This is a genomic window from Streptomyces sp. NPDC048643 (genome assembly GCF_040650615.1).
GTDB lineage: Bacteria > Actinomycetota > Actinomycetes > Streptomycetales > Streptomycetaceae > Streptomyces.
Genome location: NZ_JBEZHO010000013.1, coordinates 53,722 through 109,508 on the forward strand (window position 1 = coordinate 53,722; position 55,787 = coordinate 109,508).

Below are 55,787 nucleotides of genomic sequence, written 5' to 3' on the forward strand. Positions count from 1 at the left end.
AGGCGAGGCTGACGCCGGCGGGGCCGAAGACGCGCAGCAGCACCATGGTCGTGGCGCCGACCGCGGTTCCCATCAGCGCGACGACGAGTGCCAGCGGCAGGAAGGCACCGGGCAGCGCACCGAACCCCGGACTCCCCGCGACCGCCGACACGACGACGCCGCCGACCACACCGAACAGGGCGAGGCTCGCCATGCGGTGGCGGTACTGAAGCCTGGGGGCGAGCTGATACGTCGTCATGCCGAAGAGGTAGCCGGCCAGCACGAGCCCGAAGGCCGCGTAGAAGACGGAGAGGCCGCGGGTGTCCCCCGCGGCCGCCGGGGCGACGTCCTCGACGGCGAGGCGGTGATGCTCGGCTCGGGCCGCGGGACCGAAAGCGGTGGTCACGGTGGCGGTGACGGCGGCGCCGTTGGCGCTTCCGTACAGCAGCTTCCCCTGGCCGAGGTAGGCCGCGTACACGGCCCTGTCCTGGACGGCGTGACGGGCGGCGTGCGCGTCGGGAAAGGTTTCGAGGGCGAATCCGCCGGGGACGGCGTGCGCCAGATCCTCGCGCAGACGCTCCTGCTGGGAACCGACCTCCGTCGTTCCGACGCGGAGGTCGTGAGGGCGTGGCGCGTGGAAGGCGGCGAGGTACACGCTCACGAAGACGGTGCCGATGAGCAGGACGACCGCTACGGGGAGCAGCACCGCTCGCGCCGTACCGGAGCGCGGAGGCGGGTGGGCCACGTCGAGAGCGTGCTTGTGGGGTTGCCGGGTGGGGACGTGCTGGGCCATCGAAGAAGATCCTAGATTGGAAGGCAGCTGATAATATCTCCACAGCATAATCAGTTGCCTTCCAATGAGGTACGCCGCGTGAATCATCTCGACGAGAACCCCGACCGGCGCACGGGCTATGTGGCCTGGCAGATCGGCCAGATCATGGCGTCCAGGATCGAGCGGACCCTGCGTCCGTTCCGGCTGACACTGGCGCAGAACAACGCCATGACCCAGGCGATCCTCGATCCGGGTGTGTCCAGCGCGACGGCGGCCCGACGCGCGGCCATCACGCCGCAGTCCATGGGCACCGCGGTCAACGGCCTGGTCGAGAGGGGTCTGCTGGAGCGCCGGACCACCCCGGGCGACCGGCGCACGCAACGCCTGCACATCACGGAGGCGGGCCGCGGGCTTCACGCGGAAGCCCTGAAGGCGGTCGACGCCACCCATGCCGAGGCGCTGCGGGCGCTCACCCCGGCGGAGCAGGAACAGGCACACTCACTGCTGCTGAAACTGCTCACCTCACTCAATCCCGCGGCCGTCGACGGCTGAGTGACGCCCTGACCGGGCTCGCCGGGACGTTCATGCGGTGCACAGCCTGAAGAGGCCGGTCCCACGCCCGCGGAAATAGAATCGGCGTTAGCACAGAGATCGCGCAGATCGCACAGCAGGCAAGGGCTACACCGGCCGCCACCGTGCAGGAGGTCCGCAATGGCGACGCTGCTGTCCGTCAACGTAGGGATGCCGAAAGACGTCGCATGGCAGGGACGGACCGTCCACACCGGTGTCTGGAAGGCGCCCGTGGAGGGCCCGCGACTGGTGCGGCGGCTGAACATCGAGGGGGACGGTCAGGGCGACCTGGCCGGTCACGGCGGCGAGATGCGGGCCGTACTGGTCTACCAGTTGCAGTCCTACCAGTACTGGCAGAAACAGCTCGGTCGTGACGACCTGACGTTCGGGAACTTCGGAGAGAACTTCACGGTCGACGGCCTGCCCGACGACGACGTCTGCATCGGCGACCGCTACCGCATCGGCGACGCCGAATTCGAGGTGACCCAGCCCCGCGTCACCTGCTACCGCGTCGGCATGCGCCTGGGCGAACCCACCATGCCGTCGCTCCTGGTCGCCCATCATCGCCCCGGCTTCTACCTTCGCGTCCTCACCGAGGGACACGTCCAGGCGGGCGACGACATCACGCTGATCAGCAGAGGTCCGGAACGACTCAGCGTCGCCGACACCGACGCGCTCCTCTACCTCCCCGACCGCGATGCCGACCAACTGCGCAAGGCGCTGAACGTCCCCGCCCTCAGCCCCGGATGGCAGCAGTCCTTCCGCGAGCTCTCGGGCGCCTCGTCCCCGCCCCAGCAGGATCCGGGGTGGCCCGGCTTCAAGCTCATGCGCGTCGCCCGTATCGCCCCCGAGACCCCCGCGGTGTCGTCGATCTACCTGAACACCACCGACGGGACCCCTCTGCCCAGGGCCCGGGCGGGCCAGTACCTCTCCATCCGTCTCGGCATCGACGGCGCGGCCCCGGTGGTGCGCAGCTACTCACTGTCCTCCGCGCCGGGCGCGGACGCCTACCGCATCAGCGTGAAACACGAACCCCGCGGGCAGGTCAGCACCTACCTCAACGCCGGTCTGCACCCCGACGACCTCGTGGAGATCGCCAGCCCGCGAGGAACGTTCGTCCTCGACGAGGGCTCCGGGCCGATCGTCCTCGCCTCCGCCGGCATCGGCGCCACCCCCGTGGTGGCCATGCTGCACCAGCTCGCGGCGGCACGAGGCTCCCGCCCGGTCTGGTGGATCCACGTCGCGCACGACCGGGCCCACCACGCCTTCGCGGACGAGACGCACGCCCTCCTGGCACAGCTCTCCGCGGCCCACGAATACGTCTTCTACACGGCCCCGGACGAACCGGCCGCGCCCGCGGACGAGCCGTACATCCGGCGGGGACGCCCGACCGCCGACTCCTTCGCGGCCATGGGCATCCCCGCCGACGCCGACGCCTACCTCTGTGGACCGACGGTCTTCATGGACTCCTTCGGCGCCGGCCTGCGGGACCACGGTCTTCGTCCCGAGCGGATCCACACCGAGGAGTTCAGTACGCTCGCGGCCATCAATCCGGGCATCACGTCCGCGCCGACGGTCGAGCCACACCAGCCGCTCGGCCCGAAGGGCACCGGCCCGCTCGTCTCCTTCGCCCGCAGCGGCATCAGCGTCCCCTGGTCGCAGGCCCGGGCGTCACTTCTCGAACTCGCCGAGGCGTGCGACGTGAGCGTCCGCTGGTCCTGCCGTACGGGCGTCTGCCACACCTGCGTCACCCAGCTCATCTCGGGCGACGTCAGGTACACCACTCCGCCCCTCGAACTGCCCGAGGCGGGCACGGTCCTCATCTGCTGCAGCGAACCAGCGGACGAGATCGTTCTCGACCTCTAGTTCCTACGCCGGAGACATCGACGATCCGTCAGGGAACGCGGCGCCGACCGCTACGCGGCCAACCTCTCGTCCGCCTGCGTGGCGCCCACACGACCGGCGCTGTACCGCTCCAGCAGGGCGTCCGCCGTACGCAGGGCCTGCTCGGCCGTCCGAGCCCCGGTCATCACGCACAGCGTGTACGTGGCGTCGTCGAGCGCGCGGCTGGTACGACCGGTGGGGCGCACATCGTGCTCGATGCGTACCTCGGCAAACCGGGCCAGCACGGCGCGCAGTTCCCTCTCCGCCGGAAGGATCATGGTTCTCCCTCTCCCCCTGAACAGCTCGCGAGGCGGCCGACCGCCGTCACGAGAACCAGGCCACTTGTAAGGCGTCCGACACCGCTCCTGGCACGGAGTGTCATCACGCAGCTCTTCAAGTGCCCGGCGTCGAGAGGTCTACGCCACCGCTTTTCGGCCAAGAGTTTCGAGACGTGCACGAAGCAGACAGCCCGGGTCGCACTCTCGAACCGGCCGGGAGCAGCACCCTGGCGCCGTCAGTGGTTCTCCTCGTCGGCGAAGTCCGGGAGTTCGGTGGAGAGCAGCTCTTCGGCGCCCTTGTCGAGGAGTGTCTGCATCCGGGTGGAACGAGGCAGCATCGTGGCCTCATAGGCGTGGATCGCTTTGTCGATGGTGCCGTTCTTCGCGATGGAGAGCGCCAGTTCGCAGGCGTCCAGCATGGCGAGATTGACGCCGACACCGAGCGGCGGCATGAGGTGGGCCGCGTCGCCGAGCAGGGTGACCGTCGGATTGTGCTCCCAGGTGTGGGGAACCGGCAGCGCGAGGATGGGACGGTCGACGTAGAGGCCGTCGTTGTCGGTGAGCAGGTGGCGCAGTCGGGGCGACCAGCCACGGTAACGGTCCAGGAGGAGGGCGCGGATGCCGTCCGTGTCCTGGATGGTCAGGCCGGCGGCGGTGATCCAGTCGGCGGGCACGCGCTGGATGATGTAGACGCGGATGTGGTCGCCGCTGTTGCGCTGGGCGAACAGGCCGCGATCGCCGTCGGCTGCGGCCGCGCCGCCCTGGCCGACGAGTTCGGCGATGTCGGCGTGCCGCCTCTCGACGTCGTGGAACCAGGCTTCGAGGAAGCTGACGCCGCTGTACCGGGGGACCGCCGGGGAGATGGCGCGGCGCACCTTGGACCATGCGCCGTCGGCCCCGATGACGAGGTCGGCCTCGATCGTCGTGCCGTCGGCGAAGTGCAGCTGTCGTGGGCCGTCCGCGGGACCGTCGACCGACCGCAGCGTGTGGCCCCACCGCACGGTGTCGGGCTTGAGGGAGTCGAGGAGAAGGTCGCGCAACTGTCCGCGGTCGATCTCCGGTTTGAACCGGTCGCCCGCTTCGGGGGTGTGGTGGAAGAGGATCGTCCCGTCCGAGTCCATCTGACGCATCTCCTGGCCCTCGGGTCGGGACAGGCGGAAGAACTCGTCCAAGAGGCCGGCTTCGCGCAGGGCGATCTGGCCGTTGTCCTCGTGCAGGTCGAGCGTGCCGCCCTGGTTCCGGGCCTCGGGTCCGCTCTCGTGGTCGTGGACGGTGGCCGAGATGCCGTGCTGCTGAAGAATCCGTGCGCAGGTCAGGCCGCCGGGACCGGCGCCGATGATGGCGATGCGGGGAGTCGGGATGGTGTTCATGATCGTGCTCCGTTCGTCTCACCCGGCGCAGTGGCGCCAGGCGTGCTGGGCAGTGACGTCCCTCCGGTCATGCGACGAGGGAGGAGGATGCGGGGCGCGCCGACCGGCGGGCCGCTGCTCCAGAAGAGCACACCGACTCACTAAGTGCAACCGTTTCACTTTTGAAGTCGGTCCACTTGGAGGTAGGGTCAGAGGCATGCCGGAGACAGACACCTCCCCCACCGCCGCTCCGATCGGGCGCCGCGAGCGCAAGAAGGCCGCCACGCGTCAGGCCATCGCGGACGCCGCCCTGCGCCTCTTCCTCGCACGCGGATACGACGACGTCGGCATCCGCGAGATCGCCGATGCCGCCGACGTGTCCACCACCACCCTGTTCAAGCACTTCCCGGTAAAGGAAGCGCTGGTCTTCGACGAGGAAGCCGACCAGGAGACCCGACTGCTCTCCGCCGTACGCGACCGCCCCGCGGGCCGGTCGATCCCGGCGGCCCTGTGCGAGCACGCACTGCGCCTCCGCCTGGCCACAGCGGACGGCGACGCCGAGTTCACCGCGTTCCTCGACCTCGTCGACAACACGCCGGCCCTACGGGACTACGTCCAGTCCATGTGGCTGCGTCACGCCGACGCCTTGGCCCAGGTCATCGCCGAGGAGAGCGGCCTGCCCGCCGGCGACCCCGCGTGCACCGCCATGGCCCACTTCGCCCTCGAAGCCCCCCGGGCGGCCCACGGCCGGGACGACCCCCGCGCGGCCATCAGGCGCGCGTTCGCCCTGCTGGAGAACGGCTGGACGGCCATCGACTCCGGCAGCCGGCAAGGCGCTTCAGACGTTCAGGCTCCGACAGGCCCGGCCGACTGAGGACGCCTCACGTGAACTCGCCTACGGGCCGACCCTCTTGCGACCCGCCGGGGCGGCGCGCCCCCGGGCGCCGTCGCCGAGTCCGCCCGGCGGCAGGGCGGTCAGCCGAGTTGGGACAGGCCCTTCTGCAGGTCCTCCGCGTTCATGACGGGAGCGAGTTCGAGCCGGGCGCCGAGGTTCATGAAGAACGGCTCGGCGATCAACGGGATTTCGCTGGTGTCCTGCATGTCGAAGACCATGAAGCAGGCCCGGTTGCCGTCGATGGTGGTGAAGTAGGTCGCCTCCGGCTTGGGGTGCTCCATCGTCTCCCGCATCAGCTCCGCGAGCTTGCCGCTGCTGATCAGCTCGTTGGCCTTCTCCGTGTCCATGGTCGCCCTGAGCATGACGCGCATCGCACTCACCTTCTCGCCTGGTCGACGCACGCGTAGGCACATCAACGTGCACTTTCAGGCTAGGCCGCCCGTCACTCGCGCGCCCCTTCGACCGTGGGGGTCCTGTCGGCCTGTCCGCACTCAGGGCCTGACCATGCGGTCCTGTTCCACCAGGGGCGCGCCGTCGTGCCAGGGCAGCACCTTGCCGAAGCGGACCAGTTCGCCGTACAGGCTGGGATCCACCCGCTCGGCAAGGACCAGGTCGAGTACGGCTCCGGCCGCCTGGGCGGGCGACTGGGCCTGGCTGTAGTCGCTGAACCAGGGGCGCGAGGTCGCGGTGTCGACCATGCCGGGGCACACCGCCGCGAGCAGGATCCCGGCCGCGAGGTCACGCTCCCGGCGCTCGGCCGCGACACCTCGGACAGCCGCGACCTGGGCCACCTTCGAGGGCACGTTCAGCCAGACCGGCCAGCCGGCCTCGTGGGCCGTCCCGGCGTGGATCGCACTGCGCCAGGACTCGACGGCGTACTCGACCTGGTCGAGGCTCGCGCCGTCGAACAGGGGGTGCAGCCGCGGGTCGAGGTGACCGAGCGTGCCCAGGCCGCTGGCCACCACGAGCAGCCGGCCGCCCGGACGCAGGACCGGGGTGAAGGAACGCAGGATCGCGTGCGTGGCGGTATTGGACACGTCGATGAACTCGTCGGCCCGTTCGGCCTGCGACTCCTCGGGCAGTACACGGGCGACCGCGTTGGAGAGCACGACGTCGACCCCGCCGTAGCGGGCCCGCAGGTCGTCGGCGAGGCGGACTACGGCGTCGGTGTCCGTGACGTCCAGGACCAGCCCCTCCACACGGGCGCGGGTACCGGGAAGCTCTGCGACCTCGCGGGCGGCGTCCGTCACGCGCCGGCTGTCGCGGCCGGTGAGCAGGACCAGGTCGTCGGGGTCGGTGCGGGCGGCCAGTCCTTCGACGAGGGCTCGGCCGAGTCCTTGGTTGGCGCCGGTGACGAGGGCGATGCGAGAAGCGTTCATGCCTCAACGCTAGAAACCCGCGCTCCATGAGTCCAACGAAAGTTGAGCATGGCTAGTATGCGTGAACGTCATGGACTTCACGGATGTGTCACTCACCGCACTGCGGGTCTTCCGCGCGGTGGCCGAGCAGGGAACCTTCACCTCGGCCGCCGCGTCGCTGGGCTACACCCAGTCGGCCGTGTCCCGGCAGATCGCCGCGATCGAGCGGGCCGCCGACGCCGAACTGCTGGAGCGGCGGCGTGACGGCGTCCGCCTCACCGCGGCCGGCCGCATCGTCCTGCGCCGTGCGACGGTCGTGCTCGACGAGATCGAGGCGACCGCCCGGGAGTTGTCTGGTCTGCCCGAGCAGGCGGGGACGGTCCGCCTGGGGTGGCTCCCCAGCGCCGGAGCAGTCCTGCTGCCGCTGGCATTGACCGCGCTGCGGCGCACGGACCCGGGGCTGCACGTGGTCGGCCGGGAGGGCACCACCCCCTCGTTGGTACGTGCCGTGCGGGCCGGCAGCCTGGATCTGGCCCTGCTCGCCTCCGCCCCGCCGTTCCGCCCGCCGGACACCGAGTCGCCGCCCCTGGCGGTGCAGACGCTCACCGAGCGCCCGCTGTGTCTGGCGGTGCCCGCCACGCACCCGCTCGCTCGGGCCGACGCCGTCGACGTCGCCGACCTGCGCGGTCAGCGGTGGATCGCGGGCTCCTCGTCGGGAGAGGACCGGCTCCTCGGCGTGTGGCCGGGCCTGGACGAGCGGCCCGACATCGCCCACACCGCCCGCGACTGGCTGGCCAAGCTCCAGCTCGTGGCCGCCGGGTTCGGCCTGACAACCGTGCCCGCCACCCTCGCCGCCGCCGCGCCGCCGGGAGTCCGCGTGCTCCCCGTACGCGGAGGGCCCCAGGAGACGCGGCGGCTGTTCCTGGCCCGTCTCCCCCAGCCGCCGACCGACCCGGTCACCCGGGTGGCGGCCGCCCTGCGTGCGGCGGCCCTGGAGGCAGACGCTCCCGCCCCTTCATTGCCGCCCTCATGACGACGTCACGCGGCCTGCGCGGCGCTCCCGACCGAGGCCGCGGGCCCGCGAGGGCCGCCCGTCAGTGATTCTGCTGCTTGCCCCGGTTCTCGAACTCCCGCCGGACCCCGGCACCGTCATCCACGACCAGTCCGGCGCTGTCCGGTATCTCCAGCACCTTCGAACAGTGCTCGCACAGCATCGGACCGCTCGTGGACGGGATCGCCGGCCTGCTCCCGCAAGCCCGGCAGACGCCCGTCTCTCGTACATCCATTGCTGCACTCCCTTCGCGTGGGCGAGGCGGCGGCTCCGCTCGTCCGCAGGTCGGGTTCCCCGAAGCGCCGTCCCTACCCACGTGGCGCCCGCTGAGGGGCCGGACCGGGAGACCCGTCGACGTGCGAGCTTCCCGCTCCTGCCACCGGCCGCGGACGGAGGACTGGCGTGCGGCTTCCTGGGAACCACACAAAGCACGCACTGAACGCAGATCCGCACGGATCACGCACGACCGGGCCGAGAGGTGAACGATGGACGAGGCTCAGAGATCGTTGCTGGACGGACTGACGGTCGACGAGAGCAGTCCCGAGCAGCCCGTCCTCCTGGACGAGGCAGGCCGGCCGATCGCGACGTGGCAGGAGAACTACCCCTACGACCGCAGGGTCCGCCGCAAGGAGTACGAGCGGCAGAAACGGATCCTGCAGATCGAGATGCTCAAGCTGCAGCGCTGGGCCAGGGACACCGGCGCTCGGGTGATCGTCGTCTGCGAGGGGCGTGACGCGGCGGGCAAAGGAGGGACGATCCAGCGTTTCACAGAACGGCTCAACCCTCGCAGCGCACGCATCGTCGCCCTGGACAGGCCCACCGAACGAGAAGCCGGCCAGTGGTACTTCCAGCGCTATGCCACGCATCTGCCGGCACCGGGCGAGCTCGTCTTCTTCGACCGGTCCTGGTACAACCGCGCCGGGGTCGAGCGCGTCATGGGGTACTGCACGAACGACCAGTACGACCTGTTCCTCCGGCAGTGTCCCGCCTTCGAGGCGATGCTCGTCGAGGACGGGATCGTCCTGGTGAAGTTCTGGTTCTCCGTCTCCCGCGCCGAGCAGCGCACCCGCTTCGCCATCCGTCAGGTGGACCCGGTCCGGCAGTGGAAGTTGTCCCCGACCGACCTCGACTCCCTGGATCGCTGGGACGACTACACCCTCGCGAAGATCGAGATGTTCCGCGCCACGGACACCGAGCACGCCCCGTGGACCGTCGTGAAGAGCAACGACAAGCGCCGCGCCCGTCTCGAGTCCATGCGCAGCCTCCTCGCCCGCGTCGACTACACCAACAAGGACACCGACGCGGTGGGAACGCCGGACCCGCGCATCATCGGTCCGGCCGACACCCTCCTCGAACCCGGCGAGGAGGACACCACGCTCTCCCCCACGCCCCTGGCCCGTCACGCCGACGGACCGGGACAGCACCCCGCGGCCGACTGACACGCCCCGGATGCGGCAAGGGCGACGGCTCACGCGCCGCCCGACCGCACCCGTTCCCTCGCCGTCCTCAGTGCCAACGGCGTCGCCGCCGCCCAGGCCTGAGGGGAGCAGCTGTGGGGGTAGGGGACGGGACGCGGGGTGGTGGAGCGGTCGTAGCCCGCGATGACCTCGGGGAGGCGGTGGCCGTGGTGGGCGGCCGCGGTGATGAGGCCTTCGGTCACGGTGTCGAGTTCGCGGGCCAGTCCGTAGCGTGCGAGGCCCAGGGCGATCACGGCGTTGTCATGGGGCCAGGCGCTGCCGCGGTGGTAGGAGAGCGGGTGGTACGGCTTCTGGTCCGCGGCGAGGGTGCGGATCGCCCATCCGGAGAAGAAGTCGGGTTCCAGCAGGCGTCGGCCCACGCGATGAGCCCGGGGGGTGTCGAGGATGCCCGACCACAGGAGGTGGCCGGCGTCCGACGCCAGTGCGTCGGCCTGGCGGCCGTCGCCGTCGAGCGCGAGGGCCGGGAAGTCCGCCTCGGGCATCCAGAAGTCGGTGTGGAAGCGGTCGCGCAGCTCGGCGGCGGTCTTGCCGAGGCGCTCCGCGAGAGGCTCGTCCTGCCATACGTCGCGAGCGAGTCGGGCGGTGCGCAGCAGCGCGTCGTAGGCGTAGCCCTGGGCTTCGGAGACGGCGATGGGGCCCTGTGCCTGAGTGCCGTCGGCGAAGCAGACGGCACCTTCGGAGTCTTTCCAGTTCTGGTTGACCAGACCGCCGGGATCCGGCTGGTAGACCAGGTACCCGTGGGTGTCCAGGCCGCCGTCGGTGTGCATCCACTCCACCGCCCGGCGGGCGTGGTTCTCCAGTCGGCGGGAAAGGGAGGCGTCGCCGGTCGCCTCGTAGTGGGCGTGCAGGAGGACGAGGAAGAGTGGGGTGGCGTCGACCGCGCCGTAGTACCGGCCGTACGGGACCTGGCGGAAGTGGGCGAGTTCTCCGTGGCGGGTTTCGTGCACGATGCGGCCCGGCTGCTCGCCGCTGAAGGCGTCGTGGCGGCGGCCCTGCGTGGCGGCGAGGGCGCTGAGGGTGGCGGCTGCCGTGTCCGGGCGGTACGGCAGCAGGAAGTACGAGGTCAGCAGGGAGTCCCGGCCGAAGAGGGTGAGGAACCAGGGAATGCCCGCCGCGGGGACGTGGACCGTCTCGCCGTCCACGCCGGGGGCGGAGATGGTCAGCAGGTCGATGTCGGCGAGTCCCCGCTCACAGGTGCGCGAGAGATCGTCGGCCGCCGCGTCGGCATCGGACCGGGATGCGGAGGAGGTCGAGTGCCGTGGCGCGGCCGGTGGTTGGGGTGGCATGCCGTGGGGATGGGCGCGCACGGTCAGGTGGAGTTCGGCCTGCCCGTGCGGTTCGAGGGGCAGGTTCCAGCGCAGGGCCTTGGCGGTGGAGGGGCCCTCGCCCTTCGCGGATTCCGTGGCGTCCGGTGCGGGGCGGCAGGTGAGTGCGGTGTGCGACTGCCAGTCGGCTCGCCGGTAGGTGAACAGCGCGCCGGTGTCGGTGGCGGCCGAGTGGCGCTCGGCGTCGGGCTTCGGGTAGCGCCGGTCGTCGGCCCGCAGCTCGAAGAGGTCGGCGAAGTCGGCGTCCACGACGAGTTCCAGGACCGCTGTCACCGCGTCGGGGCGGTTGCTGACCAGCCGTACGTGTTCGGTGAACACACCTGCGGACACGCTCTGTTGACGGAAGACGGTGTACGCGGCCGGCTGGTCCCGCGTTCCGGCAGGGGTGAGGACGCACGAGGCCGTGTCGTCGTCCTGCACCTCGGCCGGCACCAGGATGCCGGGGGCGTTGCCGTCGACCGTGAGCTGCCAGCGGCTGAGGTGGCGGGCGTCGCGCAGGAACAGGCCGTCGGGCAGGGTGCCGCGGGTCGCGTTGATGCCGCCGTCGGCGTCGAGGTGGGCGAAGGTGGCGTCGCGTACGAGCTGTACGTGGTGGCCGGCCGTGGTCACGGACGGGGCTCCTTGGGGTCGGCGGCGTCGGCGTCGTCGGCGCACAGGAGGTCGAGGGTGAGGGCGGCGGTCCACGAGAAGTGGCGGGCGCCGCGGGCCTCGCCGCTGAGAGGGTCGATGTACTCGGCGAATCCGGTGCGTCCGGCGTCCGCGAGGAATCCCTGGCGCAGCCGTGCGGCGTCGCCGTGGAGTCCGTGGGTGCGCAGTCCCCGCTCGACGAGCCAGGCGGTGTTGAACCAGGCCGGACCGCGCCAGTAGCGGTGCGGGGCGAAGGCGTGCCCGGTGAGGTCGTAGCTGGGGATCAGGCGGGTGGCGGGCGAGGTGAAGTGCGGGCCGTGGAGCGCGCCGCTCAGTCGCCGGACGATCTCGGGTGGCAGTCCGGGAATGATCAGCGGGACGAGCCCGGTGATGCTCCGCTCGTCGACCAGGCTCCTGTCGCCGAGGTCGCGGACCCGGAAGATGCCCGTGGTGTCGTCCCACAGCCGGTCGACGAGATGCCGGGTGAGGCGGTCCGCCCGTTCCTTGTGCGGGTCGCCGGGCAGACCCAGTTCGCGGGCGGATTCGGCGAGGGCGAGTTCGCTGACGACGAGGAGCGCGTTGAAGGCAGGGTCCTCGACGGCGAAGCGGTGCTCCGCGGCAGCGTCGTCGTATCCGGCGTCGCGGTAGTCGGTGGCCAGCCTCACGTAGCGGCCGTAGTCGAGGTCGGTGGGCCGGTCGGCCGGCTGGCCGTGGTCGAGGTCGGCGCGCCGGAAGGTGTCGGGTGGCGTCGGTTCGACGCGACCGAGGGCCCGGTCCCAGGCGGGGCTGTTGTCCATCCCCGGCTCCCAGGGGTGGACCACGGACACCAGTCCGTCGCCGCCGAGGTCGCGGCGGGTGAGCAGGTAGTCGTGCCAGGCGACGAGTCGGGGGTGGACCCGGGCGAGGAAGCCGCGGCGGCGGGATTCGGCGGGATCCGCGCAGTGCACGAGCCAGGCCGCCAGGGCGTGGACCGGCGGCTGGACGATGCCGGAGGTCTCCCGGTTCACCGGGGCTCCGGCAGCGCCTCCGGCACGGGAGGAGCGCCAGAAGTCGGGGCTGGGGAAGTACGCGTCGGCCGGCACGGCGTCGTTGAAGACGATGTGCGGGACGCGGCCGTCGGCCCACTGCGCGGCGAGCAGGGACTCCAGTTCCTGCTGGGCCCGGCGCGCCGACAGGTGGCGCAGCCCGATCGCGATGAAGGCGGAGTCCCAGCTCCACTGGTGGGGGTAGAGGGTGCGGGAGGGGACGGTGGAGGTGCCGGTCCAGTTGTCGAGGAGGACCCGCGCCGCGCCGCGCCGCAGGGTCAGGGCTGCGGCTGCGGCGGGCGCGGGCCGGTCCAGCAGGGTGTTCACGCGCCGGACCTCTGGAGGAAGGCGGGAACGGAGCGGACGGCCTCCACGGGGTCGCCGGTGAGGCGGCACTCGGCGGCGAGGTAGCCCTCGTAGCCGATGGTGTGCAGGGCGCCGAGCCAGGCGGGCCAGTCGAGGTGGCCGGCGCCGGGCTGGAAGCGGTTGGAGTCGGAGACCTGGGCGTGTCCGATCCATTCGGCGTGGGCGAGGATCGCGGCCGCGGGGTCCGCCTCCTCGATGTTCATGTGGTAGCTGTCGATGCCGATCCTCACGGAGTCGAGGCCGGTCGCGCGGATCAGGTCGGCGGCCTGTTCCAGCCGGTTGACCATGTGGTCCTCGTACCGGTTGAGCGGTTCGAGGAAGAGGGTGACGCCTTCCTTGCGGGCGTGTTCTCCCAGTTCGGTCAGCCCGGTCAGGAGCACCTCCCGGTCCTGCTCCTCGGTGCGCGGCGGTTCGAAGGGAGGGAGCCGGCGGGAGAACATGCCGTAGGAGGCGGGGGTCTGCGCGCCGATGCCACCGATCTCGGCGATCACGGTGAGCTGGGACTTCATCTGGGCGATGGCGTCGCGGCGTACGTCCTCGTCGAAGGCTCCGAAGAAGTGGAGCATCTCGACGCACACCGTCGGCATGACCACCCCGTCCTTGCGGGCCCGCTTCAGTTCGTCGAGGCGGGAGGCGAAGTGGAAGTCGCCCTTGGCGCGCAGTTCGACGGCGTCGTATCCGGCCTGCTGGGCGAACTCCCATTTGGCCTGCAGGGTGTCTCCGGGCAGGAGCTGTTCCTGGGCGGCGGTCTTGAGCATGGGGAAGGGCCTTTCAGAATTCCAGGACGACCTGCAGCGCCTCGGCAGGACGCTCGTCGAGCAGGACGTACGCGTCGGCCGCGTCGGCGGCCGGGATGACGTGGCTGACCAGGGAGGCGACGTCGACCTGATCCTCGGCGACGAGCCGGAGGAAGGTCTGCTGGAGGCGTTCGACACTCCAGCGTCCCGCCAACTGCGGTGGGACGCCGCCGATCTGGGAGCAGATGAGCTGCACGCGGTTGTGGTGGAACTCGTCGCCGAGGCGCAGACCGACGCCGTCGCCCTGGTAGAAGCCGGAGGCGACGACGCGGCCGCCGACGGTGACCGAGCGCAGCGCCTCGTGCAGGGCGGGGTAGACGCCGCTGATCTCGATGGCGAGGTCGGCGCCGGAACCTGCGGTGGCCTCGCGGATGCGCTCGGCGACGTTGTCGGTGCGGGCGTTGAGCGTGTGGTGCGCGCCGTAGGCCTTGGCGGTCTCCAGGCGTCCGTCGAGGGCGTCGACCGCCGTGACGCGGGCGCCGTTGAGCTGGGCGAGGCGCGTGGCGAGCAGGCCGATGACGCCCTGGCCGAAGACGGCGACGTCCTCGCCGAGGTGGATGTCGCCGGCCAGGACGGCGTTGTAGGCGATGGCGCCCACCCGGGCGAAGGCTCCGGCCAGCGTGTCCAGCCCGGCCGGGAGCGTGTGGCCGATCATGCGCTCGACGGGGACGATGCCCTCGCTGCGGTGTCCCCAGATGCCCCACACGAGGTCGCCGGGGCGCGGCAGACCGGGCGTGCCGGTGAGTTCGGGCGACACCTCGACGACCTCGCCGACCTCCGAGTAGCCCCAGCCGGCCACCGGGTATTCGATGCCGGCCGCTCCGTCGCGGAACAGGCGGGCCTCGGGGTCCCAGGTGCGGGTCAGGTACGGGTTGGTGCCGCGGTAGGCGGTGAGCTCGGTGCCGGCGGAGATGCCCGAGTAGCGGGTGCGGACTCTCACATGTCCGGGCGGCAGGTCGACGCGGGGCTGCTCGACCACCTCCACCTGACGTGGGCCGGTGAACTGAACGACGCGTTCCACGGATGACTCCGGAAGGTTGCGGGTGGCGGGTTGAGATGACAATAACCGGAACTTATGTCTTGTCAACAAGCAAAACTAATGCTGAGATGCGTGCTCAGTAGACGTAAGTGGAACGAGGACACGCAATGCTCAGCAAGCACCTGCGGTCGAAGGTGACCGCGGTCGGCGTCACGTCAACCCTGGGGCTCGGGCTGCTCACCGGCTGTTCCGGAAGCACCGGGCCCGGCGCACCGGACCGGGAGATCACGGTCTGGTCCCAGGAGAACCTGCCGGACCGCGTCGCCGCGACGCAGAAGATCGTCGACGGGTTCGAGAAACGGACCGGGATCAAGGTCCATCTCGTCGGCGTCGACGAGGGCCAGATGCCCCAGCTCATCATGGCGGCCGCCGCCGCCGGCAAACTGCCCGACGTCATCGGTGCGGCGCCCATGGGCCAGGTCTGGCAGATGTACACCAACGGCCTGCTGAACACCGACATCCCGAAGAAGATCGTCAGCGGGCTCGGGCAGAAGACCTTCAACGCCAACGCCCTGGATCTGACCTCCGACGGCGCCACGCGCCTCGGAGTCCCGTCCGACGCCTGGCTCCAGCTGATGGTCTACCGCAAGGACCAGTTCGACGAGAAACACCTGCCCGCACCCGACACCTACGGCCGCACCCTGAACGCCGCCAAGGCCCTCACCGGCAAGGGCCACGACGGCATGTCCGCGGCCACCGACCCCTCCGACGTCTTCACGTCCCAGAGCTTCGAGAGCGTCGCCCTGGCCAACGACTGCCAACTCGTCGACGACCAGCACGAGATCGCCCTCGCCTCACCCCGGTGCGAGAAGGCCTTCGACACCTACGACCGGCTCGCCCGCACCTACGGAGCCCCCGGCACCCAGACCGTCGACTCCACCCGCGCCACCTACTTCGCCGGGCGCTCCTCCATGGTCATCTGGTCCTCCTTCCTGCTCGACGAGCTGGCCGGACTCCGCAAGGACGCCCTGCCGAGCTGTCCCCAGTGCAAGAAGGACTCCGGATACCTCGCCCGCAACAGCGGCATCGTCACCGCGCTGAAGGGGCCCGACGCCGCCGAGGCCGCCCAGTTCGGCGAGGTCACCTCCTGGGTCACCACCAAGACCGCGGAGACCGCCGCCTCCCGCGAGTTCATCGAGTACATGATGGGCTCCGGTTACGAGTCCTGGTTCGGCATGTCGCCCGAGGGCAAGATCCCCGTCCGGCACGGCACCGCCGAGGAGCCGAACCGCTACATCGACGCCTGGCGCCACAGTGACATCGGTGTCGACACCCGCAAGCCGTTCGACCAGGTCTACCCCGCGACCCTTCTCAACCAACTCGCCGCCGGGGTCAGCAACATGCGCCGCTGGGGAATCTCCCAGGGCGAAGGAGCCCTCGTCGGCGCCACCAACGGCGAACTGCCCGTACCCAAGGCCATCGGTGAGATGACCGGCGGACAGACCTCGCCCCGCCAGGCGGCCCGCGAGGCCGACGACGAAGTCGCCGCCCTCAAGAAGTCCCTTCAGTAGCCGCCCGCCTGCACGTAACGAAGGTCTCCCCATGACTACAGCCCCCTCCGACGCAAAGCAGCGCCGGAACCCCGACACGCGGCCGGCGCCGCAGCCCGCCGCGCCCCGACGCCGCCCGATGACCGCGAGCCGCCGCACCAACCGGGCCGGCCTCGCGTTCGTCTCGCCCACCTTCCTCGTGGTCCTCGTCGTGGTCGTCCTGCCCATCCTGTGGACCGTCCTCCTGGCCTTCCAGCACGCCAAGTTGGTCGACATCCAGGGCATGGGCCTCTTCGGCCACTGGACCCTCGGCAACTTCACGCAGGTCTTCGACTCCGCGGGATTCTGGTCGAGCCTGACGACCACGCTCATCTACACCGTCGGCGCCACCTTCGGCTCCATCCTGCTGGGGCTGATCGCCGCCCTCGCCCTGCGCACACCCTTCCGCGGACGTGGACTCCTGCGCGCCGCGATGCTGCTGCCCTACTGCGCCCCCGTCGTCGCCGTGGCGTTCGTCTGGGAGGTCGCGCTCAGTCCGCAGTACGGCATCGTCAACGACTGGGGCCGGCGCCTGTTCGGCTGGGACGACCCCATCGCCTTCCTGTCCACGCGGTCCTACGAAGTCCACCTGCTGGGCGTCCACTTCGACATCCCGCTCGCCCTGCTGACCGTCATCGCCTTCGAGTGCTGGCGCTACTTCCCCTTCGCGTTCCTCTTCATCCTCGCCCGCCTCCAGGCGATCCCCGACAGCCTCGAAGAGGCGGCCAAGGTCGACGGTGCCACCCCCACCCAGCGCTTCCGCCATGTCCTGCTGCCGCAGTTGATGCCCGTGATCGCCCTGCTCTGCGTGCTGCGGTTCATCCTCACCTTCAACAAGTTCGACGACGTCTACCTGCTGACCGGCGGCGGCGCGGGCACGGACGTGGCGGGCGTCCGCGTCTACGACTTCCTCACCGCCCGCTACGACGTGGGAGCCGCGGCCGCCCAGGCACTCGTCCTGGCCGCCGCCCTGGTGATCCTGCTCGGCTTCTACTTCAAGTTCTTCGGCAACAAGGTCCAGGAGGAATCGTGACCCCCAAGGCCACTCTGACCAGGGCCCAGTTCGAGGAGAAGTTCTTCGGCGTCCTGCGCTGGTTCGTCATCGCGTTCCTCGTGGTGATCACCGTGCTGCCCTTCTACTACATGCTGATGCTGTCGGTGAAGCCCATCGACGCCCTGCTGCTCGACCCGGGCTCCCTGTGGGTCCCGGCCAAGGACTTCACGCTGTCGACCTACCACGACGTGCTCAAGTCCACCGACGACGGAGGCCAGGGCTTCCTGAAGTTCCTGCTCAACTCCGCACTCGTGTCCCTGGCCACGGTCGTCCTCACCCTGCTCGCCGCCGTCCCCGGCGCCTACGCCGTCAGCCGCCTGAAGTTCTTCGGCCACCGGCAGGTGAGCGCCCTCTTCCTGGCCGTCTACCTCTTCCCGTCCACCCTGCTGGCCGTTCCTCTCTTCGTCGTCTTCGCCAAGATGGGACTGTCGTCGAGCCTCATCGGCCTGGCCATCGTCTACGTCGCGCAGACCGTGCCGGTGTCCATCTACATGCTGAAGAACTACCTCGTCACCATCCCGTACTCCATCGAGGAAGCGGCCGCCCTGGACGGCTGCAGCCGGCTCCAGACCGTCCGCAAGGTGATCCTGCCGCTGGCCCTGCCCTCGCTGATGGCGACCGGGCTGTACGTCTTCATGATCGCCTGGAACGAGTTCCTCTTCGCGCTGCTGTTCCTGGCCGCCGCTCCCGACCAGTGGACCGTCTCCCTCGGACTGGCCCAGCTGTCCAACGGAATCGAGGTGCCCAAGACCGTACTCATGGCCGGTTCCGTGGTGTTGACCATTCCCGTGGTACTTCTGTTCTTCGCCGCCGAGCGCCTCCTCACCGAAGGCCTCACCAGCGGCGCCGACAAGAGCTGAGTCATGGGGGACTTCACGATGACGCCGAACCAGGTCAGCGCGGGCGAGCTGCTCCAGCTCATCCGCGGCGGCCGCGCCAACACCCGCGCCGACCTGCAGCGCGCCACCGGCCTGTCCCGCTCCACCATCGGTCAACGCCTCGACCTGCTCAACCGCGCGGGCTGGCTGCGGCACAGCACCGGTACCTCCACCGGTGGCCGTCCCTCCCACCAGATCGTCTTCGACCCCACGCACGCCTCGGTCATCGCCGTGGACCTGGAGACCCGGCACGCCCGCGCCGCCGTCCTGGACCTCGCGGGCACGATCCTCGCCGAACACACCGGGCCCCTGGACATCACCGACGGACCCGACGAGGTTCTGGACCAGCTGTCCTCGTGGTTCCCCGACCTGATCGCCGCCGCCGGCACCGAGGCGAACCACATCTGCGGAATCGGACTGTCCGTCCCCGGCCCGGTCGACTGGGAGACCGGCCGGGTGGTCGAGCCGCCGATCATGCCGGGCTGGGACCAGTACCCCGTCCGCGAACGGCTCCAGAAGGCCTACGCCCAGCACGTCGGCGTCAGCGCGGAGGACGGGCCCGTGCCCGTCTTCGTGGACAACGACGCCAACCTCATGGCGCTCGCCGAGCACCAGGCCAACCACCAGGACTGCTCGGCCTTCGTCCTCATCAAGGCGTCCACCGGCATCGGCGCCGGTGTCGTCATCGGCAACCAGGTCTTCCGGGGTGTCGACGGGGGCGCCGGCGACATCGGCCACATCCGCCTGCACGACCGACCCGACGCGCTGTGCATGTGCGGTTCCTACGGCTGTCTGGCGGCCGTCGCCAGCGGTCGAGCACTGGCCCGCGACCTCACCGAACTCGGCCTCCAGCCCACTTCCGGCTCGGACGTCCGGCGCCTTCTCGCCGAGGGGCAGCCCGACGCGATCCGGCTGGCCCGGGACGCGGGACGCCGGGCCGGCGAGGTCCTGGTGACCGTCGTCGCCCTCCTCAACCCGGGAGTCCTCATGCTCGCCGGTGACCTCTCCGGCGTCCCCTTCATGACCGGAGTACGCGAACTCCTCTACCAGCGCGCCATGCCCCGTACGACCGCCAACCTCCAGGTCGTCACCTCCCGGCTGGGCGATCACGCGGGCCTCATCGGCGCCGCTTCCATGGTGGTCGAGATCCTCTACTCCGCCGACCGCGCCGACACGCGTCTCGCCCGCCTCACGCTGTGACGCCCGGCCGCACCGCACCGACCGAAGGAAAGAACGAACGTGACCACTGACCTCCCCGCCTGGACGCACGCCCCCGTCGAGGTCGGGCTGGTGGGAGCCGGCCCCTGGGCCCGGGCCATGCACGCCCGCGTCCTCGCCGCCGGGCCCGAGACCCGGCTCGGCGCCGTCTGGGCGCGCCGCCCGGAGGCGGCACGGGAGACCGCCACCCCCTACGGCGCCCATGTCGCCACCGATTTCGAGGAACTCCTCGACCGCTGCGAAGCCGTGGCCTTCGCGGTACCCCCCGCCGTCCAGGCGGAGCTCGCCCCACTGGCGGCGAAGCGGGGGAAGGCCCTCCTCCTGGAGAAGCCGCTGGGACCCGACCTGTCGGCGGCCCGCCGCGTGGCGGACGCCGTCGCCGAAGCGGGAGTCGTATCCCAGCTCGTCCTCACCAAGCGCTACCACCCCGCCACCCGCGACTTCCTCCAGCAGGCACGGTCACTCGACGTCCTCGGAGCCCGGTCCTGCTATCTCCACGGCGCCTTCCTCGGCGGGGAGTTCGCCACCGGCTGGCGTCTGGAGCACGGCGCCCTCCTCGACCTCGGCCCCCACCTGCTCGACCTTCTGGACACCGCGATCGCCCCCATCACGGGCATCCGCAGCACGGGCGACGCACGCCGCTGGACCGAACTCACCGTCGAACACGCCAACGGCGCCGTCAGCCAGGCCACCCTCTCCGGTTCGGTCCAGGTGCCGCGCGCCATCACCCGCGTCGAACTCTTCGGCCCCGCGGCACCTTTGGTCTACGACACCGCCACGATCGACCACGAGGAGGCGTGGCCCGTGCTCCGCAGGGAGTTCGCCACCGCGGTACGCACGGGCATCGCCTCCGAACTCGACGCCCAGCGCGGCCTCTACCTGCAAACGCTGCTGACCGAGGCCCACCGCAACAGGACCGACGCGGCCCAGGACTCCCCTCCGGCGGGGACGGCGCGCCGACAGTAAGAGGCACCGGGCTTCCCCAACTGGCGGAACTCGGGCCGTATCGCGCCGACGGTGCGCGCACCCTGCATCTCCGCGGCGATCGCCGGCGGCCTCAACCAGCCGGAGTCACCGCGGAGTTGCCGTCAGGACGAGGATTGCCTGGTCGTCGTCGCCGTGATGGCCGTCGGTGAAGGTGTGGACCGTTTCGATGACGGTGTCGATCACGGCCTTCGCGGTGGACCGGTCCAGGGGCATGGCGTCGGCGAGGCGTTCCTCTCCGAGGAGTTCGCCGTCGCTGTCGCGGGCCTCGGTGATGCCGTCGGTGTACAGGAGCAGGCTTTCGTGCGGCCGCAGCGTGAGGCGGTGCGGTTCGAGATGGAGGCTGGGCGTGATGCCGAGCAGGGAACCCGTGGCGTCCACGGGGCGGGTGCCGTCGCCCGTGATGTGGAGGGGCAGGGTGTGGCCGGCCCGCACGAGCGTGATGTCGAGCCCGCGCCCGGTGGGAGTGAGGTGGCCGTAGACGAGGGTGACGAAACCGGTGCCGTGGCTGTCGGGTCGGTTGAGGAGGGCTCGGTTGACGGCGTCGACGACGGCGTCGGGGCCGGGTACGAGCGGCGCGACCGCGCGGGCGGTGTGACGGACGAGGGCCGTGGTGGTGGCGGCCATGGCGCCGCGGCCGCACACGTCACCGACCATGAACGCCCAACGGTCGTCGGCGAGGGGGAAGACGTCGTAGAAGTCGCCGCCGATGTCCAGGCCTTCGCCCGCCGGGTGGTAATGGGTGGCGATGTCCGCGCCCGGGACCACGGGCACTTCGGGCAGGAGCAGGCCGGCCTGGAGGTCCCGGGCGAGTGCGACGCGCTGGGTGTACTGGCGGGCGTTGACGGCCGCCGAGGCGGCGCGGCGGCCGAGTTCCTCCGCGAGCGCGACGGTGTGTCCGTCGAACGCGTCCTCTCCCGTGGTGAGAAGCGTGAGGGTGCCGAAGGCGCGGCCGCGGTCGACCAGCGGTACGCACAGGTAGCCCGTGACCAACAGGTCGTGCCAGGGGCCGGGGCCGGTGGGGGTGCGCCGGGCGACCTCGCTCAGGCCGGTGTCCAGGACGCGGGCCACGGCGTCGTCGGCGGCGTCGTAGACGGGGATGTGGGAGGCGAGCAGCTCGCGCTCCTGGACCGTGGGCGCGGCGGTGGCGACGCGGCGGACGCGGCCCGCTTCGATGATGTCGATCGCGCACAGCGGCGCCAGGACCGGCACGCAGGAGTCGGCCAGCCTCTGGAGTGCGTCGTGGTAGTCGAGGTTGCTGGTCAGGGCGGTACTGGTTTCCAGGAGGAACGCCAGGTCGTTGCGGGCCGCCCGTGCTTTGGCCTCGGCGGCGAGGCGGCCCTGTTCGGCCTCGTGGCGTTCGATGGCCAGGGCTGCGGTGTCGGCGAAGACACGGGCGAGTGCGTGGTCGGCTTCCTGCGGGGCGCGTGGGGTGCGGTGGTACATCGCGAAGGTGCCCAGGAGAGCGCCGTCCCGGGCCAGGATGGGTGTGGACCAGCAGGCGGCGACCCCCGCCCGTTCGGCCAGGTCACGGAAGTCGTCCCAGAAGGGGTCGGTGGCGATGTCGGTCACGATGACGGCCTGGCGGCGGTGGGCGGCCGTGCCGCACGAGCCGACGCCTTCGCCGGTGGCGATGCCGTCGATGGCCTGGTTGTAGAAGTCCGGGAGGCTCGGCGCGGCACCGTGGCGCAGGTGCCGGCCGTCGGTGTCCGCGAGCAGCACGGAGACCAGGACCTCGTCGGGAGAGAGGTCCTCGATGGTGCGTGCCATGCCGTCCAGCACCTGATGCAAGGGGGCTTGACGGGCGATCTGCTCCAGTAGCGCGCGATGCTCGGCCGTGAGGCGCTGCGCCTGCTTGACCTGCGTCGTCTCCACGCCGAACACCCACACGCCGGTGACGTTGCCGCCCGCGTCCAGACGGGGCTCGTAGGAGAAGTCGAAGAACGCCTCGCGTGCCGTGGGGCCGCTGCCGAGCAGGGCGCGGGTGTCGCGGCCGACGTGGCCCCTGCCACTTCGGTAGACCCGGTCCAGCAGTTTGAGGAATCCCTGCTCCGCCAGTTCCGGCATCAGTTGCGCCAGCGGCGCGCCCGTGCGGGCGCGGTCGTCACCGCCGATCGCGGCGAAGAAGGCGGGATTGGCGCTCTCCAGCAGGTGGGCGGGCCCGGCGAGGGAGGCGAACACGGCCGTCGACTGCCCGAAGAGCGCTCGCAGATCGTTGCCGGCTTCCTCGCCGGCCTCCGCACCCGCCACCGTGGAAAGGGCGGTAGGTGCCGGCTGTTCCGGTACGCGTGTCATCGCTCCTGCTACCTCTCAGCTGACAGGGACGCCGAGGGAGCGCTCCCCTCGGAGTCGGTTCCGTGCCCACCACTGCCGGAGGCCAGAGCAGCCTGCATCGTCCCATGGACGCCGATCGCCTGATCCAGGCCGGTCAGGGAAAAGGCTCGCGCCACCGGGGCGGGAACCGCCGCGAGCCTCAGTTCACCGCCGTGCGCCGCCAGCCGCTGATAGATGCGGACGAAACATCCGATTCCCGATGAATCGCAGAAATCGAGCGCCGTGCAGTCGACGACGACCAGCGCCCCCTGGCCACCGGCCTCGACCAGGAGACGGTCGGCCGCCTCGTCCAGCTGGACGACGCTGTCGAAGTCGAGCTCCCCCCGCACCACGAGCACCACCGCCTGCGCGGTCGACCGGACCTCAATCGAGAACACTCTTCACAGCCTCCAGCTCGGCTTCTCTCGCCCTCATCGTAAAGATCTCGTGCCGCATCGCGGAAACGTGGATCCCGAGACCGCGACGGGACCCCGTGGTCCGCGACGGGGTACCGGTGACGCGAGCCCCTCTACACAGGCACATCGGCCCGATCGTGCACCTCTGCGAAACCCTTCACGGTCTCCGCAAATTCTTCACTTGTCACCTCAGGCTCACGAGGCGGCGCTGCCCTCCATCGGCCGATGGCGCGACGGCAGGGCGCTGACCTGCCCACTTGCTCGTCCGAGACGGGACTTCGCTTCGCGGGCCACAGTGGACGGACGTGCGCGCGGGAGCCGTCGGGTGGCGAAACACCGGCCCGGCAGGGCATTTGAGGGACGGCGGGTTGCCAGGGAAGCAACCGGTGGAGGATGGTTGCCACAAGGCAACATTCTTCGACCGAAAGAGGTGAGGGGTTCGCACAGCGGGCCTTCGTCTTTGTGACTTCAACCCAGCAGGAACACGGCATGAGCGCGCACGCTCCGGCACTCATGTCATGGTCGTCCGTCCCCTACCCGGTTGTGATCGCGGATCCCGCCGGCACGGTGCGCCACACCAATCCGCGGGCGGAAGGCCTCTTCCCGGGAATCCTCTCAGGCTCACACCTGGGGTCGAGTGTCCCCACCTGGCTCGCGGAGGCACACACACGCCAGACGGCGAACGGCGGCCAGGGTGAAGGCGCCGTAACGTCGGGTCCGGTGGCCGACCGCCTGTTCGAGGCACACCCTTCGGTGCAGGACGACGGCAGCGTCGCCTGGTGGCTGACCGACGAGACGGACCACCACCTGGCCCGCGAGGCACTGGAGACGGAGCGCGATCGGACCGCGTTCCTCACCGAGGCGTCCAACACCCTGCTCTCGTCGTTGAATCTGCAGCGCTGCATGGACGTCACCGCCCAACTGGCGGCCGGCCACCTCGCGGACGCGGCGCTGGTGGTCGCACCCCGCAGCGGAAACCGTCTGCCCGTCGTCACGTGCACCGGGTACGAACAGCCGGAGCGCTCCCTGCGGGAGGTGAACGCCGAGGACGTTCCTGGCCTCGCGGAGGCTCTGCAGGGGTTCCCGCCAGTGCCCTCGCGCTGGATCGATCCCGCGTCCGCCCCGGAATGGCTCGTCCCCGAGACCTTCGGTCCGGTCGGCTCGATCGTCGTCACACCGCTGCCCGGTCACGGCGTGCCCGCCGGTGCCCTCATCCTGCTGCGCCGCAGCGAGGAGGCCGCCTTCACCGAGCAGGAGGAGGTCTTCGCCCGCCTCTTCGCCGCCCGCGCCGGCGCGGCCATGTCCGCGGCCCGTCTCTACGCGGAGCAGGCCTCGCTCTCCCAGACGCTGATGCGTGATCTGCTCCCGCCGGACCTGCACCAGATCGCGGGGGTGGACTTCGCCGGCGGCTACCGCCCGTCGAAGGACCACGAACGGATCGGCGGCGACTTCTACGACGTCCACCCCGCCACCACCGAGGGCGAAGCGTCCTTCGCCGTACTCGGCGACGTCTGCGGGAAGGGCCTCGAGGCCGCCGTCCTCACCGGCAAGATCCGCAACACGCTGCACGCCCTCCTGCCGATGGCCGACGACCACCAGCGGATGATCGACCTTCTCAACGGAGCCCTCCTCAACTCCCACAGCACCCGCTTCGCGACCCTCGTCATGGTCTCCGCCGTGCGCGACGCGGGCTCCGTGCAGCTACGGCTGACGAACGCCGGCCATCCGGCGGCTCTGATCGTGCGCGCCGACGGCACCGTCGAGGAGGCCACCCGCCGCGGCACGCTCGTCGGCGCGCTCCCCGAGGCCCGCGCCACGACCACGCACAGGACCCTGGCACCGGGCGAGTTCTGCGTGCTGTTCACCGACGGCATCACGGAGGCCCGGGGTGGCCCGCTCGGCGACGAGATGTTCGGCGAGGCCCGGTTGAGGGAGACCCTGGCCCGCTGTGCGGGGATGCCGGCCGAGGCGATCGTGGAACACGTGCAGATGCTCGCGGCGCAGTGGGTGGGATCCGACGGGCACGACGACATGGCCGTCATGGTGATCGCCGCTCCTCGTTCCCGGCATCTCAGTGCGGTGGGCGGCCGTACTCGGGGAAGGTTCACTTCATGACCCTTACCGCGACCGTCTCCCGGGAGCACTGGAGACAGCAGCTCTGGGAGGCCGTCAGTACCGGCGACGAGCACGCCGCCACGGACACGGTCTTCGACGCGCTCGACCGGGGCGTGAACGCGGAGTGCCTGCTCCTGGACCTGATCGCGCCCGTCCAGCGCAGGGTGGGTGAGGAGTGGGCGGCCAACCGCCTCACCGTCGCCCAGGAGCACGCCGCCACCGCGATCAACGACCGTGCCGTCGCGGCACTGTCGCACCACTGCGGCGACGGCGCCGCAGCGTCCCGGGGCCGGGTGACGGTCTCGTGCGTGGACGGCGAGTGGCACGGGCTGCCCGCCCGCCTCCTCGCCGAGGTGCTCAAGCTGCGTGGCTGGAGGGTCGACTACCTCGGTGCCCAGGTCCCCACGGGCCACCTCATCTCCCACATCCATCAGACCGGACCCGACCTGGTCGCGCTGTCGAGTTCGATCGCGACCCGTCTGCCGACCGCGCACGCGACGATCACCGCGGTCCAGGCCACCGGCACTCCCGTCCTGGTCGGCGGGGCGGCCTTCGGCAGCCGCGGCCAGTACGCCGCCCTCCTCGGCGCCGACGCCTGGGCGGCCGACGCGCGCGACGCCGCCGACCGGCTGAGCCACGGTCCCCTGCGGCGTCCGGCCCCCGCGCACCAGCCCATCGACGACCTGCCACACCTCGCCGACCAGGAATACACGATGGTCACGCGCACCCGTGCCCCCCTGGTGCGCACCGTGATGAGCACGCTCGAAGAGCGCTTCCCCGCCATGCGCGCGTACACCGACGCGCAGCGTGCGCACACCGCCGAGGACATCGCGCACATCGTGGACTTCCTCGCGACCGCCCTCTACATCGACGACGTGGAACTCTTCACGGGCTTCCTCACCTGGACGGCCGGGATCCTGACCGCCCGCAGGGTTCCCGCCCGTTCGCTCACCCCGGCACTGGCCATCCTGGGCGAGCAACTCAAGGACTTTCCGCGCGCCACCCTCATGCTCACCCAGGCCGCCGGCCGTCTCGCCGGTGCAAGGTCCGTGATCGCCTCCGACTCCAGGAACACCGAATGACGCCGCCCGCCCCGTTCGACCCCACCTACCTGCGCCTGACCACCGCGAGTGAGTCCGGCGACGAAGTGCGCCTGGAGCTGTACGGGTTCCTCGACTACGAGAGCGCCGACCACTTCCTGGCCGTCGCCACCGGGCAGCTCGCCGAGAGCCCCGGCCTGCGCGTCCTGCACGTGGACTGCGCCGGCATGAGCGGCATCGACTCCACGGGGCTGGCCATGCTGCTCATGCTGCACCGCCGCACGACCGCGGCCGACGTCACCCTCCGCCTGGTCAGCCGGCCCCCCGCCCTCGAACGGATGCTGGACATCACGGGCACCCTGGAGCACCTCGTCCCCCGCCGGGCAGCCGAGACCGGGAGCCTATCCGAGTCCCCGTACGCGGAATATCACCCCGCGTCGGAGAACGGCCTCCCCGCCGACTCCGCGAGCCACGGCTCGCAGGCCGTGGGCCCGGACATGAGCGGCTGACGCAGTGACGCGGATCAGACGGGCCGGCGAGCCGCAGGCATCCGTGTCCTGAAGCCACACGGGTCTCGACAGGGCTCTGCCGCGCGCTACACGCGCGCTCCGTGCACGTGCCGCGGCTCGGCGAGCAGGCCGTAGATGACCAGCACCGACACGGTCATCACGACGAGGGACCAGAACGGGTAGACCGGAAGGAACATCATCTGTCCGACCAGGCACAGCGCCGCCAGGCAGATGCCCGTCCGCCGTGCCCCTCTGGAGCCCACCAGCACACCGATGGCGGCCAGCGCCATCACGATGCCGACGACCACCCAGATCCAGCCCCATGCCGTGTAGTTGAAGATGAGCAGCCGGTTGCCCTGGGAGTAGACCGTCGAGTAGTACCCGTGGTTGAAGATCGCCACGAACCCGTTGAGCAGGTTGAACAGAGCGCTCACCATCAGCAGGATCCCGGCGAACGCGACCCAGTGCGAACGTTCCATCGGCGGCACGGCGTCGTCGGCCGGCGCAGCTTGTTGTTGCATGGGATCCATGGGATGCGGCCCCGGGGCGTGCCGCAATCGATGGTGGCCCAAAAGGGGTGCGGCTCCCACTCCCGCTCATGCGCTGCGGGCATGTCCTTGCCGTACGCCGCGGACCACACTCCGAGCGGTCCGTCCATGAACTCCGAGAGGCGCGCCCCTGATCCTTGTCGGATAGTGGTCCGCGTCGAGCCGCCGCGGGATTGGACGCACATGGACCGCTACCCTCCCATCGCCGAACACGGCCTGGTCGGCGACCTGCAGACCGCCGCTCTGGTGTCCTCCCAGGGCGTCGTGAACTGGTTCTGCTCGCCGAGGTTCGACTCCCCCAGCGTCTTCGCCTCGCTGCTCGACCACGACCGCGGCGGGTACTTCCGGCTGGCTCCGGAACACACGGACGTGTCGTGCAAGCAGCTCTACTACCCCGACACCGGCGTGCTGGTCACGCGGTTCATGTCACCGGAGGGCGTGGGCGAGGTCGTCGACTGGATGCCGGCGATCACCAGCCGTGTTCCCACCGACCGGCACAGCCTGATGCGGGTGATCCGCGTGGTGCGCGGCACCGTGCGGTTCCTCCTGGAGTGCAGGCCGAGGTTCGACTACGGCCGGGCGGAGCACGAGCTCGAACTGAGATCGCAGGACGCCGTCTTCCGGGGCCCCGGTATCGCGGGTCACCTCCAGGCGACGTTCCCGCTGACCCGCGACGGCCAGGACGTGCGGGGCGCCATCACCCTCGGCGTCGGCGAGTCCGCCGTCGCCGTCTTCACCACGTGCGCCGTCGACGGCGAGGCGCCGCCTCCGCTCACGGTCGACGGGGTGGACGAGAGCCTGTGGCACGAGGTGGACTTCTGGCAGAAGTGGCTCCACACCTCCCACTACCGCGGGCGTTGGGCGGAGATGGTGAACCGCTCCGCCATCACCATCAAGCTCCTGACCTACCACCCGACCGGCGCACCCGTCGCCGCCGCCACGATGGGCCTGCCGGAGCAGGTCGGCGGGGAGCGCAACTGGGACTACCGGTACTCCTGGGTGCGGGACGGAGCTCTCTCCGTACGGGCTCTGCTCGACCTCGGGTTCGCCGAGGAGGCGTCGGCGTTCACCAAGTGGCTGGGCGACCGGATGCGGGACCGGGCCGACCTGCCCGGTGAGCGCCTGCAGATCATGTACCGGGTCGACGGCGACCCCCTTCTGACCGAGGAGACCCTCGACCACTGGGAGGGCTACCGGGGATCGAGGCCGGTCCGGGCCGGCAACGCCGCCGCCGACCAGCTCCAGCTGGACATCTACGGCGAGTCCCTCTACGCCCTGGCCGAGGGCAAGGATGTCGGGGTGGAGCTGGGCTACCACGGCTGGAAGGGTCTCGCCAAAACGCTGGACTGGCTGTCCGACAACTGGGACCGCCCCGACGAGGGGATCTGGGAGACACGCGGGGGACGCAACGACTTCACGTTCAGCCGCGTGATGTGCTGGGTCGCCTTCGACCGGGGCATGCGCCTGGCGACCGAGCTGAGCCGCCCCGCGGACATCCCGCGCTGGCGCAACGCCCGGGACGCGATCCTCGAGCAGGTCATGGACAAGGGCTGGAGCGCATCCGAGCAGGCTCTGGTGCAGCACTACGGCGGGGACGTCCTGGACGCCTCGCTCCTACTGATCCCGCGCGTCGGATTCCTCGCCGCGAAGAGCCCCGGGTGGCTGTCCACCCTGGACGCCATGGAGCGCAAGCTCGTCTCGGACAGTCTCGTCTACCGCTACGACCCGGCCGCCTCGCCCGACGGTCTGCGCGGCTCCGAAGGCACCTTCAGCCTCTGCACGTACCTGTACGTCGACGCCCTGGCCCGCGCCGGACGCGTTCGGCCCGCCCGCTACACCTTCGAGAAGATGCACACCTACGCCAACCACGTCGGTCTGTTCGCCGAGGAGATCGGCCCGAGCGGCGAGCAACTCGGCAACTTCCCGCAGGCGTTCACCCATCTGTCGCTCATCATGGCGGCATCGACCCTGGACGAGGCCATTGACCGGCAGCGACAGCTCCGCTGAGCCGCACGCGGAGCGGCCCGGACCCGGCACGCGGTCCCGCGAGAGCCGTGCCGCCTTCGACGCGCTGTACGCGCGTCTGCGGCAGCGGGCGGACGACGCCGAGTCCCCGGCCGGCCTCGGAGCGCCGGCCGGTATCACGCGGGCGACGATTCTGGCCGCGGCGGCCGAGGTCCGTTCGGGGCTGACCGTCTCGCTCTCGTCCCCCATCGACACCCGGACGGCGCCCGACGATCCGCACCCGGCCGTCCACCGGATCACCGGCCGCCCCAGGACCGCGGCCGCCGGCCTGCAGTTCGCCACCGACCGCTTCTCGATGAACGTCCACGGCGACGCGGACAGCCACCTCGACGCCCTGTGCCACGTCGTCTACGACGGCACGCTGCACGGCGGTGTCCCCGCGAGCACCGTCACGGACGAGGATGCCACCGCCCTGTCCGTCGCGTCCCTGCACGACGGCATCGTCGGTCGTGGTGTCCTGCTCGACATTCCGCGGCTGCGGGGAGTGCCGTGGCTGGAGCCCGGCGACTGCGTCACCTACGACGACCTCGTGGCCGCGGAAACCGCGCAGCACGTTCGGGTCGGCGCCGGGGACATCCTGCTCGTGCGGGTCGGTCACCGCCGCAGGCGTGAGGAGAACGGGCCCTGGGACGCCTCACGCAGCCGCGCCGGTCTGCACCCCGCGGCGGTGGAGTTCCTGGCCGAACGCCGGGTCGCCGTGCTCGGCGGCGACGGCAACAACGACACGGCCCCCAGCCCCACCGACGGCGTGGACTTCCCCGTCCACGTCCTCGCCCTCCACGCACTCGGCGTGTATCTGATGGACTATCTGCGGTTCGAGGACCTCGTGCCTCGCTGCGAGGAGGCAGGGCGCTGGTCGTTCCTGTGCGTCGTCGCGCCTCTGCGTCTCCCCGCGGCGACCGGCTCCCCCGTGAATCCCATCGCCATCCTCTGACGTTCGGGGTTGGATGGTCGCGCCTCGCCCGCATCTCCCCTCCGTCGAGGGGACGACCACAAGGAGCAGCATGGTGCGATCGGCCACGGCACCGACGATCATCGTGGTGATGGGTGTTTCCGGTTCGGGCAAGACGACGCTGGGCCGTCTGCTCGCGGGCCGTCGCGGGGAGCCGTTCGTCGAGGGTGACGAACTCCATCCGCCCGAGAACATCGCGAAGATGTCGGCCGGCGAGGCCCTGACCGAGGAGGACCGCGCGCCCTGGCTCCGGGCCCTCGCCGACGTGATCCGTTCCGCGACGGAGAGCGGGGAGGGGGCCGTCATCTCGTGCTCAGCCCTCCGCTACGACTACCGGCGCCTCTTCCGCGCGGCCGGCCCCGGGGTGTGGTTCCTGTATCTGGCTCTGGACCGCGAGATCGCCGAGGCCCGTGCCGGGCAGCGGACGGGGCATTTCATGCCGGTCGCCCTCCTCGACTCCCAGTTCGCCGCGCTGGAGCCCCTTAGGGACGACGAGCCGGGACTGACGGTGGACGCCGCTTCCGGAACCGAGGCGATCGTGGACACGGCCGTCACCGCGCTCGCGGACTTCGAGCCGGACGCGTCGAACTGACGTCGTCCCGGGCGTTCGCGATGGCCGTCAGGCGCCGACCAACGCCTTGTTCACGGCGCCGAGGAAGTCGTCGAGGTCCTTCGGCGTGCGGGACGTGACCAGGGTGTAGCCGTTCGCGCTGTCGCTCACGACCGCCTCGTCGATCCACTCCTTGGCGCCGGCGTTACGGACGTCCGTGCGCACCGAGGGGTAGGAGGTGAGCGTCTTCCCGTCCAGTACCCCGGCTTCCACCAGTGCCCAGGGGCCGTGGCAGATCGCGGCGATCGGACGACCCGACGACGCGAACGCCCTCACCGTCTCAAGTGCCTTGGGTTCGAGTCGGAGTTGGTCGGCGTTGATGGTGCCGCCGGGAATCAGCAGCAGCTGGTGACCGTCGGGATCCAGCGATTCCAGGGTCGCCGTGGGTACCACCGTCTCGCCCGGGTCCTTGTCACCGACGAGCGTCTGGATGGGGTCCGAGGACACGGCGGCGATGGTGACGTCGGCGCCGTCCTCCCGCAGTCGGTTGACCGGCACCACCAACTCGTCCTGTTCCACACCGTAGTTGGTGACCAGCACGAGCACGCGGTGACCGTTGAGCGGCTTGTCGGACATGGTGATGCGTCCTTCCCTTCGTTCTGCCTGTGGTGTGGTTCAGGGGCGGGACGAGGCCTGGAGCGGTTGCTCGGGCCAGACACCCGTCGAGTCCTGTCTCCGCCCGGCGGCGGCCGAACCCGCCGGTTGCGTCACCGGGAGACGGACTGCTTCGCGGCGTCCTTCTCGGTCGTGGCTCCGGCGGTGGCGAGCGTGCCGCCCGCGGTCTCCAGGTGCGCCCGGATGAACCACTGGAACTGCTCCAGGTCACGCAGTTGCTCGATCAGCAGGTCCTCGGTGGCGGGGTCGATGTCCCCGACCTTCTTGACCGCGGCGCGCAAGTCCTCGATCAGCCCGGTGTACACGAGGTCGAGCGCACCGAGGTGGGCGATGGCGTCGGCTCGGCCGACGCTGTAGTCCTTCCACGTGCGTCCGTCGACCAGCGCGCCCGGCGTGCCGTGCGCGACTCCGCCCAGCGCCGCGATGCGCTCGGCGACGTCGTCGGCCATGGCGCGGACACGGTCGACCTGCGGGTCGAGCATCTCGTGCACGGCGATGAAGTGCGGGCCCACCACGTTCCAGTGGACGTGCTTGAGCGTGAGGTGGAGATCGTTGAGGGAGTGCAGGCGCTCCTGCAGTACCTCGATCAGGGAGCCGGCGTCCTCCACCGTGAGGCCGGGGACGGTGTAGCGGGGGGTGACCTCGCGTGCCATAGGTGTATCTCCTGTTCTCATGTGCTTTGCCCACTCTGGGTACCCGGGACGGGCGAACACAATCCACCCGTGTCGCATCCGAACCACAGAGCGCGCGTGTCTCTGTCCCTTGTTCGGCTGCCGCGCCTCGTGCCGACCGGCGTCAGGGTGTTCTCGCGGAGTCGAGTCGGGCGGTGCCGCGGTGCCGGGGAGGATTTCCCCCACCCGCTGCCGGGTCGCGCAGGGCCGTCAAGAGGTCCGCCAGGCCGCCCGGAGCGCGCCCTCGCAGTCGGGCCGCGGTGTGCACCGGGTGCCGGTCGGTGCGGGCGACGCGGTGGCCTGTCGCGGAGAGCCGGACGGCCAGGTCGTGGTCCTCGCCGGTGCGCAGCGGGGCGAAGCCGCCCACCCGCAGGTACGCGGCGGCGGACACACCCAGGTTCGCCCCGTGGACGTGCGGGTGCTCCCACCTCGACGTCGTCCCTGCGAAATGGCGGGTACGGAAGTAGTCGGCGTCGTGGCGGGCCACATGAAGGGACCCGACCGTGGTGGAGGCGAGGCGGATGGTGCCCAGGACGGCGTCGTATCCCCGGCGCGCCCAGGCGAGCTGGTGGGCGAGCCAGGCTGTCGGCACGGTGCTGTCGGCGTCCGTCATGGCCAGCCACACGTCCGGGCCGGCATCCGCCAGCGATGTGAGGGCGTGGTCGACGCCGGCCGCCCGCGCGGCCCCGACGTTGCGGCTCCAGGTGGGGACGACGCTCGCTCCCCCTCGGGCGGCGAGAGTCGCCGTGGCATCCGTGCAGGCGTCCGCCGCCACCACGATCACGACGGGCACCGGTGCCACGAAGGCGGCGGCCGCCCGCACACTGCGCAGACAGGCCTGGATGCGCCGTTCCTCGTCGTGTGCCGGGACCACGACGGCGATGGCGGCGGGCGTCACGCGAGTCCTTCCGCGCGAGCCGGTGAGACCACCGGGCCGGGACCGGGCCGGTGTTCGTGGACGGTCAGGGTGAAGTCGGGGTCGTCGTAGCGAGCGAGGGGACTCAGACCCGTCAGGGAGCCGAGGCGGTCGGCGATGTCACGGCCCGTGCAGGTGTGTTCGGCAACCGGGTGGTTCCAGTGCACGGTGACCAGATGGCCGCCCTCGCCGAGGCTCTCCGCACTCCGCCGGAGCAGCCGCGTCCGCGTGTCGCTGTCGAAGTAGTAGAGGAGTTCCGACAGCACGATCAGGTCGAACGAGCCCTCGGGCCACTGGTCGGGCACCGTCATGTGCCGCACGGTGACGTGGTCCAGGCCGGCGGTGCGTCGGGCGCCGGCCTCGACGGCCGAGGCGACGCGGTCGGTGGAGAGCAACTCCTCGCACCGGGTGGCCAGGAGTTCGGTCAGAACCCCCACCGAGCAGCCCGGCTCGAAGGCGCGCCGGTAGCGGGGGCGCGCCAGGGCGGCCACGGTGAGTTCGTACTTGCGGCGGTCGTACCACCGCTCGCCGAGATGCCACGGGTCGGTGGCACCGGCGTACTGGTCGTCGAAGTAGCTCGCCGGGGTGTTCACCGGATCACCGTCTCGAAGGTGCGGGTGTGGTGGGCGATCTCCCGTGCCGGCAACACCGGCCCGACGCCGGAGCCACGGCCTTCGAGCTGGCTGGTGAACCGTGCCAGGGCCGCCTTCTTGCGGTCGCTCGCCGCTTCCGTCAGGGGGAGAACGGAGGCTCGCTCCCACGGCACGCGGGGGTCGTACGGACGGGCCCAGTGCCACATCCACACGGGGTAGAACCACACCGGGGTGGATCGGTCGCGGCCGGCAGCCCGGGCGCCCCTGCCGGCGGCCTCGTGGTCGCTGTGCAGGTCACCGACCCAGGGCGCCACGCACACGGCGGCCCCCACGGCGTCGAGCACCTCGCCGATCACGGCCCGCGCCCAGGACTCCTGCTCGTCGAGGCCCGTGTCCGTCAGGCCGGCGTGCACGGGGGCGGGCAGCTCACCGAGCTCGCCCAGAGCCGCGGCCAGCTCGCCGCGCCGACGGGCGGCCAACCGCTCCCGGCCCGAGGCCGACAGGGTGCCGTGCGATGCTTCCCCGTCGGTCAGGCACACGGTGTGGACCGCCGCACCGGCATCGAGGAGAGCGGCCATCGCACCGCCGAACCCCAGCACCTCGTCGTCCGGATGGGCGGCCACGACGACGACAGGACCTTCCGGGAGCACCAGGTGGGGCAGGTGGTCCGGCAGCTGTGCCGCCACCCACTCCGCCTCGTCGGTGCCCTGGGCGTCGATGGCCGCGGCGGCGGCCCGTCTCGCGGCGCCCATGGTCTCCAGCGAACTCATCGCGTCGCCTCCGCCGCGTCCGTCGTGACCAGACGGCCGAGTTCGGCCAGGTTCGCCTCGGCGTGGTGCTGACGCACGTAGACCGTCAGATCCGCCACCGCGCGGGCGTGCCGTTCGTCGTGGCACAACGGGCCGGCACCCGTGGCGCGTCCCACGTGGTCCAGCACCTCGGTGCACACCTTCTCGGCGAGCGCCCGTACGCGCATGCTGCGCACCCGGGCCTCGTTCCGGACGTCCAGGGGGTCGTCGTCGATGTCCTCGCCGGCATGGCGCAGCATCGTGTCGGCCGTGTGCAGCAGGACGTCGACGGCTCCGAGATGGGCGGCCGCGTGCGCGTTGAGCCGGCCCGCCGCGCCTCGCTCGTACAGGGGAGCGGCGACGGCGTGGGCACCGCCCAGCCAGCAGGCCGCCACGCCGATGCCTCCGTGCTGGAATCCCGGCCGCTCGAGATAGCCCTCCACCGCGCCGACGGCTCGCGCGGGTGTGGCGGTGAAGGACATCTCCAGGCTGTCGCTGCCGGCCATGCCGATCGCCGGCCAGGTCCCTTCGACCGGCTGCACGCCGGGGTGGTCCAGGGCGACGGCGAACAGGCGGTAGCCGTCCTCGGCGTCCGCCGTGACCAGGGCGTGGGTGCAGGCGTGGGCACCGGAGCAGTAGGGCTTGACGCCGCTCAGCGTCCACCCCCGTTCGGTGCGGGTCGCGTGGGCGCCGGGGCCGGGCGGGCGCGCGGCCCAGACGCCCCATCTCTCGCCCGCGGCGGGCAGGGGGTGGCCGAGTTCGTGCAGGATCGCGGCGGCGTCCAGGTGGCCCTCGGCGAGCCGGGCGAGTGAGAGGTCACGACGGCCCAACGCCATCAGTACGGCGAAACGGCGAGCCGTCGACCGGCCTGGCAGGGGCACGCCCTGGGCCTCGCGCTCGACGAAGTCGGCGAACAGGTTCGCCGTGCGCTGTTCCGGTGTGCGGAGGCGATCGGGAATCTGGGGAGGCGTGACAGTCACGCGGACCTCCTGCGTACATCGTCGAGGGTGTCGGGAGGCGTTGAGTATCCGCAGGCCCGTGCTCAAAACACGCAACACGCCTGGTCCGGCGGACGGCCGGGCACCGCTCGGAGCCGGCGGCCCGGGCCCGCTGCCCCGCGACCGGCCCGCATCCCGCCGCGCGCGGCGCCGCTCAGGCGGTCGGGGTGCGTTCCCAGGCCCTTCGTGGTGGCTGTCCGGCCGGGGCGGCAGTCGATCTCGTTGCTCCGAGCGCGGCAGACACCGTGTACAGCCAGCATCCGGCAGCTCACGGACAGCCGCCACTTCGCGGACCTCACCCCCTGTGCCACGGCGAACGGTCGGCATACCTCGGCGGAATGGTGGCACCTGCATTGCCGTACCCGAGCGGCTCGGGGGCGGGTCGGCCCGGCGGGTGAGGCGCGAAGAACGTGCCCCCTGACGTCGGCCCTCGTCGGGGACGCCACACGAACGCCCCGAGCCGACGGGCTTCCTCACCCCTTCGCCGTCAGCCGACGGCGGCCGGGCCACGCCCGCCCGACGACGGGCGACGGGTCCGGTCCGATGACTGTGTCAGGAGATCACCCATGCGGATGCGCAGATTCGGCTGGGAGGCGGCGGCGACCGCCGCCTCCCTGCGCCGCGCGTTCACCTCGGCGGGCCGGGAGCGTGATGCCTGCGTGCAGGCACTCAAGGCGGCGGGGGCGGCCGTCGCCGCGTGGGCGGTGGTCGGCGCGTGGTGGGACGCGCCGATGGCTCTGATGGCGCCCTGGACAGCCGTGGCGCTGGTCCAGGGCACGGTCTACCGCTCGGTGCGCACCGGCGTGCAGCAGCTGGCGCTCATCACGGCGGGCACCTTCCTGGCGACCGGTGCCGCGATGATCACCGGCAACGTCATGGCGGCCATGGCCCTCGCTCTGCCACCGGCCGCGCTGCTCGGCATCCACAACCGCTTCGGCGACCAGGGCGTCTACGCCCCCACCACGGTGATCTTCGCCCTCGCGTACGGGACGCTCTCCGGGGAGGACATGGCGCATCGCCTCGCGGAGACGGCGGTGGGTGCCGTCATCGGCATCTCCGTCAACGCGCTGCTCCTCCCACCGGTGCATCTGCGCGGTGTGGAGGAGGCGCTGTCCGCCATGGCCCGGGAGAACTCGTCCCTGCTCCGGATGATGGCGGCCGATCTGGCGGCCGGGTACTCCGAGGAGGACACGGCCCGGTGGCGAGGCCGGGTGGCCCAGATCTCCGCATCGCTGGAGGGACTGCGCAACGCACGGATCTGGAACAGGGAGAGCTACCGGTTCAACCCGGGCCAACGCCTGCGCCGCGGCTTCCGCGAACCTCCGTCGATCGACCACGACGCCTACTGGGAACGGTTCCTGGACCGCACCTCCGCCATCGTGGACAACCTCGCCGCTGCCGCGGGCGAGGAGCGGGGGCTCGCCCAGCCACCGACCGCCCGGCTGACGCTGCTGGCCCAGCTCCTCAGCGCTGTCGCCGACGTCTGCGAGTGGGACCGCACCCGGTGGGGGCTGCACAGCGACGAGGCGGACCTCGCCCGGCGGGACGCCGCACAGGACCGCGCAGAGCAGGCGCTGGTGTGCCTCAAGTCCGGGCTGGCCGACGAGGACCCGGAGACGGTGGTGACGGTCGGCGCGCTGAGCGCCTCGGGACAGCAACTGCTGCGCCTGCTCAGCGGCGCGTCCGGTACGCCCAAGGTGCGCGGCTGAGAACACCTCCCGCCCCCCTGGTCCCTCCGACATCGCGGTGGTGGCGTCGCCGCCCGTGGCGCCACGGGCGGGACGCGACACTCCGGAACGCCGCGGACTTCCAGCAGGTGATGTTCCGACGAATTCGGGGCAAACATGTCGAGACGAGCAGGTCGCCGGGCGGAGACGCCCTGCGAACGCGGTGACGAACGCCGCGTCCCCTCGTCAAGTCGAGGCAAGCCACTCCGGGTTCTTGGAGGACCGCGTGGACGACCGCGTGACAGAGCTGGGGAATCTGCGGAGCGACAACACTCACCTTCACGAGACGATGCGCTCCGGCGCCGTGGTGGACCATGCGATCGCGGTCGTCGTGGCTCTCGGGCAGCTGGCTCCGGAACAGGCGGAGCACATTCTCCAGGAGCTCGCCCGGCACACGGGGATCAAGCTGCGTCACGTCGCCCAGCTGCTCATCGAGTGGACCCGTACCGGACGGCTGTGCGCCGACCTCCGTACGGAACTCGACCGGCAGCTCGCGGGACACACCAAGTCACCGCAGGTCGGCGTCTGAGCTGGTCGACGAGCGCGCACGCTTCGCCCCCGGAGCCCGCACCGCCCTGCGGGCCCGAGGGAGCGCGATCAGCGCCCCAGCGCCCGGCGCAGCTGCTGCTTGTTCATCGAGGAGCGCCCCTCGACGCCCTTCTTCTTCGCCTCTTCGTAGAGCTGGTCCCTCGTGGGCCCCTGCGCGCCGCTGTGCGAGCGTTCGCCGCCACGCTGCGACGCGGACTTCTTGTCGCGTGTGGACGTCCTGCTCGCCGTCTTGGACTCGCCGGCCCTGGCCCGCTCCTTGTTGACCGTCCGAGCGGCGATCTCCTTCGCGCGGCCGGCGGACTCGCCTCGCTTCTCCGCGCTCTCCTTGACGTGCTCGTACTGGCGCTCACGCTTGGGACTGGAACCTGCGGGCATGACGTCTCTCCTTACCCTTCCGAAGGCCGGTCGGGCCGAACGGCCCGGTGGTACGAGGGGTTCCCGTCCGGATGGGATGCACGCGCGGGAACCGCCGCCTCCACTCCAACCCAAGTCCCCTCGGCGCGCGACCCAAGGGCTCCGGCCCGGCCGCATGGTGCGACACCGGGACGACGCGCTCTCCGGCCTGGGCATGAACGATCACGAAGGGGGGACCCACGACCGGTGTCGGTGTGTACGTACGGGGAACTCCGGGCCCGGTCGACGGCACGCCGCGTGCACGAGCCGAACCCCAGGAGGCATCTGTCCAGGATCACCGCCGAGATCGCCACGCAATGACGGCACTGGTTCTTCTTCGCGCAGCGGGACATCACGTCGCCGGACAGGCACCCGAAGCACCCGCCGCCGCGCTGATCGACTTCCTCCATGAGGACCGGCGGCCACTCGCGTCGGGACCCGACCGGCGCGGACTCGGTGAGTACGTCAGCCCTGGGGTCGTTCGATGCGGAGTCGGCCGGAGAGCAGCCGTTGCGCGGAGGTCAGTACGTGCGTCGTGGCGGCGGTGCTGCGGAGCGCGGCGCGGGCCGCGTTCGCTCCGCAGGCTCCGTGGACTCCCCCGCCCGGGTGCGCCGACGCCGAAGCGAGGTAGAGCCCTCGCACCGGTGTCTCGGGGCGGCCGGTGCCCGGCACCGGCCGGAACACGAGCTGTTGGTGGAGGTTGGCCGTGCCTCCGTTGATCGCACCGCCGTGCAGGTTGGCGTCCATGGCCTGAAGGGTGGGAGGCGCCAGGATTCTGCGGGCGCGCACGAGGGAACGGAATCCCGGCGCGTAGCGCTCCACATGGCGTTCCACCCGGTCGGCCATCGCCTCCTGTTCCCGCTCGTCCCAGGCTCCGGTGATGTCGTCGGCGCCCGCGTCACCCGTGACGGTCTGCGGGACATGCGTGTACGCCCACGCGCTTTCGGTCCCCAGCGGGGAGCGCGAGACGTCTGCCGTCGTCATCTGTCCGAGCAGGGTGAAGGGGCGGTCGGGCACCTGTCCTTGGGCGAGTTGGGCCGCGAACCGCGTCATCTCGTCGACCCCGTCGGACAGATGCACGGTGCCGGCACCGGCCGCGGCGCCGGCGGTCCAAGGAATCGGCCCGCTCAGCGCCCAGTCGATCTTGAACGTGGAGAAGTCCCACTGGAAGCGCCGCATGCTGTCGAGAAGGCGGCGCGGCAGATGCCGCTCGTCGACCAGACCGCCGTACAGGTCGGGTGCCGAGACGTCCGCCAGCACTCCGCGCCGGACCGGGATCGCCTCACCGCTCTGGGTGCGCACTCCCACGGCCCGGCCGTCGCGCACGACGACCTCACGTACCGGTTGGCCGCAGCGTACGGTGCCGCCGCGCCGTTCGAGTCGGCGCACGAGGGCGGCCGACAGGCTTCCCGCTCCGCCGACGGGGACCGGGAAGCCGTACTGCTGTCCGAGCATGCACAGCAGCCAACCGAAGCCGCCGCTGCCGGCCGCCTCCGGTGCCAGGTCCGCGTGCAGCGCGTTCCCGGCCAGCAACAGACGTCCCGCCTCGCCGCGGAACTCCTCCTCGCCGAGCCGGCGGGCGGGCAGCACGAGCGACCGGACCAGAGGAAGGCCGGCCGGGCCACGCAACCGCCTCGCCAGGCCGGCCCCCGCCTTGAGCGGGGGAAACGGGGTGAAGAGGGCGTCCAGAAGCTGCGTGCTGATCCGGTCCCACGTGCCGCACATGCGCGTCCACGCGGCGCCGTCCCCCTCGGCGAAGGCGTCCAGCCCCTTCGCCGTCGCCTCGGTCGAGCGTTCGAGAACGGCGCAGCGTCCGTCGGGGAGAGGATGCGCGAGCGCGGACGGGGCGTGGGCCCAGCGCAGTCCCTCCGCGTGAAGGTCCATGCGTTGGATGACCGGGGAGGCGGCGGCCAGGGGGTAGAAGGCGCTGAACACGTCACTCACGTAGTCGGGATGCACCCCGCGGTCGCTGCGGACGGCACCGCCGGGCCGGCTCTGCGCCTCGAGTACCTCGACGCTCCATCCCGCGTCGGCCAGGAGGTTGGCCGCCACCAGGCCGTTGGGTCCGGCTCCGACCACCACGGCGTCCAACATGACAACTCCTCATGCCCGGCGGGCAAGGCCCTCGGGCGCGGGCACATCGGGGGAAGCCGCGGGAGCGGACCGGCGCTCCACGACCTTCGCGAGGCGGGCGAGCATCTTGCGGTGACGCAGTTGGATGACGACCTCCAGCGGAGCGGTGTGCAGGGCACCGCCCAGGCCGCGCAAGGGATGCTCATCCACCAGGACCAGCGAGTGCGGACCCCAGGTGCGTACCTCGATCGCGATACGGGCGGTGCCGAGACGGCCGCTGTCGGCCTCGAGCTCCAGCCATCGAAGCCGCTCCACCCGGCGCACGACCGTCCGCCCCTCGTAGGCGAGGCGGCCACGCCCGACGACGTACGCCAGACGAGCACCGACCTCCGGCCATCGGCCGTCCACCGGTCTCGACTCCGAGGTTCCGACGACCCACTCGGCATAGAGCCGGGGGTCCTCCAGGACCGCCCAGACGGCCTCGGGAGACCGCTCGATCACCTGGTGCCGAATGGCCACGACGGACTCCCCACATAGCGACGACATGGTGACGAGTAGCACATATCGGGCGAGTGCCCCTCTGAGACCACACCATGCGCGGCACGCCGAGACGTTCCGTCGGCTGCCGCCGCCATCTGGTGCGCATCCGTCAGCCGGCCTGCCCGGAGGAGGCGATCTCCTTGAGGTCGACGGTCTCGCCGGCGGCCGGCTTCTGCGGGTCCACGGCCTTGCCGTAGTCGCTGAAGGTGGCGGTGTTGGGGCTCTTCCCGCCCCTGGTGGTGGTGCGCAGGATGTACGGCTTTCCCTCCGTCGCCACGTACAGCGTCAGCGTCTCGCCGCCCGTCGCCCGCTTGGTCAGCCGGATGGCCTTCGTGCCGTCCACCGTGGTCGTGGACGACTTCTTCAGCCCCTTGCGCTCGGACTTGTCCTCGTCCATCGAGGCCACGAGCCCCTGTTTGTCGCACAGACCCTCGGTCGCGGAGTCGTCGGACGGCACCTTCACCCACTTGCCCTTCAGCTTCGGAACGAGCGTGTCGCTCCGGGGCTGACCCTTGAGGGCGCTCTTCCAGTACCCCTCGTCGCCCCGCAGATAGAGCGTGGTGTCGACGTGACGCACCTCGACCGTCGTGCCGGCCGTCTTGACCGTGCCCTCGCAGTTCTTGTCCCGGTCCACCGACAGATCCACATCCAGCGCGTCCCCCGCGCTCTGCCGCACCGTGCCGCTCACATGCATCGAGGTGGCGTGCCCGGTCGCCTTCACCGCCTCGGCGGCTACCTGGTCGGCGCTCTTGCCTGCGAAGGGCTGGTCCTCGGCCCCGGAGTCGCCCCCGCAACCGGTCAGCATCAGCACCGAGCTCCCGACGACCGCCACCATCGCCGAAACCTTGCTCCCGCCCATCGCTCTCCCTCCCTCGGGGCGCGATCGCGCCCTCCATCCCCGTACGGCCCTTGCGGCCGCGCCCCGCCCCGACCGTCGACTCGGCACCCGGCCCACTCGCCACCGGTCGGCCGAGGTCGTCGTCAATGACTGTTCGGCGCCGTGAGCACCGACGTCAGTTCCATCACCGCCAGCAGGCGACTGACGCTCGGCTGGAAGGATCCGCGCAGGCGGAGGCGCGCGCCGGCCGCCTGCGCCTTCTGCCGCGCCTGTATGAGGACGCCCAGTGCGGCGCAGTCGCAGAACGACACCTCGGTGAACTCGACCTCCACCCACCCGGCGCCGCCCGCCAGCACGGTCTCCAGCCCGTCCGCGAGGCGGGGCGAGGTCAGGTAGTCGACCTCACCCGCCACCCGCACGATCGCCCTGCCGCTCGTCCCGCCGATGGACAGGTCCATCCGCGAGTCGACGTCGTCTTCCTGGCCCATGTGCGCCGAGTGCCCACATGGTGACAGTCGATGCCCACGTCTTTTCTCCCCGTCTGCCGCTTCTGCGGCGGGCGGCAAGGGCCGGAGCGTCGAGGGCGCCTCCGGGGGGCTTTCACCCGTCGGCGCGGGTGGCGGAGCCGGTACGGGTGGGGAGCCGGTACGGGTCCGGCTTCGCCCGCGCGCCCTACCCGCTCAGGAGACGCGCAGGAGAGTCGTGGCCGGGCGGATCGCGTCGGGTCCGAACTTGGCTCGGATGCGGTCGCTGACCTCCTCGGCCACGAGGCGCGTCTCGCGGACCGCGTCGAAGCTGATCTGCTCGGCGACCTGGTCCGCGGCGACGAGGTCATCGGCCTTCAGCGTCATCGCGGTGAGTCGACCCCGCTGGAGTCCCGCCGCGTCCATGAGCCGGTACGCCGTCGTGCGGAGGTCGTCGTCGTGGGCGGAGGCCTCCGGAAGCCGACGGGTCTTCTCCCAGGTGGTGCCGCCGGCGAAGCGCAGCGCCAGGGTCAGACCGCGAGCGGCCTGGCCACTGCCGCGTAGTTGGACGGCGAGGGTGACGACGAGGTCGAGGAGGGCCGCGCGGACAGCGGCGCCGTCCAGGGTGTGCCGGGGGAAGGCGCGATGGACGCTCGCGGTGGCGGGCAGCGCCCGCGGGACCACGGGTCGGGGGTCGACACCCCGGGCACGGTCCGCGGCCTGTCGCCCGGCCCGGCCGCCGAGAAGTCGCTGCACGGTGGCAGGCGGGACGGTGGCCAGCAGGCCGACGCTGTGGACGCCGTAGTCACGCAGCGCCTGGGCCTGGCGGGGTCCGATGCCGTGGAGGGCTTCGACGGGCAGCGGTCCGAGCCAGTCCGCGACCCGGTCCGGGGCCACGGCGAGGACACCACCCGGGCGGGAAACCTGCCCGGAAGCGGTGGCCGCGACCGTGATGGACGGCCCGATCCCGACGCGCACGTCGACACCCAGTCGGGAAATGGTCCGTACGCGCAGCATCTCCCCCAGCCGGACCGCGTCCACACCGTGGTAGCGCAACGCACCCTTGAGTTCCGCCAGGGCGGCAGTCGGAGGCAGCGCCTGGACGACCGGCGACAGCTCCGCCATCTGTTCGAGCACCTGTCGATAACCGTCCTCCGGCAACCGGTCCGGGCAGCGCACATGCATCACACTCGCCTCGCTCGGCACCTCGGCCTCCGACCTCACGGCAACCACCTCCACCACACAGGCTATCGAACTATTATTCGAACACGCGAGGTGGTGAACCCGGGCGGCCACCGAACTAGAATCGGATCTATGTTCGACGACCTGCCGCCTGACCTGGCACGACTGCTCACCCTTCGGGTGTGGCACGCCATGTGGCTGCAGCGCATCGACGCCAAGATCGCCGCACTCCAGAAACGGGAGGCGGAACAGGAACGGGGCCGCGCGAACCTGCCCGCGGAGCCGGACTGGATCGTCGAACTGGGCATCGGCAACGGACGCCCGCCCATCGAGGTCCACGCGGGCGACTGCTACGCCGCGGGCAAACGGCGGCGCGCCGTCCCCCGTGAGGAAGCGCGCCGGCTCCTCTCCTCGGGCGTACGCGCCTGCGCCCACTGCAAACCCGACACCCATCTGCGGATCCTCGACTGAACGGCCCGCCTCATGCGCCGCCGCGTCTCTAGGGCCGGCGGCGGAGGCTCGCCGTGCCCCGGGCGCGGACTGCTCCTAGGCTGAGAACCCTCGGGGCCTGATGCGGAGGTCCAGCATGCCCCGAACCGTCTGGTCCGGCGCCATCTCGTTCGGCCTCGTCACCGTGCCGATCCAGGTGGTCAGCGCGACCGAGGACCACTCGATCCGGTTCCACCAGGTCCACTTGGAGGACATGTCCCGGGTGCGGGTGCGCAAGGTCTGCGAGATCGAGGACCGCGAGGTCGCACAGTCCGAGATCGGCAAGGGCTACCAGTGGGGCAAGGACACGATCATCCCCGTACTCGACGAGGAACTGCGGGAGATGCCGCTGCCCACGGCGAAGGCCATCGAGATCGAGGCGTTCGTCCCGCTCGACTCGATCGACCCGATCCAGATCGGCGACGGCTACTACCTCCAGCCGGCCGGGCAGGTCGCCGCGAAGCCGTACAAGCTGCTCCGCCAGGCCCTGGAACGGTCCTCGAAGGTCGCCGTCGCGAAGTACGCGTGGTCGGGGCGTGAACGCCTGGGGCTGCTGAGGGTCCGCGACAACGTGATCGTCCTGCACTCCATGCGCTGGCCCGACGAGGTCCGCGACCCGTCCTCCCTGGCCCCCGAGTCGGTGGAACTCACCGAGGACGAGATCGCCGGAGCCGAACAGCTCATCGACCGTATGACACGGGAGGACCTGGACGGGCCCGAGTTCGTCGACCGATACAACGACGCCGTCGCCGAGGTGATCAAAGCCAAGCGCGAGGGCGTCGAGCCGCCCGAGGCGCCGGAGGAGGCCAAACCCGCCGGGAAGGTCGTCGATCTGATGGCCGCGCTCAAGGAGTCCGTGGCCAAGGCCCGGGAGTCGCGGGGCGAAGACGCGACCGTCCACGATCTGCCCAAGAAGAAGAGCGCCGCCAAGACCGCGAAGAAGACGGCCAAGAAGCAGCCCGCCAAGAAGGCCGCGAAGAAGACGGCGACGAAGAAGACCACGTCGGCACGGAAGTCGCGGAGCGCCTAGCGGGCACCTGGGGCGCCTGGCCACCCAGGGCGTTCATCGCGAAGGACACGACGAGCGTCGAGCCTTCGCCTACCTTGCGCGCGAGCAGCCCCATCCGCAGCGCCGCCGCGTCGGTCTGCTCCACACTCGTCGGCGAACGGGAGACCCGCGCCGCGGCGTCGGGCTCGGAGCCGAACAGGAACATGTCCTCGATGGCCTGACAGTTCGCGGGGTCCGCCCGCACGCTCACTTCGGGAATCTCGTCATCCGGAGCGTTGCCGACGCGGTGGCCCTTCACGTCGGTCTTGGTGACCGCGGCCTTCGCCAACTGCGCCTCGCCGAGCGGCTTCAAGCCTTCCCGGGCGGCCGGCGCCACAGCCGCAGCCACAGCCACAGCCGTGCGACGTCATGCGACCCGCGGGTGTCCGGACCCTGCGGAGTGAGAGCGACCCGCCCACACCACACGGGCCGGCCCGCCGCTCCTGACGTGGCGACCGAGGGGCGACAGACCACGTGAGAGGCAGTCAGCTACGCGGAGTCATGGGCTGTTTGAGTTATTTTTCGCGTTTTTGACGGTGTCTCAAAGGATCTTTGGCCGATTCATGGGATTCATTACGTGCTCGGTCGATAAGTACGACAATCATTCCGGCTTGAAGGAGCCTCGCATGGTCACCACCTCTTCCCTCCGCGCCCGCAGCATCCGTGGAGGTGCCGCGATGGCCGTCGCGGCCGTCGCCACTCTCGCCGGAGCGGGCGCCTCGTACGCCGCTCCCGGCGACAGCGGCGACATCGACGTCCGCTCGATCGGGTGGCACGCACGGGGCGGCGACGGCGTCGAGGTCTGTGAGTTCGTCCTCTCCGCCAGCAACTTCGAGTCCTTCCCCGCGGTCGCCTGGACGATCACCGCCCAGCCCCCGACCACGCCCCCCGGCGACACGCTCCAGAGCACGCTGCCGCTGGTCAACGGCTCGGCGCGCAGCGCGAAGTACCTGCTCCCGGAGGGCACGTACCAGCTGGTGTGGACCACCCCGGCGGGCCCGAAGCAGAAGCGGTTCTCGGTCGACTGCCAGAGCCAGGCCCAGTCCCACCACAGCCGCGGTCCGGCCGAGATCGGCCCGGGCGGCAGCCCCGCCAAGGAGTACTCCAAGCCGGTCGGCGGAGTGCCCGCGGGCGGCGGCGGCGTCCCGGAGGGTACGGAGAACCTGAGCTCCGAGAGCGACTCGAACTTCGGCACCACCGCCGCTCTGGCCGCCAGCGGTGTCGGCATCGCGGCGCTGGTCATGGTCCGCCGAGCCGCGCGCCGCCGTGCCCGCAACGAGGCGTAACGTCCCAAGCCGACGGCGACGGCGACGCGGACCGAGTCGCGCGTGCCGTCTGTCGATGACGCTGACGGTGACCTTCTCGCTGGTGGCCGGAATCGTCTGGGCGTGCTCCGGCTCGCCCGACGACTCCGCGGTCACCGCCGCCCGTGGCAGCGACGCCGCGGGCGGCGGGCCGCCGCCGTCCGCGCAGGCCGCGCCTCCACCCCAGGTGCGCTCACGGCCGGTGAAGATCGCCATTCCCTCCATCTTCATCGAGGCCCCGGTCGTCGACCTCGGCCTCGACAAGAAGGGGCAGCTCGGCGCCCCACCTCTGACCAAGCCGAAGGAGGTGGGCTGGTTTCGCAACGGCCCGTCCCCCGGCGAGGCGGGCACCTCCCTGATCGTCGGTCACCGGGACACGACGACCGGACCGGCCATCTTCCTCAACCTCAACGCACTGCACCGGGGGGACACGGTGAAGGTCACCCGGGCCGACAACGTGACCGCCGTCTTCACCGTCGACGAGGTGGGCAAGTACGCGAAGGACAAGTTCCCGAACGACAAGGTGTACGGGAATACGAAACGTCCGGAACTCCGGCTCATGACGTGTGGCGGTCGCTTCGACAAGAAGCACGGCTACGCGGCCAATGTCGTGGTCTTCGCCCACCTGGCCTCGCTCAAGAAGCGCGCGGCCTGAACACGAGCACCGTGCGGAAGCGGCCGGCACCTCACATCGAGGAACCGGCCGCTCGGCATGTCACGCGACGTCCGGCGCGAACGTCACGCGATCGGGACCAACGCGATCGCAAGTGACCGCGCCGTGCGGCGTGCAACAGCCTGGTCGGGACGGTCCAAGCAACTCCCCTAACCGGCGCGGCAGTTCAGGACGGGCGTTCCGGCGCCGCCCGGCGCGGCACCGAAGCCGAAGCCGGTCGAGGCGCCTGCCGCGATGGCCCCGTTGTGGGCGGCGTTGCTCGCGGTCACCGTCCTGCCGACCTGACCGTAGGAGGCGTTCCACATTCCGGAGACCGTCTGGTTGCCGGGCCAGTCCCAGGTGACCTGCCACGACTTGGTCGCCGAGGTGCCGGTGTTGGTGACCGTGATGTCGGCGTTGAACCCGCTGCCCCAGTCGCTGCTGACCTTGTACGTGGCCTTGCAGCCCGCGGAGCCGCCTCCCGTCCCGGCCGTCGTCGCGGCCACCGACGCGGACGCCGGCGAGGTGTTGCCGGCCGCGTCGCGGGCCCGCACCGTGTAGTCGTAGCGGGTCCCCGCGGTGAGGCCCGTGTCGGTGAAGGAGGTGCCGGTGACCTGACCGACCCTGCCGGTGCCGCGGTAGACGTCGTAGCCGGCCACCCCCGTGTCGTCGGTGGACGCCTTCCATGACAGCGACACACTCGACGAGGTGGTACCGGTGACCGCCAGTCCGGTCGGTGTCGAGGGCGCGGTCGTGTCGCCGCCTCCCCCTCCCCCGCCTCCGGTGAAACCCGGGGCCTTGATGGCGGCGAGGTAGCCGTCCTTCACCGTGTCCACGCTCTGCCAGTCGTCCTTGAGGATGCCGCCGGTGTCTCCGGAGTCCGGATTCCACGACCAGAAGGTCCAGTTGAAGCTGTCGGCGCCGTACGTGCTCGTGGGGCGCAGGTAGTCGACGAGAGCCGCGAGCCACTTCTGGTCCACCGTCGCCTGGAGGGTGGTGCCGAACTCGCCGAGCCAGACGGGGGCGATGTTCTGCTTGAAGATGTAGCCCCAGTTCCTGTCCCAGATGGCCGGCATGTTCGCCGGGAACGACGGGTCGCTGAACCACGGTTGCTGCGCGACGCTGGTGGCGTAGTCGTGGGCCGAGTAGACGAGGCGGTCGGCGACGCTCAGCCGTACCGGCGCGGTGGCGACCCCGGCGAGGTTGCCGCCCCACCAGTTGCTCTGCCCGTTCACCGTCTGCACGCCCTCGACGAAGATCAGCAGGCTGGGGTTGACGGACAGGACCGCGTTGCCGGCCCGTTCGGCGGCGAGCCGCCAGTCGACGCTCGAATCGCCGCATCCCCAACAGGCGGGATCATGCGGCTCGTTGTGCAGGTCGATGCCGATCACCGCCGTGTTGCCCTGGTAGCGCGCCGCCAGTGCCTTGAGGTCGGAGATCCAGGTCGTCTCGGGAACCGCGGAGGTGTACCAGAGCGCCGACTGGGCCGAGGCGTCGGGTCGATGACGGTCGAGTACGACCTTGAGGCCGATCGACCCCGCGTAGTCGACGATCTTGTCCATCACCTGAAGGGAGTTGAGGCCCTGCAGGTCGGTGTTCAGGCCGTTGGCGTAGGTGATGCCGTTGGGTTGGGTGCCCTTGAAGATGTCGTCGCTGTAGGGCAGACGGATGGTGTTGTACCCGAGGGTCTTCATCTGGTCGATCATCGACTTGTAGTCGCGCGACCAGAGGCCGTGCGCGACGTAGTTGGCCGTCTCGAACCCGAACCAGTTGACGCCGGCCATCCGCACCGGCTGGTTCTGCGCGTCGAGGATCCGGCGGCCGTCGGTGTGCCAGTACCCGGCGCCGGCGGCTGCCACGGTCGCGGAGGACGAGGGAGCGGCGGCCGCCTGCGCGGGTCCTGCCGCCGTGATCGGGACGAGAGCGGTGAGAGCCGCGGTGAGGAACGCGACCAGGGCGCGTCTGACGCGGTAGCGGGGCGGATGGCGCATGGTGGGGGTCCTTTCCGGGTGGGAGCGCTCCCATTCTTGGGCGCGCGTCTCCGGACGGGCAGGCGGGTGGGCATCCGGCATGGCGGCTCCCGCAGACCGGCAGGAGTGTCCCTCTCCCGACGGCCGGCTCATCGAAGCCGGACTGCGCACATGGAAGCCACTAAGCGTGTCCGCGTCAATACCTCACGCAGCGATCGCGTCCGTTGGCGGAGTTGTCGGCCACGGGGCACGTCCGTTTCGGCCACGCCCGCGCCCTCACGCCGTCGAGGGCAGGACGCCCACCTTCCGCATTCCGCGCCGAGCGCCTCGAAGGCCTCCCACGCCTCCGCGCGTACCGCCACCTGGCGTGCACGCCGCGCATCCCCTGCCCGGAACTCGATCCCCGAGTGAAGACTCAATGGGCCGTCAGGAACCCACTCTCGGCACAGGTGTTGACATCCACGGTTCGAGCGTCGCACTTTGGGAGCGCTCCCACGTTCGGTGCCCCTGTCCCCGCCGTCACCTCAGCGACCGGGCACCGTCTGCGCGCGACGACGAAACGCCGGGCCCCCGCCCGGTCGACGCCGCGGCGCGCTCCTGTTCGGCGGCCTGCCCGTTCCACTCCACGCGACGCACACGGTCGCACCGTTGTCCTGCCCGCACACAACGCCTGTCCGGCGGTCTTCCGTCCGGTGTGCCCGGGACGCGGCACACCGGACGGTCGCCGACGACCCCGCACACCGTCCGTACCTGTCCGCTCTCCCCAGGAGATGACCGATGCCTTCCCGTAGACCCGACTCCACCGTGCGCCGAAGCGGACCGAAGCGAACCGCCGCTCTGGCCGTCGGCGCCCTCCTCGGAGCCCTGTCCATCACCGCCCTCCCGACCACCGCGACCGCGGCCGCCAAACTCGACAACCCCTATGTCGGCGCGAAGGCGTACGTGAACCCCGACTGGTCGGCCAAGGCCGCGGCCGAGCCGGGCGGTTCGGCCATCTCCAATCAGCCGACCTTCGTCTGGCTGGACCGAATGGCCGCGATCCAGGGCACCGCCGACGCCCGCGGCCTGAAGGCGCACCTCGACGCGGCGAAGGCCCAGGGCGCCAACCTCGTCCAACTGGTCATCTACGACCTGCCGGGACGGGACTGCGCGGCGCTCGCCTCCAACGGCGAACTCGGCCCCGAAGACCTCGCCACCTACCAGAGCGACTACATCGACCCGATCGCCGCGATCCTCGCCGACCCCGCCTACGCGAGCCTGCGGATCGTCAACCTGATCGAGCCCGACTCGCTGCCCAACCTCGTGACCAACGCGGGTGGCACCGCCGGCTCCACGACCCAGTGCGCCACCATGAAGGCGAACGGCAACTACGAGAAGGGCGTCGGCTACGCCCTGCACAAACTCGGCGCCCTGCCCAACGCCTACAACTACATCGACGCCGGCCACCACGGCTGGCTCGGCTGGGACAGCAACCTCACTCCGTCGGCCCAGGAGTTCAAGAAGGCCGCCACCACCAACGGCGCCACCGTGAACGACGTGACGGGCTTCATCGTCAACACCGCCAACTACTCCGCCACCAAAGAGCCGTACGTCAAGGTGACGGACACGGTGAACGGGCAGACGGTGCGCCAGTCCAAGTGGATCGACTGGAACCAGTACGACGACGAGAGCTCGTACGCGCAGGGGCTGCGCACCGCGCTCGTCGCTCAGGGCTTCGACGCCGGTATCGGCATGCTCGTCGACACCTCGCGCAACGGCTGGGGCGGTTCGGGCCGGCCGACCGGTCCCGGCCCGACGACGAGCGTCGACGCCTATGTGGACGGCGGTCGCATCGACCGACGCATCCACGCCGGCAACTGGTGCAACCAGAGCGGGGCCGGCCTCGGCGAGCGCCCGGCGACCGCACCCGACACCGGGATCGACGCCTACGTGTGGGCCAAGCCGCCGGGTGAGTCGGACGGAGCCAGCCAGGCCGTCGACAACGACGAGGGCAAGGGCTTCGACCGGATGTGCGACCCCACGTACACCGGGAACGCGCGGAACGGGAACAACCTCACGGGAGCCCTGCCCAACTCCCCTCTCGCCGGGCACTGGTTCTCCGCCCAGTTCCGCCAGCTGCTCGCCAACGCCAACCCGCCGGTGAGCGGGTCGGGCGGCGGTGGCGGTGACACGCAGGCCCCGACGGTTCCCGGCGGTCTCGCGGTCGGCTCCACGACGAGCAACAGCGCCACCCTGAGCTGGAGCGCGTCCACGGACAACACCGCGGTCACCGGATATGACGTCTACCGCGACGGCGCCAAGGTCGGCAGCGTCACCACCACGTCCTACACCGACAGTGGGCTCTCCGCCTCCACGACCTACGCGTACACCGTCAAGGCCAAGGACGCGGCCGGCAACGTCTCGGCCTCGTCCACGTCGGTGTCTGCCACCACCAAGGCGTCGGGCGGCGGCGGAGGCACCTCGGGCCTCAAGGCGCAGTACAAGAACAACGACTCCTCCGCCAGTGACAACGGGATCAGGCCCGGCCTCAAGCTCGTCAACGGTGGTTCGACCGCCGTCGATCTGTCCAAGGTCACCGTCCGCTACTGGTTCACCGGGGAGTCCTCCTCCGCCGGCTACCAGACGTTCTGTGACTGGGCGCAGCTCGGCTGCTCCACGGTGAAGAGTTCGGTGGGCACCGTCTCCCCGAGCCGCACGGGCGCGGACCACTACCTGGAGGTGGGCTTCACCTCCGGTTCGCTGGCCGCCGGAGCCGACAGCGGTGATCTCCAGTTGCGCCTGGCCAAGTCGGACTGGTCGAACTTCGACGAGTCGAACGACTACAGCCGTGGCGCCAACAGCTCCTACGCGGACGCGGCGAAGGTGACCGTGTACGTGGCGGGCACCCTCGTCTGGGGCATCGAGCCGTAGAGCGGGCGGAGTGAACGGGGGGCCGGGGCCGCAACGTTCCGGTCCCCTCGCCGCGCCGGACGTCCGGTACGCGTCAGATGACGGTCATCCGGACGTCCTCGGGGGAAAGCGCGTCCTGGCGTCGACCGTATGGGCGCGCATCACCCGCTCTGCGCGCTCGCCGTCGCCGTGTGCGATGGCAGCGATCAGCTCGCGATGTTCCACCCAGGCCTGGTGGACGATGGGGGTGTAGTAGCGGCGAACCCGGCGTTCGACATGGACGGCCAGTTCGGCCAGCACCGTGTTCCCCGCCAACTCCCGCACACAGGCGTGGAACGTGGCATTGGCGTCGACCGCGGCCTCCACGTCGTCGGCCACGACGGCTGCCTCGCCCGTGGCGCAGAGGTCGTCCAGCCGATCCAGTCCGGCGGGGGACGAACCGGCCGCGGCCAACCGGGCGGCCTCGGTCTCCAACAGTGCGCGGACGCCGAAGAGTTGGTCGGTCTCGCCCTCGGTCGGCGTGTGGACGAACGCGCCCTTGGCGGGTCGCAGGTCGACCCAGCCCTCGGTGTTGAGGCGTTGCAGGGCCTCACGCACCGGCTGCCGGGAGACACCCAGATGACGTGCGAGTTCGTCCTCGACCAGGTGTCGGCCGGGGGGCAGCGCCTGCGAGCTGATCAGCTCCAGCAAGGCCTCGTACACCCGATCGCGCTGCGGCTCCGGGCGCGCCAGCCTGGGCAGCGACCCCTGGGGCAGCCCCTCGAACAACATCTCGGCCTCCACTGATCCATCCCGCTTCCCCAATCTAGGCACCTCGCCAGGTGGGGGAAAGGGCGTCGACGAGATCGCCATCGACGACCTGCGTGCCCGAGGTGATCCGAAGGCCTACTTGGTGTGATCCGCGCTCGGGCCGGGCGTGTCGGCGGCACGGTCCGCGACGAGGCGTATCGCCGCGATCGTGAGGTCCGGGTCGTGGATCATGACGTAATGGTCGCTGCCCGTCGCCAGCAGGTGCGGGGTCTGCGGCCGGAGGTCCACCAGCCCCTGCTGAGCCTTGGGCCACGCGGCCTCCAGCTTCTTCAGCAGACCCTTGTCCATGCTGGGCGGCGCGGCGAAGGGTGCCGTCTTGCTGAGCACCGCGAGCGGCACCGGGGGCAGCGGGCCGCCCCGCTGGATGTCGGTGACTCCGCTGTCGATGTCCACCTGCTCGAAGTCCGGCTTGTTGTCGAAGGGGGTGCCCGGGTGCCGTAGGGCCTCGACGTACGCGGGCCAGTCGTCCCCCATGGCGGGCTTCAGTCCGGGTCCGAGCGCGTCGACCAGGACCAGCCCACGGGTCTGCTTCGGGTGCTCCTGGGCGTAGCGCAGGGCGATCATGCCGCCGAAGGAGTGCCCCACCAGCAGGTACGGTCCCGGCACGTGGCCGGCGGTGAGCACGCGGTTCAGTTCGTCGACCATGGCGGGCAGCTTCCGGGTGCCGCGCTCCGGTGTGGTGCGGGTGGTGAGCGTGGGTGGCTGGGTGTAGCGGATGGTGCCGGGACGGTCGTAGGTGCACACACGGGTGAAGCGGGCCACGCCCGGCAGGACCGGGGTCTTCGGGACGGGCGGTGTGGCGTCGGAAAGCGACCACGGGTCGGAGGATTCGTGCAGTCCGGAGATCAGCACGACGGTCGGGCTCCCGGATCCCGAGCAGTGCAGGTACACGTTCCGTCCGCCGCCCACGTCCACCTGCTGGTCCGTGTCCCCGTCGGCCGACCCCGGCGTGGCGGCGACCAGCAGCACGACGGCCGCCAGGGCCGCCACGCCGCTGGACGCACGCCATCGGCATCGCATACTTCCAGCGTCCTCTTGTGTCCGCGGGCTCGCATCCGGGAGCGGCGGCCCGCCCCGGTCAGCGGCCGAAGGTGTCCGCGAACCTGCGTCCGTCGACGACGGGGTAGCCGAAGTCCGTGGCGTTGAAGGCGGTCGCGGACGTGCTCGTCAGGCCCGTGGTCGTGCCGCGCAGCACCCAGGCCGCGCCGTCGTCGTATCCGCCGGGCAGGACGTCCTCGCCGTACGCGCCGATCGCGAGGTCGGCCTTTCCGTTGCGGTTGATGTCGCGCAGTCGTACCGAGGAGCCGAAGTGGTCCCCTGCCTCCGCGGCGCCCGGAACACCCGGGGTGGCCTGGTGGAAGGACTGGGCGCCGCTGGTGCTGAGGCCGTTCCAACTTCCCTTCAGGAGAACGATGTTGCCGACGTTGCGGACGCCGTCCACCGTCTCGTTCGGGGCGCCGACCGCGACGTCGGCGCGTGCGTCGCCGGTCGCGTCCCCCACCGCCACGGCCGCGCCGAAGTTGTCGTACGGCTCGTCGGTGCCCGGGACGCCCGCGCCGGCCTGGGTGTAGGTCGTACCCGTGACCGGAAGCCCGGTCGAGCTTCCGTACCTGACGGTGAACGAACCGCCCTTTCCGACGCCGGTGTTGCCGGTGACCAGGTCGTCGTAGCCGTCGCCGTTGATGTCTCCGCCCGCCACGGCTGCCGAGGACACGGTGCCTCCGGGGGTGCTGCCCGCGGCCAGGGCCGAGTAGGAGTAGCCGATGTCCCCTGCCCCGCCGCGCAGGAGGCCGAGATAGGGAGTGGAGGTGGCGCCGCTCGCGTCCTGGATCCTGCCGTGCACCACGAAGTCGTTGCCGTCGGTGGCGGAGAAGCGGCCGGCGACGACACCGTCAAGTCGCACGCCGGGCGGCAGGAAGTCGACCTCCGGGGCCAGCGCGCCGTCCTGGGTGGGCTTTCCGTCGCCGTACCACCAGAAGGTGTCGTCGCCCACGACGACGAGGTTCTCGCCGCCGTCGCCGTCCAGGTCGGCGAAGGCGGCGCCCTCACCGAACCCGGATGCTTCGCCGGTCGGGGCGGTGAGTGCCATGCCGCCCGACGTGAAGGGCTTCGCCCCGCCCCAGATGATGGTGACCGAGCCGCGCGGCTTGCCGGTGACCTCCTCGCCGGGCGCGCCGACGATCAGGTCGGAGTAGCCGTCGCTGTTGACGTCGCCACTGGTGACGTTCTCGCCGAACCTGTCCACGGTCTCCGACACACCCGGAACACCCGGCGTGTTCTGGGTGACGCTCACCGAGCGCGCGGGGCTGACTCCGGAGGCCGAGCCGAAGACCACGGTGACCGTGCCCCCGCTCGCCTTGGGGGTGCCGATGGCCAGATCGCGGTAGCCGTCCCCGTTGAAGTCGTAGGTGAGCACGGCCGGGGTCCCGACGGCGGTCGGGGCGCCGAGCCCCGCGACGGCGAGGACGACCGCCGTCGAGACGGCGAGAGTACGTGCGCGCAAGGTGACGCTCCCTGTCTGTGGAACTGAATCGCCGCTACGGGCTTCGGTGATCTACGACTCCGCGGATGGTCAAAGGGTTGTACGCGCGCGACGGCAGGGTGAACGCGCCGTGCGAGGGCCGACGTTGGCCGGGCGCCGCAAGGGCGCTGGGACGCTGCCCGACCGGGTGGGTTACACGACCCCCCTGACACCGAAGCCTGCCGTGTGTTCATCGAACGAGCTGTCAGAGTGACGTCTGACAAGCCGAACGTGCCGGGGAGGCATCTGCTGTGAACACCGTGCGGTCCCTGCTGCGGCGCGACGCGGGTTACGCCGCGCTCCGGAGGTCTGTCAGAGCCGCGATCGTCGCCCCGGGCCTCTTCGCCCTCACACGGGCGATGACGGACAGTCCCGTCGTCCCCCTCTTCGCCGCTTTCGGGTCGATCGGGCTGCTGCTTTTCGTGGAGTTCGGGGGGCCCATGCGCGACCGCCTCGCCGAACAGGGGGCGTTGATCGTGACGGGAGCGGCGCTGATCTCGCTCGGCACACTCGTGTCCCGCGAGGTGTGGCTCTCCACCGCGGCCACGGCTGTCGTGGCGTTCCTCGTGCTGTTCTCCGGAGTGGTCAGCTCGGCGCTGGCGGGTGCCTCCACCTCGCTGCTCGTGAGCTTCGTCCTGTCCACCACGCTGCCCGGCACGGTCGACGCCATCCCGGACCGGCTCGCGGGATGGGGTCTGGCGGGCGTGGCCTCGCTGCTGGCCATCCGCTTCCTGTGGCCGTCTCCGGTACGCGAGCCCCTGCGGACCGCCACC

53 protein-coding genes (2 of these 53 only partly in view) are annotated in these 55,787 nt (G+C 70.9%); 24 read left to right on the plus strand and 29 right to left on the minus strand.

Features of this window, described 5'->3' with window-relative positions:
• Nucleotides 1–772 carry the 5' portion of an ABC transporter permease gene (locus tag AB0C62_RS15575; protein WP_362973313.1) on the minus strand. 287 nt of this gene lie to the left of the window's left edge, so 772 of the gene's 1,059 nt are visible here — the first part of the coding sequence; it begins with the start codon at nt 770–772; its stop codon lies off the left edge, out of view.
• Nucleotides 773–850: 78 nt separating this feature from the next.
• On the opposite strand from AB0C62_RS15575, the gene AB0C62_RS15580 reads away from it, so the two are divergent.
• Nucleotides 851–1,303, plus strand: coding sequence for a MarR family transcriptional regulator (locus AB0C62_RS15580; RefSeq protein ID WP_362973315.1), 453 nt, complete (start codon nt 851–853; stop codon nt 1,301–1,303).
• Between the two features lie 159 nt (nt 1,304–1,462).
• Nucleotides 1,463–3,187: an MOSC and FAD-binding oxidoreductase domain-containing protein gene (locus AB0C62_RS15585; RefSeq protein ID WP_362973317.1), complete on the plus strand. Its 1,725-nt coding sequence runs from the start codon at nt 1,463–1,465 to the stop codon at nt 3,185–3,187.
• A 50-nt stretch (nt 3,188–3,237) separates the two neighbouring features.
• Here the strand turns inward: AB0C62_RS15585 and AB0C62_RS15590 are convergent, their stop codons facing one another.
• Nucleotides 3,238–3,483, minus strand: coding sequence for a DUF5133 domain-containing protein (locus AB0C62_RS15590; protein ID WP_362973319.1), 246 nt, complete (start codon nt 3,481–3,483; stop codon nt 3,238–3,240).
• Nucleotides 3,484–3,719: 236 nt separating this feature from the next.
• Nucleotides 3,720–4,853: an NAD(P)/FAD-dependent oxidoreductase gene (locus AB0C62_RS15595; protein WP_362973321.1), complete on the minus strand. Its 1,134-nt coding sequence runs from the start codon at nt 4,851–4,853 to the stop codon at nt 3,720–3,722.
• Between the two features lie 196 nt (nt 4,854–5,049).
• Between AB0C62_RS15595 and AB0C62_RS15600 the strand changes: the two genes are divergently transcribed.
• Nucleotides 5,050–5,706, plus strand: a complete 657-nt coding sequence (locus AB0C62_RS15600) for a TetR family transcriptional regulator (RefSeq protein ID WP_362973323.1) — start codon at nt 5,050–5,052, stop codon at nt 5,704–5,706.
• A 101-nt stretch (nt 5,707–5,807) separates the two neighbouring features.
• On the opposite strand, the gene AB0C62_RS15605 is transcribed toward AB0C62_RS15600, so the two are convergent.
• Together AB0C62_RS15605 and AB0C62_RS15610 are read right to left on the minus strand one after the other, a co-directional pair.
• Nucleotides 5,808–6,098, minus strand: a complete 291-nt coding sequence (locus tag AB0C62_RS15605) for a DUF3303 family protein (protein ID WP_362973325.1) — start codon at nt 6,096–6,098, stop codon at nt 5,808–5,810.
• A 120-nt stretch (nt 6,099–6,218) separates the two neighbouring features.
• Complete coding sequence (locus AB0C62_RS15610; protein WP_362973327.1) at nt 6,219–7,106, minus strand: SDR family NAD(P)-dependent oxidoreductase; 888 nt, start codon at nt 7,104–7,106, stop codon at nt 6,219–6,221.
• A 70-nt stretch (nt 7,107–7,176) separates the two neighbouring features.
• On the opposite strand from AB0C62_RS15610, the gene AB0C62_RS15615 reads away from it, so the two are divergent.
• On the plus strand, nt 7,177–8,118 hold the full coding sequence (locus AB0C62_RS15615; protein ID WP_362973329.1) for a LysR family transcriptional regulator: 942 nt from the start codon (nt 7,177–7,179) through the stop codon (nt 8,116–8,118).
• 61 nt (nt 8,119–8,179) lie between these two features.
• Here the strand turns inward: AB0C62_RS15615 and AB0C62_RS15620 are convergent, their stop codons facing one another.
• Nucleotides 8,180–8,371, minus strand: a complete 192-nt coding sequence (locus AB0C62_RS15620; protein WP_362973331.1) for a hypothetical protein — start codon at nt 8,369–8,371, stop codon at nt 8,180–8,182.
• A gap of 250 nt (nt 8,372–8,621) precedes the next feature.
• On the opposite strand from AB0C62_RS15620, the gene ppk2 reads away from it, so the two are divergent.
• Nucleotides 8,622–9,575 carry a polyphosphate kinase 2 gene (gene ppk2, locus AB0C62_RS15625; protein ID WP_362973333.1) on the plus strand — a complete coding sequence of 318 codons (954 nt, stop codon included), beginning with the start codon at nt 8,622–8,624 and terminating at the stop codon, nt 9,573–9,575.
• A gap of 29 nt (nt 9,576–9,604) precedes the next feature.
• Here ppk2 and AB0C62_RS15630 read toward each other — a convergent pair whose 3' ends face one another.
• The 4 genes from AB0C62_RS15630 to AB0C62_RS15645 are packed head-to-tail and all read right to left on the minus strand — an operon-like array spanning nt 9,605 to nt 14,775.
• Nucleotides 9,605–11,548, minus strand: coding sequence for a glycogen debranching N-terminal domain-containing protein (locus AB0C62_RS15630; RefSeq protein WP_362973335.1), 1,944 nt, complete (start codon nt 11,546–11,548; stop codon nt 9,605–9,607).
• Nucleotides 11,545–12,918: a hypothetical protein gene (locus AB0C62_RS15635; RefSeq protein ID WP_362973337.1), complete on the minus strand. Its 1,374-nt coding sequence runs from the start codon at nt 12,916–12,918 to the stop codon at nt 11,545–11,547. Before AB0C62_RS15635 ends, AB0C62_RS15630 begins: the two co-directional genes overlap by 4 nt.
• The gene (locus AB0C62_RS15640; RefSeq protein ID WP_362973339.1) at nt 12,915–13,715 is read right to left on the minus strand and encodes a sugar phosphate isomerase/epimerase family protein; all 801 of its coding nucleotides are present in this window, start codon (nt 13,713–13,715) and stop codon (nt 12,915–12,917) included. Before AB0C62_RS15640 ends, AB0C62_RS15635 begins: the two co-directional genes overlap by 4 nt.
• 13 nt (nt 13,716–13,728) lie before the next feature.
• Nucleotides 13,729–14,775, minus strand: a complete 1,047-nt coding sequence (locus tag AB0C62_RS15645; protein ID WP_362973341.1) for a zinc-binding alcohol dehydrogenase — start codon at nt 14,773–14,775, stop codon at nt 13,729–13,731.
• 125 nt (nt 14,776–14,900) lie between these two features.
• Here AB0C62_RS15645 and AB0C62_RS15650 point away from each other — a divergent pair, with 125 nt between their 5' ends.
• Genes AB0C62_RS15650 through AB0C62_RS15670 form a run of 5 tightly spaced genes read left to right on the plus strand, consistent with a single transcriptional unit; the run spans nt 14,901 to nt 20,438 of the window.
• The gene (locus tag AB0C62_RS15650) at nt 14,901–16,304 is read left to right on the plus strand and encodes an extracellular solute-binding protein (protein ID WP_362973343.1); all 1,404 of its coding nucleotides are present in this window, start codon (nt 14,901–14,903) and stop codon (nt 16,302–16,304) included.
• A gap of 31 nt (nt 16,305–16,335) precedes the next feature.
• Complete coding sequence (locus tag AB0C62_RS15655; protein ID WP_362973345.1) at nt 16,336–17,355, plus strand: sugar ABC transporter permease; 1,020 nt, start codon at nt 16,336–16,338, stop codon at nt 17,353–17,355.
• A complete protein-coding gene (locus AB0C62_RS15660) occupies nt 17,352–18,236 on the plus strand; it encodes a carbohydrate ABC transporter permease (RefSeq protein ID WP_362973347.1) in 885 nt (294 codons plus the stop codon). Before AB0C62_RS15655 ends, AB0C62_RS15660 begins: the two co-directional genes overlap by 4 nt.
• Nucleotides 18,237–18,239: 3 nt before the next feature.
• Nucleotides 18,240–19,454 (plus strand): ROK family protein, encoded by a 1,215-nt coding sequence (locus tag AB0C62_RS15665; protein ID WP_362973349.1) that lies wholly within the window; start codon nt 18,240–18,242, stop codon nt 19,452–19,454.
• A 39-nt stretch (nt 19,455–19,493) separates the two neighbouring features.
• Entirely contained in the window at nt 19,494–20,438 is a 945-nt protein-coding gene (locus AB0C62_RS15670; protein WP_362973351.1) for a Gfo/Idh/MocA family oxidoreductase, read from the plus strand.
• A 105-nt stretch (nt 20,439–20,543) separates the two neighbouring features.
• Here the strand turns inward: AB0C62_RS15670 and AB0C62_RS15675 are convergent, their stop codons facing one another.
• Together AB0C62_RS15675 and AB0C62_RS15680 are read right to left on the minus strand one after the other, a co-directional pair.
• On the minus strand, nt 20,544–22,751 hold the full coding sequence (locus AB0C62_RS15675) for a GAF domain-containing SpoIIE family protein phosphatase (protein ID WP_362973353.1): 2,208 nt from the start codon (nt 22,749–22,751) through the stop codon (nt 20,544–20,546).
• Between the two features lie 8 nt (nt 22,752–22,759).
• Nucleotides 22,760–23,167 (minus strand): STAS domain-containing protein, encoded by a 408-nt coding sequence (locus AB0C62_RS15680; protein WP_362973355.1) that lies wholly within the window; start codon nt 23,165–23,167, stop codon nt 22,760–22,762.
• A 507-nt stretch (nt 23,168–23,674) separates the two neighbouring features.
• On the opposite strand from AB0C62_RS15680, the gene AB0C62_RS15685 reads away from it, so the two are divergent.
• From AB0C62_RS15685 to AB0C62_RS15695, 3 genes are read left to right on the plus strand one after another with little or no spacing between them, the layout of a single operon-like run.
• Nucleotides 23,675–25,300 (plus strand): PP2C family protein-serine/threonine phosphatase, encoded by a 1,626-nt coding sequence (locus AB0C62_RS15685; protein ID WP_362973357.1) that lies wholly within the window; start codon nt 23,675–23,677, stop codon nt 25,298–25,300.
• A complete protein-coding gene (locus tag AB0C62_RS15690; protein WP_362973359.1) occupies nt 25,297–26,382 on the plus strand; it encodes a cobalamin-dependent protein in 1,086 nt (361 codons plus the stop codon). Before AB0C62_RS15685 ends, AB0C62_RS15690 begins: the two co-directional genes overlap by 4 nt.
• The gene (locus AB0C62_RS15695) at nt 26,379–26,849 is read left to right on the plus strand and encodes an STAS domain-containing protein (protein ID WP_362973361.1); all 471 of its coding nucleotides are present in this window, start codon (nt 26,379–26,381) and stop codon (nt 26,847–26,849) included. The genes AB0C62_RS15690 and AB0C62_RS15695 overlap by 4 nt, the downstream gene beginning before the upstream one ends.
• 86 nt (nt 26,850–26,935) lie before the next feature.
• Here AB0C62_RS15695 and AB0C62_RS15700 read toward each other — a convergent pair whose 3' ends face one another.
• Nucleotides 26,936–27,370, minus strand: a complete 435-nt coding sequence (locus tag AB0C62_RS15700) for a hypothetical protein (RefSeq protein WP_362973363.1) — start codon at nt 27,368–27,370, stop codon at nt 26,936–26,938.
• A 135-nt stretch (nt 27,371–27,505) separates the two neighbouring features.
• Here AB0C62_RS15700 and AB0C62_RS15705 point away from each other — a divergent pair, with 135 nt between their 5' ends.
• The 3 genes from AB0C62_RS15705 (at nt 27,506) to AB0C62_RS15715 (ending at nt 30,966) form a co-directional block, all read left to right on the plus strand.
• A complete protein-coding gene (locus tag AB0C62_RS15705; protein WP_362973365.1) occupies nt 27,506–29,404 on the plus strand; it encodes a glycoside hydrolase family 15 protein in 1,899 nt (632 codons plus the stop codon).
• 133 nt (nt 29,405–29,537) lie between these two features.
• Nucleotides 29,538–30,356, plus strand: coding sequence for a cyclase family protein (locus tag AB0C62_RS15710; protein ID WP_362973563.1), 819 nt, complete (start codon nt 29,538–29,540; stop codon nt 30,354–30,356).
• Between the two features lie 70 nt (nt 30,357–30,426).
• Nucleotides 30,427–30,966 (plus strand): gluconokinase, encoded by a 540-nt coding sequence (locus AB0C62_RS15715; protein ID WP_362973367.1) that lies wholly within the window; start codon nt 30,427–30,429, stop codon nt 30,964–30,966.
• Nucleotides 30,967–30,993: 27 nt separating this feature from the next.
• On the opposite strand, the gene AB0C62_RS15720 is transcribed toward AB0C62_RS15715, so the two are convergent.
• The 6 genes from AB0C62_RS15720 to AB0C62_RS15745 all read right to left on the minus strand — a co-directional run bounded on the left by AB0C62_RS15720 (nt 30,994) and on the right by AB0C62_RS15745 (nt 35,547).
• Complete coding sequence (locus AB0C62_RS15720; RefSeq protein ID WP_362973369.1) at nt 30,994–31,560, minus strand: type 1 glutamine amidotransferase domain-containing protein; 567 nt, start codon at nt 31,558–31,560, stop codon at nt 30,994–30,996.
• A 131-nt stretch (nt 31,561–31,691) separates the two neighbouring features.
• Nucleotides 31,692–32,252, minus strand: a complete 561-nt coding sequence (locus AB0C62_RS15725) for a DNA starvation/stationary phase protection protein (protein WP_362973371.1) — start codon at nt 32,250–32,252, stop codon at nt 31,692–31,694.
• 142 nt (nt 32,253–32,394) lie between these two features.
• Nucleotides 32,395–33,168, minus strand: a complete 774-nt coding sequence (locus AB0C62_RS15730) for a glycosyltransferase (RefSeq protein ID WP_362973372.1) — start codon at nt 33,166–33,168, stop codon at nt 32,395–32,397.
• Entirely contained in the window at nt 33,165–33,779 is a 615-nt protein-coding gene (locus AB0C62_RS15735) for an SAM-dependent methyltransferase (RefSeq protein ID WP_362973374.1), read from the minus strand. Before AB0C62_RS15735 ends, AB0C62_RS15730 begins: the two co-directional genes overlap by 4 nt.
• Nucleotides 33,776–34,549: a PIG-L family deacetylase gene (locus AB0C62_RS15740; RefSeq protein ID WP_362973376.1), complete on the minus strand. Its 774-nt coding sequence runs from the start codon at nt 34,547–34,549 to the stop codon at nt 33,776–33,778. Before AB0C62_RS15740 ends, AB0C62_RS15735 begins: the two co-directional genes overlap by 4 nt.
• The gene (locus AB0C62_RS15745; RefSeq protein WP_362973378.1) at nt 34,546–35,547 is read right to left on the minus strand and encodes an acyl-CoA dehydrogenase family protein; all 1,002 of its coding nucleotides are present in this window, start codon (nt 35,545–35,547) and stop codon (nt 34,546–34,548) included. Before AB0C62_RS15745 ends, AB0C62_RS15740 begins: the two co-directional genes overlap by 4 nt.
• A 584-nt stretch (nt 35,548–36,131) precedes the next feature.
• Here AB0C62_RS15745 and AB0C62_RS15750 point away from each other — a divergent pair.
• Both AB0C62_RS15750 and AB0C62_RS15755 read left to right on the plus strand, forming a co-directional pair.
• Nucleotides 36,132–37,274, plus strand: coding sequence for a hypothetical protein (locus tag AB0C62_RS15750; protein WP_362973380.1), 1,143 nt, complete (start codon nt 36,132–36,134; stop codon nt 37,272–37,274).
• A gap of 244 nt (nt 37,275–37,518) precedes the next feature.
• A complete protein-coding gene (locus AB0C62_RS15755; protein ID WP_081224373.1) occupies nt 37,519–37,821 on the plus strand; it encodes an ANTAR domain-containing protein in 303 nt (100 codons plus the stop codon).
• A gap of 68 nt (nt 37,822–37,889) precedes the next feature.
• Here the strand turns inward: AB0C62_RS15755 and AB0C62_RS15760 are convergent, their stop codons facing one another.
• The 6 genes from AB0C62_RS15760 to AB0C62_RS15785 all read right to left on the minus strand — a co-directional run bounded on the left by AB0C62_RS15760 (nt 37,890) and on the right by AB0C62_RS15785 (nt 43,334).
• A complete protein-coding gene (locus tag AB0C62_RS15760; protein WP_362973382.1) occupies nt 37,890–38,216 on the minus strand; it encodes a plasmid stabilization protein in 327 nt (108 codons plus the stop codon).
• Between the two features lie 483 nt (nt 38,217–38,699).
• The gene (locus tag AB0C62_RS15765) at nt 38,700–40,328 is read right to left on the minus strand and encodes an NAD(P)/FAD-dependent oxidoreductase (protein WP_362973384.1); all 1,629 of its coding nucleotides are present in this window, start codon (nt 40,326–40,328) and stop codon (nt 38,700–38,702) included.
• Between the two features lie 9 nt (nt 40,329–40,337).
• Entirely contained in the window at nt 40,338–40,826 is a 489-nt protein-coding gene (locus tag AB0C62_RS15770) for an SRPBCC family protein (protein WP_362973386.1), read from the minus strand.
• Between the two features lie 130 nt (nt 40,827–40,956).
• Nucleotides 40,957–41,706, minus strand: coding sequence for a hypothetical protein (locus AB0C62_RS15775; protein WP_362973388.1), 750 nt, complete (start codon nt 41,704–41,706; stop codon nt 40,957–40,959).
• Nucleotides 41,707–41,828: 122 nt separating this feature from the next.
• The gene (locus tag AB0C62_RS15780; protein ID WP_362973390.1) at nt 41,829–42,173 is read right to left on the minus strand and encodes an STAS domain-containing protein; all 345 of its coding nucleotides are present in this window, start codon (nt 42,171–42,173) and stop codon (nt 41,829–41,831) included.
• Between the two features lie 192 nt (nt 42,174–42,365).
• Complete coding sequence (locus AB0C62_RS15785) at nt 42,366–43,334, minus strand: hypothetical protein (protein WP_362973565.1); 969 nt, start codon at nt 43,332–43,334, stop codon at nt 42,366–42,368.
• 129 nt (nt 43,335–43,463) lie between these two features.
• On the opposite strand from AB0C62_RS15785, the gene AB0C62_RS15790 reads away from it, so the two are divergent.
• The 4 genes from AB0C62_RS15790 (at nt 43,464) to AB0C62_RS15805 (ending at nt 46,827) form a co-directional block, all read left to right on the plus strand.
• Nucleotides 43,464–43,802: a DUF6233 domain-containing protein gene (locus tag AB0C62_RS15790; RefSeq protein ID WP_362973391.1), complete on the plus strand. Its 339-nt coding sequence runs from the start codon at nt 43,464–43,466 to the stop codon at nt 43,800–43,802.
• Between the two features lie 115 nt (nt 43,803–43,917).
• Entirely contained in the window at nt 43,918–44,850 is a 933-nt protein-coding gene (locus AB0C62_RS15795; RefSeq protein WP_362973393.1) for a Ku protein, read from the plus strand.
• 644 nt (nt 44,851–45,494) lie between these two features.
• The gene (locus AB0C62_RS15800; protein ID WP_362973395.1) at nt 45,495–46,154 is read left to right on the plus strand and encodes a hypothetical protein; all 660 of its coding nucleotides are present in this window, start codon (nt 45,495–45,497) and stop codon (nt 46,152–46,154) included.
• A 55-nt stretch (nt 46,155–46,209) separates the two neighbouring features.
• Nucleotides 46,210–46,827, plus strand: a complete 618-nt coding sequence (locus tag AB0C62_RS15805) for a class F sortase (RefSeq protein ID WP_362973397.1) — start codon at nt 46,210–46,212, stop codon at nt 46,825–46,827.
• Between the two features lie 167 nt (nt 46,828–46,994).
• Here AB0C62_RS15805 and AB0C62_RS15810 read toward each other — a convergent pair whose 3' ends face one another.
• Nucleotides 46,995–48,815, minus strand: a complete 1,821-nt coding sequence (locus tag AB0C62_RS15810) for a cellulase family glycosylhydrolase (RefSeq protein WP_362973399.1) — start codon at nt 48,813–48,815, stop codon at nt 46,995–46,997.
• Between the two features lie 756 nt (nt 48,816–49,571).
• Here AB0C62_RS15810 and AB0C62_RS15815 point away from each other — a divergent pair.
• Entirely contained in the window at nt 49,572–51,704 is a 2,133-nt protein-coding gene (locus AB0C62_RS15815; protein ID WP_362973401.1) for a glycoside hydrolase family 6 protein, read from the plus strand.
• Nucleotides 51,705–51,788: 84 nt separating this feature from the next.
• Here AB0C62_RS15815 and AB0C62_RS15820 read toward each other — a convergent pair whose 3' ends face one another.
• The 3 genes from AB0C62_RS15820 to AB0C62_RS15830 form a co-directional block, all read right to left on the minus strand.
• On the minus strand, nt 51,789–52,454 hold the full coding sequence (locus tag AB0C62_RS15820) for a GntR family transcriptional regulator (protein WP_362973403.1): 666 nt from the start codon (nt 52,452–52,454) through the stop codon (nt 51,789–51,791).
• 114 nt (nt 52,455–52,568) lie between these two features.
• Nucleotides 52,569–53,513: an alpha/beta hydrolase gene (locus AB0C62_RS15825; protein ID WP_362973405.1), complete on the minus strand. Its 945-nt coding sequence runs from the start codon at nt 53,511–53,513 to the stop codon at nt 52,569–52,571.
• 58 nt (nt 53,514–53,571) lie between these two features.
• Nucleotides 53,572–54,996 carry an FG-GAP repeat protein gene (locus AB0C62_RS15830; protein WP_362973407.1) on the minus strand — a complete coding sequence of 475 codons (1,425 nt, stop codon included), beginning with the start codon at nt 54,994–54,996 and terminating at the stop codon, nt 53,572–53,574.
• A gap of 269 nt (nt 54,997–55,265) precedes the next feature.
• Between AB0C62_RS15830 and AB0C62_RS15835 the strand changes: the two genes are divergently transcribed.
• Nucleotides 55,266–55,787, plus strand: the 5' end (the start) of a protein-coding gene (locus AB0C62_RS15835; protein ID WP_362973409.1) for an FUSC family protein. 1,800 nt of this gene lie beyond the right edge of the window; the window shows 522 of its 2,322 coding nt (coding positions 1–522); it begins with the start codon at nt 55,266–55,268; its stop codon lies off the right edge, out of view.

What these genes read in the sequence shown, in the direction of transcription:
- AB0C62_RS15765 (WP_362973384.1), bottom strand. Translation starts at nt 40,328, where the DNA reads ATGTTGGACGCCGTGGTGGTCGGAGCCGGACCCAACGGCCTGGTGGCG.
- AB0C62_RS15750 (WP_362973380.1), top strand. Translation starts at nt 36,132, where the DNA reads ATGCGGATGCGCAGATTCGGCTGGGAGGCGGCGGCGACCGCCGCCTCC.
- ppk2 (WP_362973333.1), top strand. Translation starts at nt 8,622, where the DNA reads ATGGACGAGGCTCAGAGATCGTTGCTGGACGGACTGACGGTCGACGAG.
- AB0C62_RS15610 (WP_362973327.1), bottom strand. Translation starts at nt 7,106, where the DNA reads ATGAACGCTTCTCGCATCGCCCTCGTCACCGGCGCCAACCAAGGACTC.
- AB0C62_RS15795 (WP_362973393.1), top strand. Translation starts at nt 43,918, where the DNA reads ATGCCCCGAACCGTCTGGTCCGGCGCCATCTCGTTCGGCCTCGTCACC.
- AB0C62_RS15615 (WP_362973329.1), top strand. Translation starts at nt 7,177, where the DNA reads ATGGACTTCACGGATGTGTCACTCACCGCACTGCGGGTCTTCCGCGCG.
- AB0C62_RS15620 (WP_362973331.1), bottom strand. Translation starts at nt 8,371, where the DNA reads ATGGATGTACGAGAGACGGGCGTCTGCCGGGCTTGCGGGAGCAGGCCG.
- AB0C62_RS15695 (WP_362973361.1), top strand. Translation starts at nt 26,379, where the DNA reads ATGACGCCGCCCGCCCCGTTCGACCCCACCTACCTGCGCCTGACCACC.
- AB0C62_RS15780 (WP_362973390.1), bottom strand. Translation starts at nt 42,173, where the DNA reads ATGGGCCAGGAAGACGACGTCGACTCGCGGATGGACCTGTCCATCGGC.
- AB0C62_RS15715 (WP_362973367.1), top strand. Translation starts at nt 30,427, where the DNA reads ATGGTGCGATCGGCCACGGCACCGACGATCATCGTGGTGATGGGTGTT.
- AB0C62_RS15585 (WP_362973317.1), top strand. Translation starts at nt 1,463, where the DNA reads ATGGCGACGCTGCTGTCCGTCAACGTAGGGATGCCGAAAGACGTCGCA.
- AB0C62_RS15720 (WP_362973369.1), bottom strand. Translation starts at nt 31,560, where the DNA reads ATGTCCGACAAGCCGCTCAACGGTCACCGCGTGCTCGTGCTGGTCACC.
- AB0C62_RS15640 (WP_362973339.1), bottom strand. Translation starts at nt 13,715, where the DNA reads ATGCTCAAGACCGCCGCCCAGGAACAGCTCCTGCCCGGAGACACCCTG.
- AB0C62_RS15700 (WP_362973363.1), bottom strand. Translation starts at nt 27,370, where the DNA reads ATGCAACAACAAGCTGCGCCGGCCGACGACGCCGTGCCGCCGATGGAA.
- AB0C62_RS15815 (WP_362973401.1), top strand. Translation starts at nt 49,572, where the DNA reads ATGCCTTCCCGTAGACCCGACTCCACCGTGCGCCGAAGCGGACCGAAG.
- AB0C62_RS15810 (WP_362973399.1), bottom strand. Translation starts at nt 48,815, where the DNA reads ATGCGCCATCCGCCCCGCTACCGCGTCAGACGCGCCCTGGTCGCGTTC.
- AB0C62_RS15685 (WP_362973357.1), top strand. Translation starts at nt 23,675, where the DNA reads ATGAGCGCGCACGCTCCGGCACTCATGTCATGGTCGTCCGTCCCCTAC.
- AB0C62_RS15785 (WP_362973565.1), bottom strand. Translation starts at nt 43,334, where the DNA reads ATGCATGTGCGCTGCCCGGACCGGTTGCCGGAGGACGGTTATCGACAG.
- AB0C62_RS15760 (WP_362973382.1), bottom strand. Translation starts at nt 38,216, where the DNA reads ATGCCCGCAGGTTCCAGTCCCAAGCGTGAGCGCCAGTACGAGCACGTC.
- AB0C62_RS15740 (WP_362973376.1), bottom strand. Translation starts at nt 34,549, where the DNA reads ATGAGTTCGCTGGAGACCATGGGCGCCGCGAGACGGGCCGCCGCCGCG.
- AB0C62_RS15605 (WP_362973325.1), bottom strand. Translation starts at nt 6,098, where the DNA reads ATGCGCGTCATGCTCAGGGCGACCATGGACACGGAGAAGGCCAACGAG.
- AB0C62_RS15800 (WP_362973395.1), top strand. Translation starts at nt 45,495, where the DNA reads ATGGTCACCACCTCTTCCCTCCGCGCCCGCAGCATCCGTGGAGGTGCC.
- AB0C62_RS15595 (WP_362973321.1), bottom strand. Translation starts at nt 4,853, where the DNA reads ATGAACACCATCCCGACTCCCCGCATCGCCATCATCGGCGCCGGTCCC.
- AB0C62_RS15600 (WP_362973323.1), top strand. Translation starts at nt 5,050, where the DNA reads ATGCCGGAGACAGACACCTCCCCCACCGCCGCTCCGATCGGGCGCCGC.
- AB0C62_RS15675 (WP_362973353.1), bottom strand. Translation starts at nt 22,751, where the DNA reads ATGACACGCGTACCGGAACAGCCGGCACCTACCGCCCTTTCCACGGTG.
- AB0C62_RS15825 (WP_362973405.1), bottom strand. Translation starts at nt 53,513, where the DNA reads ATGCGATGCCGATGGCGTGCGTCCAGCGGCGTGGCGGCCCTGGCGGCC.
- AB0C62_RS15790 (WP_362973391.1), top strand. Translation starts at nt 43,464, where the DNA reads ATGTTCGACGACCTGCCGCCTGACCTGGCACGACTGCTCACCCTTCGG.
- AB0C62_RS15725 (WP_362973371.1), bottom strand. Translation starts at nt 32,252, where the DNA reads ATGGCACGCGAGGTCACCCCCCGCTACACCGTCCCCGGCCTCACGGTG.
- AB0C62_RS15655 (WP_362973345.1), top strand. Translation starts at nt 16,336, where the DNA reads ATGACTACAGCCCCCTCCGACGCAAAGCAGCGCCGGAACCCCGACACG.
- AB0C62_RS15820 (WP_362973403.1), bottom strand. Translation starts at nt 52,454, where the DNA reads ATGTTGTTCGAGGGGCTGCCCCAGGGGTCGCTGCCCAGGCTGGCGCGC.
- AB0C62_RS15650 (WP_362973343.1), top strand. Translation starts at nt 14,901, where the DNA reads ATGCTCAGCAAGCACCTGCGGTCGAAGGTGACCGCGGTCGGCGTCACG.
- AB0C62_RS15805 (WP_362973397.1), top strand. Translation starts at nt 46,210, where the DNA reads ATGACGCTGACGGTGACCTTCTCGCTGGTGGCCGGAATCGTCTGGGCG.
- AB0C62_RS15665 (WP_362973349.1), top strand. Translation starts at nt 18,240, where the DNA reads ATGGGGGACTTCACGATGACGCCGAACCAGGTCAGCGCGGGCGAGCTG.
- AB0C62_RS15775 (WP_362973388.1), bottom strand. Translation starts at nt 41,706, where the DNA reads ATGGGCGGGAGCAAGGTTTCGGCGATGGTGGCGGTCGTCGGGAGCTCG.
- AB0C62_RS15690 (WP_362973359.1), top strand. Translation starts at nt 25,297, where the DNA reads ATGACCCTTACCGCGACCGTCTCCCGGGAGCACTGGAGACAGCAGCTC.
- AB0C62_RS15590 (WP_362973319.1), bottom strand. Translation starts at nt 3,483, where the DNA reads ATGATCCTTCCGGCGGAGAGGGAACTGCGCGCCGTGCTGGCCCGGTTT.
- AB0C62_RS15705 (WP_362973365.1), top strand. Translation starts at nt 27,506, where the DNA reads ATGAACTCCGAGAGGCGCGCCCCTGATCCTTGTCGGATAGTGGTCCGC.